This is a genomic window from Paenibacillus tepidiphilus (assembly GCF_008635795.1).
Lineage (GTDB): Bacteria > Bacillota > Bacilli > Paenibacillales > Paenibacillaceae > Paenibacillus_AQ > Paenibacillus_AQ tepidiphilus.
This window is the reverse complement of record NZ_VWRQ01000003.1, coordinates 230,360-288,030: the sequence shown is the minus strand read 5'-3', so window position 1 is coordinate 288,030 and position 57,671 is coordinate 230,360. Positions and strand designations below refer to the sequence as shown.

The 57,671-nt window shown below is 48.3% G+C and carries 37 protein-coding genes and 5 tRNA genes (2 of these 42 running past the window's edge); 33 read left to right on the top strand and 9 right to left on the bottom strand.

From position 1 onward, the window contains the following. The 8 genes from F1379_RS05355 to F1379_RS05320 all read left to right on the top strand — a co-directional run. On the top strand, positions 1 to 477 hold the 3' portion of the coding sequence (locus F1379_RS05355) for a response regulator transcription factor (RefSeq protein ID WP_150267148.1). It extends 252 nt beyond the left edge of the window; only the last 477 of its 729 coding nucleotides appear in the window; its start codon lies off the left edge, out of view; the stop codon is at positions 475 to 477. Between the two features lie 247 nt (positions 478 to 724). Continuing rightward, the gene (gene pstB, locus F1379_RS05350) at positions 725 to 1,480 is read left to right on the top strand and encodes a phosphate ABC transporter ATP-binding protein PstB (RefSeq protein ID WP_239004565.1); all 756 of its coding nucleotides are present in this window, start codon (positions 725 to 727) and stop codon (positions 1,478 to 1,480) included. Positions 1,481 to 1,543: 63 nt separating this feature from the next. Next, entirely contained in the window at positions 1,544 to 2,203 is a 660-nt protein-coding gene (phoU, locus tag F1379_RS05345) for a phosphate signaling complex protein PhoU (protein WP_150267146.1), read from the top strand. Positions 2,204 to 2,406: 203 nt separating this feature from the next. Beyond that, positions 2,407 to 5,082 (top strand): DNA polymerase I, encoded by a 2,676-nt coding sequence (gene polA / locus F1379_RS05340; protein ID WP_150267143.1) that lies wholly within the window; start codon positions 2,407 to 2,409, stop codon positions 5,080 to 5,082. A 51-nt stretch (positions 5,083 to 5,133) separates the two neighbouring features. Then, positions 5,134 to 6,000: a DNA-formamidopyrimidine glycosylase gene (mutM, locus tag F1379_RS05335; RefSeq protein WP_150267141.1), complete on the top strand. Its 867-nt coding sequence runs from the start codon at positions 5,134 to 5,136 to the stop codon at positions 5,998 to 6,000. 176 nt (positions 6,001 to 6,176) lie between these two features. Next, on the top strand, positions 6,177 to 6,911 hold the full coding sequence (locus F1379_RS05330) for a manganese efflux pump (RefSeq protein ID WP_150267139.1): 735 nt from the start codon (positions 6,177 to 6,179) through the stop codon (positions 6,909 to 6,911). Positions 6,912 to 6,920: 9 nt separating this feature from the next. Then, positions 6,921 to 7,520, top strand: a complete 600-nt coding sequence (coaE, locus tag F1379_RS05325) for a dephospho-CoA kinase (RefSeq protein WP_150267137.1) — start codon at positions 6,921 to 6,923, stop codon at positions 7,518 to 7,520. Further along, positions 7,517 to 8,080 carry a lytic transglycosylase domain-containing protein gene (locus tag F1379_RS05320; RefSeq protein WP_150267398.1) on the top strand — a complete coding sequence of 188 codons (564 nt, stop codon included), beginning with the start codon at positions 7,517 to 7,519 and terminating at the stop codon, positions 8,078 to 8,080. Before coaE ends, F1379_RS05320 begins: the two co-directional genes overlap by 4 nt. An 81-nt stretch (positions 8,081 to 8,161) precedes the next feature. Here F1379_RS05320 and F1379_RS05315 read toward each other — a convergent pair whose 3' ends face one another. Beyond that, on the bottom strand, positions 8,162 to 8,386 hold the full coding sequence (locus tag F1379_RS05315) for an alpha/beta-type small acid-soluble spore protein (protein ID WP_150267134.1): 225 nt from the start codon (positions 8,384 to 8,386) through the stop codon (positions 8,162 to 8,164). A gap of 132 nt (positions 8,387 to 8,518) precedes the next feature. Here F1379_RS05315 and nrdR point away from each other — a divergent pair, with 132 nt between their 5' ends. From nrdR to F1379_RS05285, 6 genes are all read left to right on the top strand, one after another. Further along, on the top strand, positions 8,519 to 8,995 hold the full coding sequence (nrdR, locus tag F1379_RS05310; RefSeq protein WP_150267395.1) for a transcriptional regulator NrdR: 477 nt from the start codon (positions 8,519 to 8,521) through the stop codon (positions 8,993 to 8,995). A gap of 261 nt (positions 8,996 to 9,256) precedes the next feature. Then, positions 9,257 to 9,332 (top strand) — tRNA-Ala (locus tag F1379_RS05305). Between the two features lie 10 nt (positions 9,333 to 9,342). Next, positions 9,343 to 9,415: transfer RNA gene (locus F1379_RS05300), tRNA-Lys, on the top strand. A gap of 200 nt (positions 9,416 to 9,615) precedes the next feature. Beyond that, positions 9,616 to 9,822: a hypothetical protein gene (locus tag F1379_RS05295; RefSeq protein ID WP_150267131.1), complete on the top strand. Its 207-nt coding sequence runs from the start codon at positions 9,616 to 9,618 to the stop codon at positions 9,820 to 9,822. A gap of 69 nt (positions 9,823 to 9,891) precedes the next feature. Then, the gene (locus F1379_RS05290) at positions 9,892 to 10,194 is read left to right on the top strand and encodes a hypothetical protein (RefSeq protein WP_150267129.1); all 303 of its coding nucleotides are present in this window, start codon (positions 9,892 to 9,894) and stop codon (positions 10,192 to 10,194) included. A gap of 484 nt (positions 10,195 to 10,678) precedes the next feature. Next, positions 10,679 to 10,751: transfer RNA gene (locus F1379_RS05285), tRNA-Lys, on the top strand. An 89-nt stretch (positions 10,752 to 10,840) separates the two neighbouring features. Here F1379_RS05285 and F1379_RS05280 read toward each other — a convergent pair. The 7 genes from F1379_RS05280 to F1379_RS05250 form a co-directional block, all read right to left on the bottom strand. Further along, positions 10,841 to 11,410, bottom strand: a complete 570-nt coding sequence (locus F1379_RS05280; RefSeq protein ID WP_150267393.1) for a DUF4256 domain-containing protein — start codon at positions 11,408 to 11,410, stop codon at positions 10,841 to 10,843. Positions 11,411 to 11,634: 224 nt separating this feature from the next. Beyond that, positions 11,635 to 12,951, bottom strand: coding sequence for a nitrogenase component 1 (locus tag F1379_RS05275; RefSeq protein ID WP_150267127.1), 1,317 nt, complete (start codon positions 12,949 to 12,951; stop codon positions 11,635 to 11,637). Next, on the bottom strand, positions 12,935 to 14,425 hold the full coding sequence (locus F1379_RS05270; protein WP_150267125.1) for a nitrogenase component 1: 1,491 nt from the start codon (positions 14,423 to 14,425) through the stop codon (positions 12,935 to 12,937). The genes F1379_RS05275 and F1379_RS05270 overlap by 17 nt, the downstream gene beginning before the upstream one ends. Positions 14,426 to 14,572: 147 nt before the next feature. Next, complete coding sequence (locus F1379_RS05265) at positions 14,573 to 15,349, bottom strand: ABC transporter permease (RefSeq protein WP_150267123.1); 777 nt, start codon at positions 15,347 to 15,349, stop codon at positions 14,573 to 14,575. A gap of 39 nt (positions 15,350 to 15,388) precedes the next feature. Continuing rightward, positions 15,389 to 16,180: an ABC transporter permease gene (locus tag F1379_RS05260; RefSeq protein WP_150267121.1), complete on the bottom strand. Its 792-nt coding sequence runs from the start codon at positions 16,178 to 16,180 to the stop codon at positions 15,389 to 15,391. A 17-nt stretch (positions 16,181 to 16,197) separates the two neighbouring features. Beyond that, positions 16,198 to 17,070 (bottom strand): nitrogenase iron protein, encoded by an 873-nt coding sequence (gene nifH, locus F1379_RS05255; protein WP_150267119.1) that lies wholly within the window; start codon positions 17,068 to 17,070, stop codon positions 16,198 to 16,200. A 68-nt stretch (positions 17,071 to 17,138) separates the two neighbouring features. Next, the gene (locus F1379_RS05250; protein ID WP_150267117.1) at positions 17,139 to 18,224 is read right to left on the bottom strand and encodes an ABC transporter substrate-binding protein; all 1,086 of its coding nucleotides are present in this window, start codon (positions 18,222 to 18,224) and stop codon (positions 17,139 to 17,141) included. A gap of 716 nt (positions 18,225 to 18,940) precedes the next feature. On the opposite strand from F1379_RS05250, the gene F1379_RS05245 reads away from it, so the two are divergent. The 4 genes from F1379_RS05245 (at position 18,941) to nifB (ending at position 24,256) form a co-directional block, all read left to right on the top strand. Then, positions 18,941 to 20,320 (top strand): nitrogenase component 1, encoded by a 1,380-nt coding sequence (locus tag F1379_RS05245; RefSeq protein WP_150267115.1) that lies wholly within the window; start codon positions 18,941 to 18,943, stop codon positions 20,318 to 20,320. A 47-nt stretch (positions 20,321 to 20,367) separates the two neighbouring features. After that, the gene (locus F1379_RS05240; protein ID WP_150267112.1) at positions 20,368 to 21,906 is read left to right on the top strand and encodes a nitrogenase component 1; all 1,539 of its coding nucleotides are present in this window, start codon (positions 20,368 to 20,370) and stop codon (positions 21,904 to 21,906) included. 34 nt (positions 21,907 to 21,940) lie between these two features. Beyond that, positions 21,941 to 22,825: an ABC transporter ATP-binding protein gene (locus F1379_RS05235; protein WP_150267110.1), complete on the top strand. Its 885-nt coding sequence runs from the start codon at positions 21,941 to 21,943 to the stop codon at positions 22,823 to 22,825. A 75-nt stretch (positions 22,826 to 22,900) separates the two neighbouring features. After that, the gene (nifB, locus tag F1379_RS05230; protein ID WP_239004564.1) at positions 22,901 to 24,256 is read left to right on the top strand and encodes a nitrogenase cofactor biosynthesis protein NifB; all 1,356 of its coding nucleotides are present in this window, start codon (positions 22,901 to 22,903) and stop codon (positions 24,254 to 24,256) included. Positions 24,257 to 24,338: 82 nt separating this feature from the next. Here the strand turns inward: nifB and F1379_RS05225 are convergent, their stop codons facing one another. Beyond that, on the bottom strand, positions 24,339 to 24,704 hold the full coding sequence (locus tag F1379_RS05225) for a VOC family protein (protein ID WP_150267106.1): 366 nt from the start codon (positions 24,702 to 24,704) through the stop codon (positions 24,339 to 24,341). Positions 24,705 to 24,912: 208 nt separating this feature from the next. Here F1379_RS05225 and F1379_RS05220 point away from each other — a divergent pair. The 15 genes from F1379_RS05220 to F1379_RS05150 all read left to right on the top strand — a co-directional run. Next, positions 24,913 to 24,988 (top strand) — tRNA-Ala (locus F1379_RS05220). 12 nt (positions 24,989 to 25,000) lie between these two features. Beyond that, positions 25,001 to 25,073 (top strand) — tRNA-Lys (locus tag F1379_RS05215). A gap of 250 nt (positions 25,074 to 25,323) precedes the next feature. Continuing rightward, complete coding sequence (locus F1379_RS05210) at positions 25,324 to 30,921, top strand: non-ribosomal peptide synthetase (RefSeq protein ID WP_162551082.1); 5,598 nt, start codon at positions 25,324 to 25,326, stop codon at positions 30,919 to 30,921. 58 nt (positions 30,922 to 30,979) lie between these two features. Next, complete coding sequence (locus F1379_RS05205; protein ID WP_150267101.1) at positions 30,980 to 34,408, top strand: non-ribosomal peptide synthetase; 3,429 nt, start codon at positions 30,980 to 30,982, stop codon at positions 34,406 to 34,408. Further along, complete coding sequence (locus F1379_RS05200; protein WP_150267099.1) at positions 34,398 to 35,402, top strand: cysteine peptidase family C39 domain-containing protein; 1,005 nt, start codon at positions 34,398 to 34,400, stop codon at positions 35,400 to 35,402. Before F1379_RS05205 ends, F1379_RS05200 begins: the two co-directional genes overlap by 11 nt. Then, positions 35,395 to 39,894, top strand: coding sequence for a non-ribosomal peptide synthetase (locus F1379_RS05195; RefSeq protein ID WP_162551081.1), 4,500 nt, complete (start codon positions 35,395 to 35,397; stop codon positions 39,892 to 39,894). Before F1379_RS05200 ends, F1379_RS05195 begins: the two co-directional genes overlap by 8 nt. Beyond that, positions 39,891 to 41,906, top strand: a complete 2,016-nt coding sequence (locus F1379_RS05190; protein WP_150267095.1) for a carbamoyltransferase family protein — start codon at positions 39,891 to 39,893, stop codon at positions 41,904 to 41,906. The genes F1379_RS05195 and F1379_RS05190 overlap by 4 nt, the downstream gene beginning before the upstream one ends. Then, positions 41,903 to 43,024 carry a serine hydrolase domain-containing protein gene (locus tag F1379_RS05185; protein WP_150267093.1) on the top strand — a complete coding sequence of 374 codons (1,122 nt, stop codon included), beginning with the start codon at positions 41,903 to 41,905 and terminating at the stop codon, positions 43,022 to 43,024. Before F1379_RS05190 ends, F1379_RS05185 begins: the two co-directional genes overlap by 4 nt. Before the next feature lie 59 nt (positions 43,025 to 43,083). Then, a complete protein-coding gene (locus F1379_RS05180; RefSeq protein ID WP_150267090.1) occupies positions 43,084 to 50,769 on the top strand; it encodes a non-ribosomal peptide synthetase in 7,686 nt (2,561 codons plus the stop codon). 45 nt (positions 50,770 to 50,814) lie between these two features. Continuing rightward, complete coding sequence (locus F1379_RS05175; protein WP_162551080.1) at positions 50,815 to 51,057, top strand: acyl carrier protein; 243 nt, start codon at positions 50,815 to 50,817, stop codon at positions 51,055 to 51,057. Continuing rightward, positions 51,051 to 52,733, top strand: coding sequence for a glycosyltransferase family 4 protein (locus tag F1379_RS05170; RefSeq protein WP_150267085.1), 1,683 nt, complete (start codon positions 51,051 to 51,053; stop codon positions 52,731 to 52,733). Before F1379_RS05175 ends, F1379_RS05170 begins: the two co-directional genes overlap by 7 nt. A 21-nt stretch (positions 52,734 to 52,754) precedes the next feature. Continuing rightward, positions 52,755 to 53,684: a radical SAM protein gene (locus F1379_RS05165; protein WP_150267083.1), complete on the top strand. Its 930-nt coding sequence runs from the start codon at positions 52,755 to 52,757 to the stop codon at positions 53,682 to 53,684. Between the two features lie 32 nt (positions 53,685 to 53,716). Then, the gene (locus tag F1379_RS05160) at positions 53,717 to 55,360 is read left to right on the top strand and encodes a B12-binding domain-containing radical SAM protein (protein ID WP_150267081.1); all 1,644 of its coding nucleotides are present in this window, start codon (positions 53,717 to 53,719) and stop codon (positions 55,358 to 55,360) included. A 52-nt stretch (positions 55,361 to 55,412) separates the two neighbouring features. Further along, positions 55,413 to 57,185 (top strand): ABC transporter ATP-binding protein, encoded by a 1,773-nt coding sequence (locus F1379_RS05155; RefSeq protein WP_150267079.1) that lies wholly within the window; start codon positions 55,413 to 55,415, stop codon positions 57,183 to 57,185. Beyond that, positions 57,182 to 57,671 carry the 5' portion of an ABC transporter ATP-binding protein gene (locus F1379_RS05150; RefSeq protein ID WP_150267077.1) on the top strand. It continues 1,298 nt past the right edge of the window, so the window shows 490 of its 1,788 coding nt (coding positions 1–490); its start codon is at positions 57,182 to 57,184; its stop codon lies off the right edge, out of view. The genes F1379_RS05155 and F1379_RS05150 overlap by 4 nt, the downstream gene beginning before the upstream one ends.

Below are 57,671 nucleotides of genomic sequence, written 5' to 3'. Positions count from 1 at the left end.
GCAGAAGAGGATGTCGTCCGGGGGCTGAAATCCGGAGCCGACGATTATATTACCAAGCCCTTCGGTGTTTCCGAGCTGCTGGCAAGGGTAAGCGCGGTGCTGCGGCGGATTACGGGAGTGACCGAAGAGATCCAGCCGGAGACAGCGGCCTCCTCCTCGACGATTATTTTGGGGCAGCTGGAGATTTATCCTGAACGTTATGAGGTTTCGCTCGGCGGACAGAGCATCAACCTGCGGCCCAAAGAATTTGAAGTACTGCTGTACCTGGCCCGCAAGCCGGGCGTAGTGCTCACGCGCGACGACCTGATGAACGCGGTGTGGGGCTTTGATTATATCGGCGGGCAGCGCACGGTGGATGTGCATGTCAGTTCTCTGCGCAAGAAGCTGGAGCTTGATCCGGAATCGGTCCATATTGATTCCATCCGCGGCGTCGGCTATAAGCTGGTAGTCAACAAGAAAAGAACGCCTGTCATTTAATATGACGGTGTTCTTTTTGTTTAACCTTCCGTTAACGTTGCGTTGACACTCCCTTTACAATTCTTTGTTATGATTTTTAGATGAATGTACACGCCCTTTCCTTGTATTATCCCGGATAAGAGCAATGGGGTATAGGAATGCTAGGTAAGGGGTTATTTTACACTTCATTAACAATTCTCCTCAACCGGATTTACAGTGAACGCTTATGATGGGGTACGAAGATGATGAGAAGGAGACACTAATACGAATGAAATCCATCATTGACATAGAGAAGCTGGATCTCTACTATGAATCTTTTCACGCGCTGAAAGCTATGGATCTGCAAATTCCCGAGAAGCAGGTAACTGCATTCATCGGCCCGTCCGGCTGCGGGAAATCCACTTTGCTGCGCACGCTGAACCGCATGAACGACATGATTCCCGGAACCCGCATTGAAGGAAGCGTAACCATCGGCGGCAAAAATATTTACAGCGACGAAGTGGAAGTGGAAAGCCTGCGCAAGCAGGTCGGTATGGTCTTTCAACAGCCCAACCCGTTTCCGAAGTCGATTTATGACAATGTTGCTTATGGCCCGCGCCTGCACGGCACCCGCTCCAAGGCGGAGCTGGATGTGCTGGTCGAGCAAAGTCTGCGCCAGGCCGCGCTGTGGGAAGAAGTGAAGGATTTCCTCAAGAAATCCGCACTCAGCCTCTCCGGCGGACAGCAGCAGCGTCTGTGTATTGCCAGAGCACTGGCTGTACAGCCGGATATTCTGCTCATGGATGAGGCCACCTCGGCGCTTGATCCCGTCTCCACACTGAAGATTGAAGAATTGGTGCAGGAGCTGCGCAGCGAGTATACGATTGTCATGGTCACGCATAATATGCATCAGGCTGCCCGTGTGTCGGGCCGCACCGTCTTCTTCCTGAATGGCGTTATTGTAGAAGCGGCAGATACGGAGCAGCTGTTCGCCAATCCGAAGGATTCACGCACGGAAGATTATATTTCGGGACGCTTTGGCTAAGCCATCATCCGTTCCTGTGAATAACAGCCTGACGATATGTTTTGGAGGAGGATCGGTTACAATATGATTCGCAGAAAAGAGTTCGATAAAGACCTGGAGGAACTGCGCAGTACCCTGCAGCAGATGGGCGAGCATGTAACGGATGCTCTGGGAGGCGCCATCGTGGCGCTGCAGACTCTGGACACGGCCCGTGCCCAGGAGATCGTCAAGGCAGATTTGACGCTCAATGCAATGGAAGACAAAATCATGGATATCGGCTCCCGGCTCATCATTACCCAGCAGCCTGTGGCCAAGGATTTGCGCCGGATTATCGTCGCCTTCAAAATCTCCAGCGATCTGGAGCGGATGGGCGATCTGGCGCTTGACGTTGCCAAGGTCACCATGCGTATTCAGGGCCAGCAGCTGATCAAGCCGCTGGTGGATATTCCGCGTATGGCTGAAATTGTTAACAAGATGATCGACGAAGCCATCCAGGCTTACCTGGATGAGAACACCGATCTGGCCTACAAAATGGCCCAGGACGACGATCAGGTCGACCATCTGTACAGCGGCATGATCAATGAGCTGTACACGAACCTGGTAGCCCATCCGGATGCGCTGTCGCAGACGATGTTGCTGACCCTGGTCGGCCGCTACATCGAGCGGATCGCTGACCACGCCACTAACATCGGCGAGAGCGTTGTATATTTGGTAACAGGCAAGCGTCCGGATTTGAATCAGTAAAATGAAGATGTAATAGCGGCGGCAGCAGGAATTCCGAAAGGAATCCTGCTGTTTTTTTCTGCGGAATGAGGTTTAAGGACATTCTGCTTGGACAACCTGCATTTAATAGAAGCTTTGTTTCATTTTCGTGCGCTTCGGTTCGTTTTGGACAAGCCGTATGGTAAGATGTAAGGGAGTAAGCAAGAAAAAGGCGAGGTGCTACAGTGGACAAGTTGATCCTTATAGATGGAAATAATATTATTTACCGCGCGTTCTTTGCGATGCCGCCGCTGACGAATTCAGCCGGGCAGCAGACCAACGCCGTATACGGCTTTACGACCATGCTGCTGCGTTTGATTGAAGAACATAAACCCAGCCACCTGATTGTGGCATTCGACGCCGGCAAGATTACCTTCCGGCATGAAGGATATGAAGACTATAAGGGCGGGCGCCAGAAGACGCCGCCGGAGCTGTCCGAGCAGTTCCCGCTGCTGAAGGATCTGCTGCGCGACCTCGGCGTGCCCCAATTCGAGATTAACGGCTATGAAGCCGACGATATCATCGGCAGCATTTCGCGCATTGCGGATGCGGACGGCCGCGAGGTCATGATCGTGTCCGGGGACAAGGACATGCTGCAGCTGGCGTCCGAGCATACGACCATTGCGCTGGTCCGCAAGGGCGTTACGGAGGTTGAGCTGTACGGTCCACAGCAGATCCGCGAGAAATACGATCTTACGCCGGAGCAGATCATCGACCTCAAGGGCCTGATGGGCGATGCCAGCGACAACATTCCCGGTGTGCCGGGGGTGGGCGAGAAGACGGCGCTGAAGCTGCTGCACCAGTTCGGTTCCGTGGAAGGCGTACTGGCCGGAACGGGTGAGCTGAAGGGCAAGATGAAGGAGAAGCTGGAGGAGCATGCCGACAGCGCGGTCATGAGCAAGAAGCTGGCGACGATCTACCGCGAGGTTCCGCTGGAGCACGCCTGGGAGGATATGGTGTTCAGCGGCATCAAGTCTGATACCGCCGGTCCGGCTCTGGCGAAGCTGGAGTTCAAATCGCTGCTGGAGCGTCTGTCGCTGAGCGCCCATGCTGCAGCTGTGCCGGGCGAAGATGGGGACGGCGCTCCGGTACAGGAAATGGCTGAGCTCAATATCGTCATCGTCTCTGAGGCAGACTTTGAGGCGCTGAATGCGGATCTGTCCGGTATAACGGCGCTGCATGTGGAATCGAGCGGGGAGAATCCGCATCACGCCGAGGTTGTCGGCCTCGGATTGTCTTCGGCCGAGCGGCATTATTATGTGCCGTTTGAGCTGCTGAAGTCGCCAGGAGCGGCTTCTCTGCGGGATTGGCTGGCCGATCCCGAGATCCCGAAGAGCGGCTTCGATCTGCACCGGGCCGACCTGGCACTGCATTGGCAGGGCATCGCTTTTGCCGGCGCACACAGCGATGTGCATCTGGCCGCCTACCTGCTGGACCCGACGGAAGCCGGACAGGAGCTGAGCGATCTGGCCGCGAAATACGGCCTGCCGCGCCTGGCTGTGAATGAAGAGGTCTTCGGCAAGGGCGCCAAGTACAAGGTGCCCGAGCTGGAGGTTGCAGGTAGACATATCGCCCGCAAGAGCGCGGCGGTAGCGGAGATTGTGAAGAAACAGCAGGCGGAGCTGGAAGCGGCGGCGATGACCGGGCTGTTCTATGATCTGGAAATGCCGCTGTCCCGCATCCTGGCCGATATGGAGAAGCAGGGCATCGTCGCCAACCGCGAAGAGCTGAAAGAGCTGGGCAAGGAATTTGAACAGCAGATCGCAGCGCTGGTGGCGGAGATTTACGATATCTGCGGCACGGAATTTAACCTCAATTCGCCGAAGCAGCTCGGTGAGATTCTGTTCGTGAAGCTGGGGCTTCCGGTCGTCAAGAAGACGAAGACCGGCTACTCCACCGATGCGGAAGTGCTGGAGAAGCTGGCTCCCTACCATGATGTGGTCCGCCTCATTCTCCAGTACCGCACCATTGCCAAGCTGCAGTCCACTTATGTTGAAGGGCTGCTGAAGGAAATTTCGGAAGAGACCGGCAAGGTGCATACCTATTACCGGCAGACCATTGCGGCAACAGGCCGCCTGAGCAGCCAGTTCCCGAACCTGCAGAACATTCCGATCCGTCTGGAGGAAGGGCGGAAGATCCGCAAGGTGTTCGTTCCCTCAGAGCCGGGCTGGTCAATTCTGGCTGCGGATTATTCGCAGATCGAGCTGCGTGTGCTGGCGCATATTTCTGACGATGAACGGCTGAAGGAAGCTTTTGTCCATGATATGGATATCCATACCAAGACGGCGATGGACGTGTTCGGTGTCTCGGCTGAACAGGTGGACAGCAATATGCGCCGTTCGGCCAAAGCGGTTAACTTCGGCATTGTCTACGGCATCAGCGATTACGGGCTGTCGCAGAATTTGAACATTCCGCGCAAGGAAGCGGCACAATTTATCGAGCAGTATTTCGAGATCTTCCAGGGCGTACGCCGCTACATGGATGAGATTGTGGTGGAAGCGCGCAAGCAAGGCTATGTCACGACACTCCTGGAACGCCGCCGCTATCTGCCGGAGATCAACGCGAAGAACTTCAATCTGCGTTCCTTCGCCGAGCGTACGGCGATGAACACGCCGATCCAGGGAACGGCCGCCGATATTATCAAGCTGGCAATGGTTCAGATGGATCAGGCGCTTTATGACCGCAAGCTAAAGAGCCGGATGCTGCTGCAGGTGCATGACGAACTGGTCTTCGAGGTGCCGGCGGATGAGTTGGAGCTGATGAAGAAGCTGGTGCCGGAAGTAATGGAAGGTGCGCTTAAGCTGTCGGTTCCACTGAAGGCGGAGGTAAGTTATGGCAGCAACTGGTACGAAGCGAAATAGCCTCCCCGCTGGCCGCCATAATCCGGTATAATGGGGTAGAGGTGAAGCACAATGCCGGAATTACCGGAAGTAGAGACTGTCAAGAGAACACTGAACGGTCTCATTGCAGGAAAACAAATTCTTAACGTTACCGTCCGGCTGCCGCGGATTATCCAGCGGCCGGATGATATTCAGGCTTTTGCCTATATGCTGCAAGGTCACAAGTTTATGCAAGTCGAGCGCCGCGGCAAGTTCCTGCGGTTCATTCTGGACGGTCTGGTCATGGTCTCCCATCTGCGGATGGAAGGCCGATACGGAGTATATCCAAGCACGGACCCTCTGGACAAGCATACGCATGTTATTTTCCATTTCACGGACGGCACGGAGCTGCGTTATACCGATGTGCGCCAGTTCGGTACGATGCATCTGTTCCAGCCGGGCGAGGACCTGGCTCTCCCGCCGCTTAATAAGCTGGGACTCGAGCCGCTGGACGATTCTTTTACGGCGGACCGGTTCAAGGCGCTTGTCGCCGGCAAGAGCACGAAGATCAAGCCGCTGCTGCTTAACCAGGAATATGTCGTCGGCATCGGGAATATTTATGTGGATGAGTCACTGCACCGTGCCGGTATTCATCCGGAAGAGACGGCCAAGTCGCTGACCGCAGAGCAGCTGGACAAGCTGCATGTGGCGATTGTCGCAACGCTGTCGGAAGCTGTGGATGCCGGCGGCTCCTCCATTAAATCATATGTCAATGGACAGGGTGAAAGCGGCCGCTTCCAGCAGGAATTACTGATCTATGGCCGGAAGAACCAGCCCTGCGCTACCTGCGGCACCATGATTGAGAAGTCGGTCGTCGGCGGCCGGGGCACCCATTATTGTCCAAGCTGTCAGCCGGCACCTGCGGGTGTTCTGAATAACACTGCTTCCGCCGGAGTGTAAGGGAATACAACTTGTTATGCCCGACCCTTGCCGTTCATTCTTTGCAAAATCCACGCACCCTCCGCCTGCTCCGCCCATATACTGGGTGAAGACTGCTTGAATCAGGCGGAAGCGGAGCCTTGGCGAAAGAGGATTTCCCTGCCTTGGCTGCCGGTTCTTTACAGGAGGGATTGCGGGTGCTCAGCCCACTGTTTTCACTGTTGCTGCTGGCGTTTGCACTGAGTTTGGACGGTTTTGGTGTCGGCATTACATACGGTTTACGCAAAATGAAAATACCGCTGCTCTCGATTCTGATTATCTCGCTTTGCTCGGGGATCGTCGTAGGCGTGTCGATGCAGGTTGGCGTTCTGCTCGCCAAGGTGGTCTCTCCGGATGCCGCGTCCATTGTTGGAGCGGTTATTCTCGTCTTGATGGGTTGTTGGTCACTCGTGCAGATGCTGATGCAGCGGGAGCGTGAAGGCGAAGGGGAAGACCTGGGCAGGGGCGGCGCACAGGAAGATGCTTCTACTGCGGCAGTGTGGGCGGGGGAGGCAGCCTTGCCGGATGTGCAAGAAGAGGAAGCGCCGAAGCCGGCGGTCTTCTCACTGGAGCTGCGGCATTTGGGAATCGTCATTCAGATTCTCCGAACGCCGTCGTCGGCTGACCTGGACGCTTCGGGCAGCATTTCCCCGGTAGAGGCCATGGTGCTGGGCATCGCGCTCTCGCTGGACGCATTCGGCGCAGGCCTCGGCGCCGCGCTGCTCGGCTTCAGCCCCGTCGCAACCTCGCTGATGATCGCTCTTTTCAGCGGAAGCTTTCTGCTCCTCGGGATGAAGACCGGGCTGAAGCTGTCCGGGAGCTTCTGGACGAAGCATGCCGCCGCGCTGCCTGCGTTATTATTGATTGCAATGGGAATAATGAAGCTGTTATGAGGTGAGTACATGATTATTGGCTTAACCGGGGGGATTGCCTCCGGTAAAAGCACGGTCTCCGCACTGCTGGCGGCGAAGGGAGCAAGACTGGTCGATGCCGATGTCATTGCCAGGGAAGTCATGCTCCCCGGACATCCGGTGCTGGCCGCAGCCGTACAGCAGTTCGGCAGCGGCATCCTGCAGCCGGACGGCACGCTGGACCGGGCCAGGCTTGGCGAAATTGTCTTCAAGGACCCGGAAGCGTTGGCACAGCTCAACGGGCTGACGCATCCGGCGATCCGCAAGGAGATCAAGCGGCAGATGTACGTCTATGAAGAGGAAGATCCGCAGCGGCTGGTTGTTGTGGATATTCCTTTACTATATGAGTCAGAACTGGACAACCTGTTTACGCAAATTATAGTGGTATATGTGCCGCGAGCTGTTCAACTGGAACGGCTGCTGCAGCGCAGCGGATTGACGAGGGAGCAGGCCGAAGGAAGGCTGAATGCCCAGATGGATATTGAGGCCAAGCGTAAGAGAGCCGACTACGTCATTGACAACAGCGGGGCGATTGCGGAAACGGAGCGGCAGGTAGCTGAATTGTGGGACAGGCTGGGATTGCCATGTTGAAATGGCTGCGCCGCAAAAGAGTGCTTCTCCTGCTGTTCCTGGGCTTTACCGCAGTGCTGTTCCTGAGCACCAACTGGATGACCTGGTTTTATCCGATTCATTATAAAAGTGAAATCCGCCAGCACAGCGATACTTACGAAATGGACCCCTTTCTCGTCGCCTCGATCATTCGGGTCGAAACCAACTTTAAGACCGGCCGTGAATCGAAGAAAGGTGCGATCGGCTTGATGCAGCTGATGCCGGATACCGCCAAATGGGCCTTGGAAAAGGCCAAGCTGCCGGATGTGTCACTGGAGGAGCTGAAGGAGGAGCCGTCGGCTAATATTGAACTGGGTACCTGGTACCTCTCCTCGCTCTCCAGGCAGTTTGAAGGCAACCGTACGGCTGTAATCGCCGCTTACAACGCCGGTCCCGGCAAAGTGAAGAGCTGGCTGGATGAAGGCGCCTGGGACGGTACGGAAGCTGCAGTGAAGGATATTCCGTTCGGCGAGACCCGCCATTATGTACAGCGTGTAATTTACTACTATAATCAGTACACGGAGATTTACAATGAGTTCTAGCTCCGGGCTTGGCCATAATAAAGAAGCACTAACCGTCCATAAGGCCGGTTAATGCTTCTTAGGCAAGCTTTAGGGGACAGGTTATCTAACGAATTGACCTGCCAGTTGTTGTTCAGCCAGGGTTACCAGGCGTTTGGTGATGTAACCACCGATCGAACCGTTTTCGTAAGAAGTTTTATTGCCTTGGTATCCGTCCGGGGAAAGAGTAATCCCGAGTTCCTGGGCTACCTCATATTTCAACTGTTCCAAGGCGCCGCGAGCGTTAGTAACTACAAGGTTATTGGAGCTGTTATTGTTCTGTGCCATTGTTGTTCACCTCCTATCGGTTGGTAACTGTATTATGTACCGAACCTCGCGGAATCATTACAACAATTAATCGGTGAATTTTGGAAATCAGAATATGCAGGAATTTAGAATAAGAAGGAAGTGATGAAGCTTATGAAATGCCCTTATTGTGACCACACAAATACTAAGGTGCTGGACTCCCGTCCTGCCAACGAAAATAAGTCCATCCGGCGCCGGCGGGAATGTGAGCGCTGCAGCAGGCGGTTTACCACCTTTGAAATGATTGAGGAAACCCCGCTGATTGTGATCAAAAAGGACGGCAGCCGCGAGGAATTCAGCCGCGACAAAATCCTGCGCGGTCTGATCCGCGCCTGCGAGAAGCGTCCGGTGTCTGTGGAACGGCTGGAGTCCATCGTCTCCGAGGTGGAAAAGACGCTGCGCGGTGTCGCCCTGGCCGAAATTGAGAGCCGGGAGATCGGCGAACTGGTTATGGAACAGCTCTATCCGGTGGACGAGGTGGCCTATGTACGTTTTGCGTCCGTGTATCGTCAATTCAAGGACATCAATATGTTTATGAAGGAGCTCAAGGGCCTGCTCTCCAAGAATGACGGTGAGATTGAAGGGTTGTAAGCGGTTAGATGGTGTCGTCAGCGCGGCGTAGGTGAGGTAGGCTACGCCGCGCAGGGGCTTCCCGCAAGGGAACCGTGAGTTGAGTAGCTAATTTAACTTTACATAATTCAAAGGATGGAGGAGCAGAATAAAGGGGCGGAATGAGAAAAGTGAGAAGATGAATGTTTTTTTGCGAAAGTGTTGACAAATGTCCTGATATTCGGTAATATATAAAAGTCGCCTCTGGTAATAAGCTTTACACGATTCCGGAACGTACATAACGGGGCCATAGCTCAGCTGGGAGAGCGCATCGCTGGCAGCGATGAGGTCAGGGGTTCGATCCCCCTTGGCTCCACCAAATTTCATATGGACTCTTAGCTCAGTTGGTAGAGCAGTAGACTCTTAATCTATTTGTCCAGGGTTCGAGCCCCTGAGAGTCCATCCTAAAGAACGGCAGAGATGCCGTTCTTTTGTTAGTTCTGAAGCATATCTTTCCGAGTATTTCTTATTTAAGGTTTAAAATTAATGAATCTGGCATAATCTATAATTGATTGTTGATTTAGTGTTGATTTGTTGCTGCAATTTTGGAGTATCCGAGTGGTGAGACTGTACGTATTAGTGAGGCGGCGAAGTCCTATCAAGTGCGCATGCAAGCTGCTGCGGAGACAGAATCGGCAGATGAACTACGCTTCATAACCGACAAACTTAGTGCCTACGAAGAAAAGTATGGTCCAATTGAACATTTAATGAATAAGAGTGATTCCGGGGAACTCGTTACTTCTGATGAGGATATTGATTTAGATGTGTGGACCTATTTGCTTAAAAGGAAACAGGAACTGATTGGCTGAGTTTACGAAGGAAGTTTTTCACTTCCAATCCCGGCAATATCAAAAACGTACATCCGGAAATCGTTTTTGATGTCACGCAAGATCACCCGTGCATATAATCCCAAGTTTACCATCAAACTAAACGGTTGGGATTCTTACTTGAAATGCGAAGAGCATGGTGATAAGCGAGGGAACTTGCAGGCTTTTTTCTATAACTGGTATAACAAAGATCATTCACTAATAATGAAGTTTCATAATCATACGCATGAGAAATATCCTGATGCTGCTGATGAGGTTACTGAGTTCGATCCGGTTCACCTCCAATTTCCGTTAGTTGGGGTACCACTTTTGCACCGGGTGTCATTGCCGATCACCAACGGATTGACAAAGTGAAGCTTGTAGTCGATTGCCTCAACCCCTATATCTGATTGTTCGGACCTCACGGACCTTATCTTCTTGTAACGGGCATATTAGAAGTGCTAACGGCTTATTGTCCTCCTCCAGGGAGAATTTCACGAGGTTACAGGCAAATAGCGGCAACTGGTCCGTAAGAAGGGCTAAGCGGATTTATTGCGGGAAATAAGGGCTCCTCAGTCCGAAACCCATTAAGCGGCCCGCTGGCTGTAGTAACAGAGTTCATCTGCTCGACCCAAAAGCATTACAAGCTCCTAGTCCAACCAGGTTCTCCGAATCGGCTTCTATTTACAAACCAACGGTCGGTATGTATCGCGGAGAATATAGTTTTTGAAGGAAATAAGGTTCCTTGGAGACAAGGCTTTAGACCATGGCCGAAAATTTAGTTTGACAAACGGTGTGGAAAAAAGATATACTATTCAAGTATCTTTTAGAGATTACAAATCATACATTACATTGATACGGACTCTTAGCTCAGTTGGTAGAGCAGTAGACTCTTAATCTATTTGTCCAGGGTTCGAGCCCCTGAGAGTCCATCCTTAAACAAGAACGGCAGAGATGCCGTTCTTTTGTTGTTATTGTATGGAATCTATTGTATGGGATTTTTTGAATCGAGTCCGGGTGTCTATACCCGCAGCAAGCCCCGGAAACCTCTGGCTGCATAATAAGACTCTGCACCGTTGTGATATACAAACACTTTTCCATACCGGTAATCGCCGAAGATTGCACCGCTGTGTTCACGGATATCGGCAGGAGTTCTGAGCCAGCTTGATGTTTTCTGATCGAACGGTCCAAGCTGCTGCAGCTCCCGGTACTGCTCTTCCGTCAGGACCTCAATGCCCATTTCTGCCGCCATTTCCAGAGCGCTGTTGTCTGGCTTGTTCTGCTTCCTGGAGTTCAGGGCTTCCCCGTCGTAACAGACACTTCTGCGGCCCTTAGGGCTTTCCGCCGAACAGTCACAGAAAATAAATTCGCCCGTTTCTTCATCAAAGCCAATAACATCCGGCTCTCCTCCGGTAATCTCCATCTGGTGGATGGACCACAGCTTGCCGTTATCCGCATCCTCCAGCTTCAGCTGTACTTGAGTCCAGTTATATGCCGGGTGGCGCTTCGTGTTTTTCTCAAAACGGGCTTTCAGTATGCCAAGCAGTTCTTCGCTCTGTTCAACTGTAAGTTCACTTGTTTTTGCCAAAATCAAGACCTCCTCGGGTTATTCATTGCTGTGTTCCGCCATGGCTAATTTTATCATTACAATCTCCTCCCGGCAAAAAAAGGCTTCTTCTTTCCATAACTTACGAGGGGTCAGGCTGATCCGCAGATCATTCCCGAGCCTGCTCCGAGATAATAACCAAGAGAGCCGTGCATAAGCACGACTCTCCGGGCAATTGCCGTAATGAAGTGAAAGGGACTTCAGTGGATTTACATAAAATCATTCAGCACCACCGAGTAAATATCCTCGGTTAAATGCAGAGCCCCGTCGTAGCCGACATAAGACTTGCTCAGCACCAGCTGATTGGCGATAGGCGCCGAAATGGACAGCTGATAGGCATTCAAATCACGGGCTACCGCCCGCTCCCAGGAGCTGCCGAGGATCAGCGGGCGGCTTCTAAGCTTCAGCTTCCGCAGCTCTTCCTCAACATACCCTCCATCGTTGGAGAATACCGTCTCCGCCACAATTTCGTTTGTGTATTTCGTGAACTCGGCCGCAACATTGGCCTGATGCTTTGGAGGTGTATCCTCGGTAATGAATTGCTTCTCGGGAATTAGTCCCAGATCATTGGTCAGGAACCTTGAGATTCCCAGCGTATACAGGCTGTCTCCGACTGTAGAGAACCGTCTTGGCAGCAGCCGGGTCTCCAGCAGGCTGTCGGCAGCCCGCTCCAGATAATAGTAATACCGGTTCTCTTCCCTCTGGATGACCTTCTCCACGATGGACCGGTCAATACCGGCGAAGTCTCCAACTGTTCTAAGGAAGGTGGAGGTCTCCGTCGGACCGATCGGGAGCACCGGGTAATGCAGAAATGGCGTGCAGAACCTTTCCTGGAGATGCTCGGCGGCCCGTAAACCGGCCCAGGGAGAGACGACGAGGTTGAACTGGGCTTTGGGAATATCACGGACGGCTTCAATGCTGCTGTCCGGGCCGAAGATGGTATTCGGCTTCAGTCCGATGGCCGCCAGCAGTTTACTTAGCTGCTCAATATCTCCGGTCCAAAACGTATTCTGGTAAGGAACCACCGACCAGAGATTGACCAGCCCGGGCTCAATCTGCGGCTGCGGCTCCAGATATTGCTCGATGATGGCGTCCAGGACCAGCTCATGGCCGATCAGATTGCTGCCTTTGAATCCTCCGGTCTCGACATATACGATGGGCTTCCCGCTCTTCTTGAATTTGCGGGCGACTTCGCCGATATCGTCGCCGATAATATCCGAGGTGCAGCCTGTCAGGACGACGAACAGATCACCGTCCATGACGTTGAATGTATTGGCAATCACCTTGCGCAGCTGATCTGTGCCGCCGAATACGACTTCATTCTCGGAAGCATTCGTGCAGGGAATGGCATGCCCTCCGACATAACCGGAGCCCTGATGGCCATTCTGTGTTCCCAGTGTAGTCATCAGCTTGGAGACGCAGCCGGGTCCGGAATGGACGATCGGAACGGCACGCTTGATCGCCAGCACCGATTCGAAGGCCCCCAGGGCGCATACATGCCGGATCTGCTCAACGCACTGTGACATATTCATCGCTCTCGCTTTCCAGGAAGGTGAACGGCTCTTGTTCAAACCACCAGTCGGTATAAGGGAGCTTGATGCGCTGCGACAGGTTCTTGGCCAGACTGTTGTTCGTCAGCGCATCGATAATCCGTTCGCCGAAATCGAGTGTCCCCTGGTAGCCGAAGGCACTGTATTCGTCGCTGATCATAATCGTGGGAATACCCAGCTTCGTTGCCCATACCGACTGGCCCGGATGTCTGCCGACATACAGATCGGGCTGGACTTTTCTCAGCAGGTTGATGATTTCATGGTTCTGCTGGTCGCTGACGCTGACCGGAATATCCTTCTCTTTCTCCGCCAGATCAAGGGTGCAGGAAGGGCAGCCCCCGTGATCGTGCTTGGCATCATAATGCCAGGAGAAGCCCCAGACGACATCCATCCCGAAGTCCTCCAGCAGCCGGATATAATTATGCGCAAAGCTCGGCCCCATGCCGACGACCACGCGCTTGCCCTGCAGCTTGCGCTTGATCTCGGCCAGCTCCCCGGCGACCAGCTCCTTCTGCGCCGCCAGATACGCTTCCACCTCTTGCTGCTTGCCTACGGTCTCCCCAAGCTTGCGCAACCAATCGTCAAAGCCGGCGATGCCGTGCGGCTGGAGCGCGGTAACATAAGGCACACCAAACTTCTGCTCCAGACCGTTGCCCATATATCCGCCCAGCGTTCCACAGATGCTGATCGTGGCGGCGGCCTCTGACCAATGTTCCAGCTGGCTGATTGAGCTGAACGGAATGCCGAACTGCGGCACCAGCCCGAGATGCCCGAATATTTCCGCGACCGCATCCCGGCCGCTGGCATAGAAATTGATGACGTTGACCAGCTCGGGCCGCTTCTCCTGCGGGGTCTGGACGATCCGCGTCAGCAGCGCATGGAAGGCCGCATCGAAGCCCGAGGCCCAGATCTGGGAGCGGAAGCCGTCGCAGAAGACAGGGACGACCGGAATGCCCAGCTCGGCTTCGGTGTCCTTCAAAGCGCGCTCCACGTCATCCCCGATGATGCCGGAAGCACAGGAGGTGGTGACGAAGATCGCCTTGGGATGAAATCGTTCATAGGCTGTGCGCACGGCATCCTGCAGGATTTTTTCGCCGCCGAAGACGACGGCATTCTCGGACATATTGGTATTGACGATCCGGACATTCCGCTTATGCTCCTGGCCGCGGATATGCTGGCCCCACTGATAGACGGAGTTGGAGCCAGCCACGTCTCCGGCGCAGCCGACAGGTCCGTGGTTGACGATGGCAGCGTCAACGATGGAAGAGAGGTAGCCCTGGGCGCAGCCGGAATTGCAATTGGTGGCCTGGCTGAAGCCGCGGCCTGCGTTCTTCAGGCAGCCGCTGCGGGACTTATCGGCAAGATCCTTGATCGTTCCCTGGTAGCCGACGATGGATTTCAGGCGTTTCTCCCGGATGATGGCCTGCGATCTGTTCAGATTAATAGGCAAGATTGCATTCCTCCTAAAAGTTTTGTTAGCATAAGCTTCATTGGGATGCTTCGGCAAAACTCGCTTCGAAAGCGTAAACTAAGTTTTGTTAGCGTAAGCTTCAGTGGGGTGCTTCGGCAAAACTCGCTTCGAAAGCGTAAATGTTTGTCAGTGAAGCTTTGAGGCTTCCTTCCATACCAGAAAGTGCTTTTTCAGTCTGGCGAACAGCCGGTTGATGAGGATGCCCAGCACAGTGATGAACAGCACGATACCGTACATCAGCGGCAGATCATAGCGTGCGGTAGAGTTAATGTAATACCAGCCGAGTCCTGTGCTGGCCCCGATCACCTCCGAGGCAATAATCATAAAGAACGAGAGCTGGGCGGCGAATTCAATTCCGATGAAGATATTGGGGATGGTGTACGGCATAATCACCTTGGTGAACAGCTCCCTGCGGGTCGAGCCCATCGAGCGTGCCGCCCGCAGCAGGCCCAGATCGATGTCCTTGGCTCCGGCCATGGTGTTGAACAGCACCGGCCAGAGTGCGGACCAGAAGATGACCACAACCTTCTCAGCGGTGCCGATGCCGAAGAAGATCATGAAGATCGGAATGATCGCGAAGGGGTTCAGCTTCTCGCAGGCCCGCAGGAAGGGCAGCAGTGCTTTTTCTGCCGTATTGAAGAAGGTTCCCAGCAGAAATCCGAGCGGAATGCCGATGATTAGCGACAGACTGAACCCCAGCAGCACCCGGTAGAGGCTGATCAGCGTCTGCTCCCACAGGATACCGGAAGCGGCAGACTTGGATATGGCCGCGATTGCATCGCTGGGAGGGGAAATAACGCCTTCCGGAATGATCCGGGCACCGGCTTCCCAGAAGATAAAGAACAGCAGGACCGGAATGCTGCCGATGCCGATACGCTTCAACTTGCCTGCAATGGAGCTCATGGAATCCGTTTCCTCCTCCTATTCTTGAGATTTGAGCAGTCAGGCTGCCGCTTTCTGCTGTGCTTCTGGAGCCTGCCGCCAATAGAGGACGGAGCTCTCCAGATATTCCAGCACATAATTGAGCGCCAGACCCACCCCGGCAACCATGACCGCACCCAGGTAAATCCGTTCGATAAAGCCCATACTCTGGGCATTATGGATCATCCAGCCCAGCCCGGAATCGGCGCCCATGCTCTCCGACCCTATCAGCATAAAGAAGCTCATATTTAGCCCTGTCCGCAGACCGGTGAGGAGCGTCGGCGATGCAGCAGGCAGAACGATTTTGACGAAAATCTCCAGCTTGCCCGCGTTCATCGATTTGGCCGAGCGGATCAGCAGCGGATCGACATGCTCTATGCCGGCAATGGTGGTGAACAGGATCGGCCAGAACGACGACCAGAAGATAACCGTGTAGATGCCTCCTTCGCCAATGCCGATGATGATGACAAATACGGGGAATAGAATGAATGGCGGAATGCTGGAGAGAAAGCGGGTCAGCGGCTGAAGGAACACGGCCAGCTTCGGAAAGGCTCCGGCCAGGATGAAACCTCCAGGCAGTGCAATAACCGTCGCCAGGGCAAAGCCTACGAATACTCTTTTCAGACTTATGGAGATGTAGAGCAGAATGTTCGTCAGGCCCAGGTCAACTCCGGCTGACACGATCCGCGAGAATGGCGGGACAAATACATCGCTGACCAGACCGAGACGGGGAGCAATCTCCCATATAATCAGGAGCAGGAGGAACAGGTAATAGCTTAGCAATGTCCGGTGAACCGTGCCGATGACCTTCATCTGTAACGGAGCCTCCTTTATTGAGGTGTCTGCGTCTGCAGCACCTTCTCCTCATCCTCGACCACGCCGAACTCAATCAGCAGCTGCTCCAGTTCGTCCATACTGATCGGTGTAGGGATGGTCAGCTTGTCGTTGTGGTAGATTTTCTCGGCCAGCTGGCGGTATTCTTCGGCCTGCGGATGCTCCGGATTGTATTGCGTGACGGTCATCCTCCTCAGCTCGGCATGCTGCACCACGTTATTGCGCGGCACAAAATGGATCATCTTCGTGTTAAGCCGCCGCGCCAGCTCGCTGATCAGCTCATGCTCACGGTCCACATTGCGGCTGTTGCAGATCAGGCCGCCCAGGCGGACACCGCCGCTGTGCGCGTATTTCAGGATTCCGCGGGCGATATTGTTGGCGGCATACATCGCCATCATCTCACCGGAGCAGACAATGTAGATCTCCTGCGCTTTGTTCTCGCGGATCGGCATGGCGAACCCGCCGCAGACGACATCCCCCAGAACATCATAGGAGACAAAATCAACATTCTCGTATGCGCCATTCTCCTCCAGAAAATTGATGGAGGTAATGATCCCCCGGCCGGCGCAGCCTACTCCCGGCTCCGGACCGCCCGATTCCACGCAGAGGATGCTTCCGAAGCCGGGGGCGATGACGTCCGCCAGCTCAAGGTTGTCAACGCTCCCGCGTTTGGCGGCGAGATCAAGCACCGCCTGCTGCGCTTTGGTGTTCAGGATGAGGCGTGTGGAGTCGGCTTTGGGGTCGCAGCCCACGATCATAATCCGCTGGCCGAAGTTAACCGCCAGCTGAGCCAGGGTGTTTTGCGAAGTCGTGGACTTTCCGATGCCGCCTTTGCCGTAAAATGCGATTTGTCTCAGTTTCTTGGTCATATTCTGTTTGCCCTCACTTTTGGTTAGATTGATAGCGGTGATACCGCCGGTTCCGCTGCGGACAGCACTCAGCTCTCGTCGAATTCAGTCGTGATCAGGTCGCTGATCTGCAGTTGGTCCTTCTTGAGCGCTCCCGATACGACGAGATCGTCAATCCACGGCTGGATCAGCTTATCCTGGAAGCCTTTGCCGGTGTAGTAGTAATGCACGGCATTGACCGGTTGGCCGATATAATCGCCGGTCAGCTTGATGGCTTCTTCCTCGTTCTGCGGATTAACGATCCAGGCCTGGGCTTTCTTAACCGCGTTGACAAAGCCTTGGACCGCTTCGGGATTGTCCGCAATGAACTGTTCCGTGAAGTAGTAAAAGGTAGTACCAGCCGCTTCACCAAGTCCCGTGTCCGCCGTATCGAACACTTCAATCAGACCGGAGTCACTGGCCAGCTTGTAGAAGGGAGGGTGAACGCCGACGATATCAATATTACCCTGCTCGTTGGCCTGCAAGGCGGCCGTATCGCTCTCAAAGGCGACGAACTTGATCTGACCGCGGTCAAAGCCGAGATGGTCGAATGCATGGGTGGCGATAAAAGTAGTGCAGCTCGGCACGGTGCCGTTAATCGTGATTTTCTCCCCGTTCTTCTTCTGGATAAGCTCCTCCAGCGAGGACACACCCAGCTTTGGGCTGACATAATACTTCATGTGGTGGTACTTGTCATCGACTTCGGGCGTCGGCTCAGACCCTCCGATTGTGACCCCCTTGATTTTTGCACCGCCGGCGATGTAGGTTGCGATATTGTTGACATGGGCCGTGGAGACATTGTTCGTGCCGTTCAGGATAGAAGGCAGTATCTGAGCGGTGGTCAGCTCGCCCGTATACTCGATATTGATTCCTTCTTCGGCGAAAAAGCCCTTCTTCTCGGCGATAACCCATGGCGTAGAGGAGCAGTTCACCTTGGTATCGGTCTTAATGGTGTACACCTTCTTGCCTGATTTAGCAGCGTCAAAGCCCTCGCTCTTCAAGCTCTGCAAGCCTGCGGCGCCTTGAATGCCGAGCCCTTTTTTTGTCTGGCCCAGGTAACTGCCCACGCCGATGCCACCAGCCGCCAGGATGGCGGCTACAGATAAAATAACCAGTTTCTTTTTGCCGCGTGCCATGAGTAAACCTCCTTTAAATTCATGATTATACAAAATAATACAATCTAAGCTGCGCTGAACCGCCCTGTCGCATCACCTGCCCCGGGATCAAATAATAAAAAGAGACCAGGCGCTCTTCCGGAAAGGAAGCGCCTAGTCTCCAGCTAACTGGTCAACTGCGTTAATCCGATAATTCTTATGAGATTTATGGATCAAAGCTTAACTTAGTGTTTTGATTTTTGTCAACGCATGAATGTACACAAAACAGCAAGTTCGAAAAATTGTAACTTTTACCCAGCTGATTTTTAGGACCGGTGATTATATGTCAATTCTTTCCTGAGTTCAACCTTGGGATTGTTAATTTCATCGTTGACAGGATGTGGAGGGCGATCTATAATACGTGAAAGCATATGGGAATAATAGGATAATGACACGGCAGACCGGAAATCCGGAAGCCGGATGACTGCTTTGGCAGCCGTCCGGCTTTTTGTCGCTATCGCCGGGAAAAGTTATCTTGGGATGGCAAGCTGGCGGATTGAACCGGAGGGGCCTTCATCCTGGAAGCCATGTCAATCCCGGCCTATATTTGTGATGGTTTTCACATTCCCTGGAAATGCGCTGCAGACCGCGCTATTTACCCGGCCCACCGGATCACCGGAGGCTTGAGACGAACGGAATACCCGCTCGGTTCAAGTCTTTTTTGGGCTGCATGCGATAAACGAAAGGAGAGTTGCTTCATGTCCACTTATACCGGATCATCGGGTGGTCAAGTCTTTACGGGCCGAGTCATTGAGCGTCCGCGTTATGTCTGCGCCTTGGGGGGAGCCATCGGAACCATCCAGTCCCTGCCGCGGGCGATCTCGATTCTGCATTCCTCGTCAGGCTGCGGCGGCAATCTGGCCGGCGCGCTCAGCGGCGCTTCGGGCTACAACGGGGGGAATTATTGCGGCGGGCATGCGTTGCCCAGCTCAAACGTGTCGGAACGCGATATCGTCTTTGGCGGGGAGGGGCGGCTCAGCGAACAGATTGAGAATACGCTGAAAGTCATGGACGGGGATCTGTACATTGTCGTGACAGGCTGCATGGTGGAGATGATCGGTGACGATGTACATGCTGTCGCCAAGAGGTTCAAGGGCGGAGAGCTGCCGGTGGTAGCGGCGGAGACGGTCAGCTTCAAGGGGAACTCTTATTACGGCTACGACATTGTGCTGGAGACATTGTTCAAGGATTACGTGGAGAGGGCGCCGGTCCAAGACCCTTCAACCGTTAACCTGTGGGGGATTGTACCGATGCAGGATGTGTTCTGGAAGGGCAATCTTGAGGCGTTGAAGAAGCTGCTCGACAAGCTCGGGTTCCGTGTGAATACATTCTTCGGGCAAGGCGAGACACTGGACAATCTGAAGCATTCTGCAAGAAGCTCGCTTAATATCGTCGTCTCCGACTGCTACGGTATTGCACCGGCCCGCCAGTTCGAGAAAATTCACGGCGTACCGTTTATAACGGTACCGCTGCCGATCGGCGACCATGGTACAGCGCGCTTCCTGCGGCAGGTAGGCGGGGCACTCGGCGTAGCTTCCGAAGTCATTGAAGCGCTGATTGCCGAAGAGCAGGCGGTGTATTATTCCTATCTGGAGCGGCTGGCGGATGTATATAATGACCTGGATTTTCAGCGTTATGCCACCGTAGTAGGAGACGCTAACTATGCGCAGGCGCTGACCCGCTTTCTTGCCGATGACATCGGCTGGCTGCCGGAGCTGGTTATTATCACCGATGTGCTGAACGGGGAACAGGAGGCGAAGGTCATCGCTTCGTTCGGTGATTATGAGTCCGGCCTGCAGCCGGAGATTGTCTATGAGACCGACGCTTCTGCAATCGAAGGCCATATCAACCGTCATTGGCCCGCACCGGGTGAAGGGAAATACGGCAACGGCTTTACTCCGGGCTATATCGTCGGCAGTGCCATGGACCGTGATACGGCGGAGCGGCTCAAGGTTCCGCTGCTTCCTGTGACCTACCCGATATCGAACCGGGTCGTTCTGCACCGGGCGTACGCAGGGTATGCAGGCGGGCTGACGCTGGCCGAGGATCTGCTCAGTCTTGTCGTTGCGCACCGCTAAGGCTGCTAATGCAATAATTTATTCATATAACAAGGGAGATGGCGAAGATGGACTACATCAGGCATAAAGTGCCGCCGGTGCGCGAGGACCGGCTGGCCGCCTGCGGGGCTTATGGGGGAACCTGCTGCGAGCTGTCGGAGGATGCCAAGAAGGGCTGTCTGTATACTGCCAAGCGCAGCTTCTCACAGACCCAGGGCTGCCAGCTGAATCTGAGCTTAGCGATGATCAGCACACTGCGGGATGCAGTCATGGTCATCCACAGTCCTATTGGCTGCGGCGGCAATCTGATTCAGAACGCCGGTATCGGCAAGGTGTTTCAGCAGCTGCGCCAGAAATCGGCGGCCGGGCTGCGCTGGATCAATACCAATCTGTCCGAATTCGATGTGATCAGCGGCGGAGAAGCGAAGCTCCGCCAGGCGGTGCTGAAGGCGGAGCGCGAATTTCAGCCGGAGGCCATTCTAGTCTTTAACAGCTGTGTGCCCGCATTGATCGGCGATGATGTCGACGGCATCCTGGACCAGCTGCAGAGTCAGGTGAATGCCCGGATCGTCCCGATTCATTGCGAAGGGTTCAAGACCAAAATTCAGGCCACCGCCTATGACTCCGTCTATCACGGGCTGATTCGCAATCTGGTTGGCCTGGATGCAGACAAGAAGCCGCAGCCTGAGCGGACGGCCGAGGAGGAGGCTGCCTACCGGGAGAGAATCGCCAAGACGATCAATCTGCTGAATGTCGGCTCGATGAGCCGGTTGGATGAAGAGGAGCTGGTACGGCTTCTGCGGGCGCTGGGGCTTCATGTCCGGATTTTGCCGTCCTATGCCCATCCGGATGATTTCTCCCATGCCCACGAGGCGGCGCTGAATGTGAGTATTTGCGCCACACATGATGATTATTTCGCGGAGCATCTCGAGCGCCTGTACGGAATTCCTTATGTGCTTCGCACGATTCCGATCGGCATTGCCAATACGAATAAATGGCTGCGCGATATCGCGGCGTTCTTCGGCATCGAGGAGGAGGCGGAACGGCTGATCGCAGCGGAGACGGCAGAGCTGAACGAAGCGCTGGCTCCATTCCGCGCCCAGTTCAAAGGCAAGACGGCGTTTATCGCCGGCGGCGAGGTGCGTATCCTGACGACCGGAGAACTGCTTCATGATCTCGGCATGGAGATTCTCGGGCTGCGCGGATACCATTTTGACAAATACGGTGCGCTGCTGCTGGATGAATATCTGGAGGATGTGCCGGGGTCAGAGGACCGCGTATTCAATGTCGGAGCGGGCCAGGTGTTCGAGCAGGCCAATCTGCTCAGCAAAATCAAGCCGGATTTGTTCGTCGGCCATATTGGCGTCAACGGAACCGCAGCCAAGCAAGGGTATCCGATCTTCCCGCTCTTCGGCCAGAGCAATGTCTATTTCGGTTACAAAGGGGCATACGAGGTGGGGAGCCGCGTAAGCCGCATCCTGCGGAACCACTCGTTCAACCGCAATCTGGAGCGGCATACCCGTCTGCCTTACCGCGACAGCTGGTATGAGCAGGACCCGTTCACTTACATTGATAATCCCGGTGCTACAGCGGTACGCAGCAATTGAAGAACAGGACTGATTAACAAAGGAGGAAGCAGAAATGTCCCACACCCAGCACAAAATATCCGTAAGTGGAGTGACGCGCGTATATACCCGCCGCAGCAGTGAAGGTGCCGAGAGCCGCTTTACCGCACTGGAGAATATCAGCCTGACCGTCCGTGCAGGCGAATTTCTGACCATCGTCGGTTCCAGCGGCTGCGGCAAATCGACGCTGCTCGATCTGATTGCCGGGCTGGCTGCCCCGACAGCCGGAGAACTGTTTATCGACGGGAAGAAAATTACCGGACCCGCGCTTGACCGGGGGATTGTCATGCAGGGCTATGCTTTGTTTCCATGGCGGACGGTGCGGCGGAATGTAGAATTCGGGCTCGAAATCAAAAAGGTGCCGAAAAAGCAGCGCGGGGCCATCAGCGACCACTTCCTCCAGCTGGTCGGCCTTGGCGGCTTCGCCGACCGCTACCCGTATGAGCTCTCGGGCGGCATGAAGCAGCGCGTGGCCATTGCCCGCGCCCTTGCCTATGACCCGGAGGTGCTGCTGATGGATGAGCCGTTCGCAGCCGTCGATGCCCAGACCCGGGAGACGCTGCAGGATGAGCTGCTGCAAATCTGGGAGAAGACGGGGAAGACGATTATATTCGTCACCCACAGCATCGATGAGGCGGTGGCGCTTGCCGACCGCGTCGTTGTGCTGTCGCCGAACCCCGGCCGGGTGCGGGAGATTGTGCCCGTACCGCTGGAGCGTCCGAGACGCGTAGCCGACGCCCAGGCGGCGCCGGAGTACAGCCGCATCAGACACCGGGTGTGGGAGCTGCTGCAGGCCGGCGGAGAGGCAACCGGGGTGCAGCCGGAGGCAGCCGTATCCGCGTACCACCGCCCGGAGGCTGCGCCGGCTGAGGAACGGCTGCCTGTATCGTCGGTGCTATAGGAACCGATTAGAACCCGATTCCCAATAATGGGCCCGGGCATGCGAAACAACACAGAAGAAAAGGTGGTGTTAGTGGTGACGAACACATCGCGTCATCCCTGCTACGATGAGATGGCCCATCATTATTTTGCCCGAATGCACGTGGCCGTAGCGCCAAAATGCAATATCAACTGCAACTATTGCAACATTAAATATGATTGCGTCAGCGAGAGCCGCCCCGGCGTCGTCAGCAAGGTGCTGTCGCCGCATGAGGCGTACAACAAGGTGCGCAGCACGCTGGTATCGCTGCCGCAACTGACGGTGGTTGGCATTGCCGGACCCGGCGATCCGCTGGCCAACCCGCAGGAGACCTTCGAAACCTTCAGACTGCTGTCTGAAGGAATGCCCGATCTGCAGCTATGCCTCAGCACCAACGGTCTGAAGCTGCCCGATTATACGGACGAGATCGTCCGTTACGGGATCGGACATGTGACGGTGACGGTAAATGCCGTCGATCCGCACATCGGGGCGGAGGTATACCGCGCCGTGTTCTTCCGCGGCAAAGCCTACCGCGGCTTGGCTGCGGCGGAGCTCCTGCTGCAGAACCAGCTTGAGGGTATCCGGCGGATCGCTGAGCGGGGCGTCAAGGTCAAGGTCAACTCCGTCCTGATTCCCGGCGTCAATGACAGCCATCTGCTCGATGTGACCGAGACGGTTAAGGATGCGGGGGCATTCTCCCACAATATCATGCCGTTGATCCTTTCTCCGGGCAGCCTGTATGAGGCACAAGGCCGCACGGAGCCGGCTCCGTCGCTGGCGCTTCAGGTGCAGGCGCGGAGCGAGGCGGTTATGCCTGTGATGCGCCATTGCCGCCAATGCCGCGCGGATGCGGTCGGGCTGCTCGGCGACGATCTCGGCTGGAAGGGAGAAGCCTTGCCGGGCCGGGAATACGACCCGGCCGTGCGCGAGGAGGTGCTGCTGCAATTGGACCAGACCGTTGCAGAGCGTAGACAGCGCGAGAATGATAAGCGAGCGGAAGGGGAACGGGACGCCTTGCGCATCGCCGTGACTACACGCGGCGGCGGCCAGGTGAATGTGCATTTTGGCCATGCCCGCGAATTCCTCGTCTATGAGGTGTCCGGGCAGGAGCAGAAGCTGCTGGGCGTGCGGCGGATCCAGGCGTATTGCAATGGCAAAGCGGATTGCGGGGACGCTAGCAAGGAGGACATTCTGGAGGAGACGATTACGCTGCTGCAGGATTGTCATATCGTGCTGTGCGCAGCCATCGGGCCCGGACCGGCCGAGCGTCTGGCGCGTGCCGGTCTGACGGCGCTGGCGCGCAAGGGAGAGATCGGCAAGCTTCTGGAGCAATGTGCCAAGTATAACCGCTATTTCACCTCCGCTGCATGCTCCCCTGTGGGGGCATGCCCATCCCCGGTGCAGCAGCGGTAACACTGTTTAGCTGCTCCAGAGCACGACAAAGCGGAGCACCCGGCCTGACTGGCTGTGTGCTCCGCGTTTTTTGCTGAATGGCCTAATTGTGCTGCGCCAATTGTACCTCGAAGCCATCCGGGTCTATTATATAGAAGAAACGCAAATGGGGATTAGGCGCGACCGGCCCGCGGGCAACAGGAATGCCCTGGCTGTTCAGGTATTCGATCGCCTGCTCCAGCGATTCCACCTCAAAACCGACGGATACGCCGCTTTCCGGTTTAAGCGCCGGATCGCTGCCTTGAATCAGTTCAACCTTGGGTTGCCCTTCCGGACCCAGCATGACAATCTGTTTGCCGCTGCTCTCAAATCTGCGTTCAATCGGCAGCCCCAGGATACGATGATAGAAATTCAAAGACGCCTCCAGATCGCTTACTCTGAGTGTAATCCAATTCATCGTTAAGTTCATGATTGGTTAGCCCTCCTTAGAATTGAGTCTTATTGTCTCATTATACTATTTCACTGCTATTCCACGAGTAATTCTGACTCAAACGTTCACATCGCGCACGTTGATATGTCCTGAATATGAATTTTTAAAAAAGTATTGCAATCTTTCGAAATAGTCTGTATAATCATTTCTTGTGAGCGACTTAAGTAAACATTAGAAGCTATCATTTGGGGCCATAGCTCAGCTGGGAGAGCGCATCGCTGGCAGCGATGAGGTCAGGGGTTCGATCCCCCTTGGCTCCACCAATAACCTCATATGGACTCTTAGCTCAGTTGGTAGAGCAGTAGACTCTTAATCTATTTGTCCAGGGTTCGAGCCCCTGAGAGTCCATCCTAAGAAGAACGGCAGAGATGCCGTTCTTTTTGCTGTTTCGGTCATCATACCCGGTCTGCTGCTGCGTGATATATTTTATATACAAATAAATATATTAACATGTTATCAAAAGAGTCATTTACAAAAAATGCCCTTTATGATAATAATAATAATTAATTAGAAAATGATTGAAAACGGTGCGTTCCTGCATTGTAATCGACTCCCGGAATAACCTGTAATGAAAACTTTAAGTTATGGGGGCTTCATGATGAACTACGATGTTAACACCAGATTGTATTACCAGAACGCTTATAAAGATGAACTGGAGTATTGGTTCAGAATGATACCTCCGAATATACCGCAAACCACTTTGCCGTTCAGCGCGTATAATTCGAATTCCCTGGATAACAAGATCAATCAATTGGAATTTGATTTCACACAAGAAGTGTTTAAGAAGATAATGGGCCTGTGCAAGAATTCTGATATTTCCTTGTTCGCTTTCCTCTTGGCTTCCTTTAAAGCGACTATGTTCAGACTAACTCAGAACGACTCATTATTGATAGTGTCCCCTTTGCTAAATATCAATCCTCCTAAATCCAATAATGCTGTAATCCCAAATAATAAGGTGCTTTTCTTTGACCGGTCCAATACAGAGCTCGTCTTCAAAGATTTATTGATACAAACCAGCGAGAATTTTGTTAACGCTAACAAAAACCGGAATTATCCCATGGATCTTGTTTTGGAGAAAATAGGTTATGATTTGCAGGACGCTAATTTTATCGACAGTCTCATTCTGGCATTAACCAATATACATAGTCTTACTGAGGTTCAGTCACTTGATTACAATATGTTTTTTGCCTTTGAAAGACATGCGGAAGATCACCTCCGCTTAACGGTTCATTACAAGAATAAACTGTTTAAAGAAAGCATGGTTTCTGATTTTGTAGGCCGTTATTTTCAGCTGATCGAAGCTGCCGCAGCAAACATTAACACAAGAATAAGCGAATTTGATTTGCTTCACCAGGAAGAGACTGAATTGCTGCTTCATGGATTTAATAGTACGGAATGTGATTTGCCTATTACCGAGCCTGTATTTAAATTTATTGAAGTGCAGGCCGAGCAGACACCGGACAGAGAAGCTATTTTCTTTGAAGATATCGTACTGACATACGGGGAGTTAAACCACAGAGCAAACCAGTTGGCAAATGCATTAATTTCCAGAGAATTACAATCAGGCAGTGTGGTTGGTATCATCATGGAAAGCTCACCTGAGATGATTATCGCTATCTTGGCGGTTCTGAAAGCTGGAGGCGCATATTTGCCGATCAGTCCGGAGTTTCCGGAGAATCGAGTTGTGGCGATGCTTGATGAATGTCAGGCAACGTTTGTGATAAGTAAAGACACTTTGATTAACCAATTTTCCTATACAAGATTAAGTAATTTGGATATGCAAGACATCAGCATTTATGTAACCCAACCCAGAAAGCAAATTATTGATTTGAACAGCTTGCAAATCCCGGACAGATCCTTGGTTGACTATGAAAAGTATAGCCCCTACATAGGACAGGCAATGGTAAAGAACAGTATAGCGTTACAATTCAGCAGAGGCTGCATGTTTAATTGTGCGTACTGTTTTAAAATCTGGCCTGACAATTATGTCATTAGAAGCGCTGATAACATATTTAATGAGATGAAACTCTATTACGATATGGGAGTGAGAAGATTTACCTTTGTTGATGATCTGCCGAATTTCAATATCCAAGTTAGCGAACAATTGTACCGGATGATTATTGAAAGCGGGATGAAGGTTCATCTTCATTTTCCTAACGGAATTCGGGGAGACATTCTGAGCAAGGAATATATTGATCTTATGGTCAAGGCGGGAACAGTTACCATGGACCTCGCTTTGGAGACGAGTTCTAAGCGGCTGCAGAAACTCATCCGTAAAAACCTCAATATCAGCAGGCTGAAAGAGAATGTTGAGTATATTATTGATAAGTACCCCCATGTAATTTTGGAACTACAATTGCTGCATGGAATTCCAACGGAAACCGAGGAAGAAGCCCTGGCTTCTTTGGAATTCATGAATAAGATTAAATGGATTCATTTTCCATACATTCATATCCTAAAGATATTCCCTAATACCGAAATGGCCAGGATAGCCGTTGCCAATGGAATTTCGCCGCAAGACATTGAAGAATCAGCCGATTTGGGCTATCACGAATTGCCTAAAACGCTTCCATTCCCAAAAAGCTTTACGAAAAAATACCAATCCGAGTTTATTAACGAGTATTTTCTTAATAAGGAGAGATTAATGCAAGTACTCCCTTATCAGATGAAGGTCTTGACTGAAGATGAACTCGTGCAGAAATACAATAGCTATTTACCCATTGATATTAACAGCTTCGGGGATTTATTAGATTACATTGGGCTGAGAAGAGAGGATTTGGACGCCGAATTTTTAGCGGATGATTATGGTACTGTATGTGATTTTAATAACAAGCTTAAGCAACATTTTGGTCAAAAAGAGCCGCAGCAGGGAGCCTTTAAGGTGTTGTTGCTTGATTTATCCCAATACTTCACTAAAGACAGCAATATTATGTACGATGTAGTCGAGCCTCCTCTCGGCTTAATGTACTTAATGACGAGTGTAAACAACAAGTTTGGAGGACTTGTTCAAGGGAAAATCGCCAAATCAAGAATTGATTTCGACAGTTATGAGGAGCTGAAGAAGCTAATCACGGATTTTCAGCCCGATCTTATCGGCATTAGAACCTTAAACTTTTATAAGGACTTCTTTCATAAAACAGTTTCATTAATGAGACAGTGGGGTGTTGATGTACCGATTATCTCTGGCGGACCCTATGCGACAAGCAGCTATAATCACATGCTGAAGGACAGCAATGTTGACTTGGCGCTGCTTGGCGAAGGTGAAGAGACACTTAACGCCCTTATTGAAGAGATGTTAAAGAATGACGGGAAATTACCCGCTGAAGAGATTTTACACAAGATGGAGGGCATAGCCTTTGCGGAGACTTCGCCGTCTAAGGTCGCTTTACAGCAGAAGCGGGAAATATTAATTATGGATCAAATGCAAGACATATTGAGCTGTGCAAGAGGAGATAATCCCCACAGAAGATGTATGCCTGATAACACCGCATATATTATATATACTTCAGGCTCCACAGGCAAACCTAAAGGGGTAATGGTACAGCACTCGAATTTGACTAACCAGATCTTAGGGCTTCAAAAGACATTACATATCCATGAGCCGCTTCGCTATATTTTGCTGGCCAATTTCACATTTGATGTTTCCGTAATGCACATTTTTCTTTCATTATCTACTGGCGGCAGGCTGTACTTGGTTTCAGATCATGTTAAGAAGAACCCGGTTCTGTTATGGGATCACATGGAGAAGAACAATATTAATGTCGTGAATGTGGTTCCAACTTTTATGGAAGCGCTTCTCGCTACAATTCCAGACGCGGCGTTCTTAGCTATTAAATACTTGTTCATCGGTGGGGAGACGTTCTCGAAGTCCCTCCTAGGAAAAATTCGGAAAACGATTAATGCTGAGAAAATATTTAATATATATGGACCTACCGAAACGACAATAAATGCAACACTTTATGAATGCAGGCAGGATGAGAGTGATGGCACTATCCCAATTGGTAAGCCGTTACTGAATTATAAATCCTATATTTTGGACAGAGACCTCAATTTGCTGCCCGTAGGCTATACCGGCGATTTGTATATTGCAGGGTGCGGTGTATCCAAGGGATACTTGAACGATCCTGTGTTGACTGACAGCAAATATGTGCGGAATCCATTTGAACTTGAGGAACGGATGTACCGTACCGGTGATCTTGCCGAGTGGAATCAGGATGGAAATATAATTTTCCATGGAAGAATCGATCATCAGGTTAAAATACGCGGATTCAGAATTGAGTTAGGAGAAATTAAAGAGCTGTTGATGCTGCATGCATTGGTTAAGGAAGCTCTGGTATTGGTAAAACCGGATCGTACCGGAGAGAATGTCCTGCATGCCTACATTGTTAAGAACGGTGATTGTGACCTGAATGACCTGAGGCTATATTTATCCAGGACGCTCCCTGATTATATGGTGCCTGCCTTTTTTTCGAGTATTGAGGCAATTCCGGTTACCATAAACGGGAAGCTCGATGTGAAAGCCCTGCCTGATTTCGAGCGGAACAATGACGGCTTTGAAGGGAATTCCGCGGATCAGTTAGACAGCATTGAGAATCAATTAAGTTTGATGTGGCGCGAAATTTTAGGTGTAGAGCAGATCAAATTAACGGATAACTTTTTTGATTTTGGCGGGCATTCTTTAAAGGCGGCTATTTTTGTGGCAAGAGCGCATAAGGAATTGCAGGTTAATATTCCGTTAAGGCAGCTGTTCCTGAAACCGACGATTAAGGATTTAGCACCATACATTAAATCTTTGGAGATAATCGGATATAACCATATCCCCCAAGCGGAGAAAAAGGATTACTATGAATTGTCTTCAGCTCAGAAGCGGCTGCTGATAGCAAGCAAGCTGGACAGGTCCGGTAAAAGCTATTGCATGACGGAAGCCTTTTGGGCGGAGGGGCCATTGAATATCGACAAACTGCAGCAGGCGGTAAACACTCTTATCAACAGGCATGAAGCTTTAAGGACATCCTTTGTTCTGGAAGAGGGTGAGTATGTTCAGAGGATCGGCGAGCACATTGCCTTCAAGATAGTAGTGGACCGGGCACTGAGGGAGAATGTGCATGCTTCCGTCACAAATCAGATTACCCGGTTTGATTTTGCACAAGCGCCTCTCTTTAAAGTGGCAGTGATCGAAGTGAGTGATAATTTGAACATCCTGTTATTTAATATGCACCACATCATTTCGGATGGTACATCCATGAATATCTTGGTGAAAGATTTGATTGCGCTATACGATGGAAGGGTACTACCGGAAATCAATGTGCACTATAAAGATTTCTCCGAGTGGCAAAATCGTCAATTGAGGGATAACAAGCTGAGGAAACAAGAAGAATTTTGGCTGAATCAGTTGTCAGGCGAGCTTCCTGTTCTTAACCTTCCTGTTGATTATAGAAGAACTTCGGTGCAGGAATTTGAAGGCAGTCGTTATGAAATTGTCATTGATCAGGCGCTTAAAGAACAACTGGAGTTAGCCGTCTCCGAGGGCAATACTACGTTATTTATGTATTTGCTGACGGTCTATAACATTTTGTTGTCAAAATATTCCTTGCAGGAAGATATTATTATTGGTTCGCCGGTTACCGGAAGGCCGTCAACGGAATTAGATAACACACTGGGTATGTTTGTGAATATGCTGCCATTGCGTAATTATCCGGAAAGCACTAAAACTTTTTCATGTTTCCTTAGAGAGGTTACTGAGAATTCGCTTCAGGCATTTGAGAATCAGGATTATCCGTTTGATGAGCTCGTGCTTAAACTGGATGCCAAAAGAGACCCTGGAAGAAACCCCGTATTTGATACAGTTCTGCATCTGCTTAATGTGGAGATGGCCGATATGCAGCTCCGGGGCTTGAATTTAGAGCCATACCTTTTGGATATAAGCACTTCAAAGTTCGATCTTATGCTGCATGTAATGGAACGGCCGAATCAATTAAGTGTGGTGTTCGAGTATAGCACAAAGCTCTTTAAGCAAGAAACGGTGGCCCTGTTAGCCAATCACCTTATTAGAATTATTAGAATGGTTACCGAGGATTCCAATGTTAGAATCGAAGAGATTCAATTATTTGCACCTGATGGCCAAGGAATGCCGCTCAGTACTGGCGGAGGGGCATGGTTAAAGGAATTAGAGGATATTGGAGGAATTAGGTTTTAGTCTTCCCGTGGGCCCCGGGACACAGTAGAGGATTGCATTTCCAAAGGAGGTCTCATTGTTGAGTGAGGTTATTAATGAAAATATTCTTTTATTAATGCCGCAATATATTAGCGCCAAGAAATACTGGACGGATACACTGAGCGGCGAAATGCAAATTCCGAGTCTTCCGGGCTCCGCCGTCCCAAGTAGGCAAAAGGATAGAGACAGAGAGGAATTCGGCTTTGAGTTGTGTCAGCTTAGCTCTGATACGATGCATAAATATCATCTGGACCATCCATTAATTATGTATACTTTTCTGCTGAGTATATTGAACGTGTTCATTTATAAATGTACAGGACAGAAGGATATTATAATCGGGGCACCGGTGCTGGCAGGAAGCGGAGAGGTGACAGCGGCTGGTGAAGGGGTATTGTTTAGAAATCAGGTGAAACCTGACGATACCTTTGGAAGCTTGTTGAACCAAGTCAAGCAGACGGTAGCGGAGGGATTTAAAAACCAACACTACCCGCTATCAACTGTCATGGATGAATTAAACCTATCGATGCAGGAGCCCTCGGTCTTTCACACTATGCTTGTGTACGAGAAGATCCATCAGAACGGCGACACAGTGAAATTATGGAGCAGCAGCAACCGCATTACCTTCCGGTTCAGCAATTCCCCGGATGGATTGGCAGGCAAAATTATATTTGATGCAAACTTCTATACACCGGGAGAAATTGTGAGAATTGCGGAGAGCTTCAAATACTTAGCGGGACAGGCTTTATCCGATATCGGCATCATCATTTCCGGTATGGATATTGTGTCTGAAGCCGAGAAAGAAACGCTGTTGTCCCAGAGTGTGGCGGATAACATCCGGCTCCCGGAGCCTGCAACGATTCATCAATGGTTCGAGGCGCAAACGGATCGGACACCGGACAAGGTGGCTGTCGTATATGAACACGAATCGCTAACCTATAGAGAACTGGATGAGCAGGCCAATATTCTAGCTCATTTCTTGAGAGAACATTATGATTTAAAGCCGGACTCGCTGGTTGGAGTGCTGCTGGACAAAAATATGGATCTAATAAAATCCTTTCTCGGCATTCTTAAAGCAGGCGGAGCCTATGTGCCTATTCATCCGGATTATCCCAAGGATCACATAGCAAGTATGATTAACGACTCTGGGATAAACATCGTCATCTCCTCCAAAAGGTATATTAAATTGTTAAATGAACTCCAATGGGAGTGTCCTTTATTCAGTGATTATGTATGTCTGGACACCGATGATGTCTATATGGAGGCAGAGGAAACTGAAAATGAATTGATGAGTAAGAGTGCATGGGAGCATATCGGTGAGAACGCAGAGGATGATATAGCCGGAGGCGCATGGATAAATAGCTATACAGGCGAGAAGTTCTCTGTCGATGAAATGAAAGAGTATTCCGATAACGTGTATCATAAGTTGGCAACGTATCTGAAGCCTGAATCCCGTGTTCTGGAAATCGGATGCGCCAGCGGGCTCAGTATGTTCAGAATAGCTCCCCATGTAGGATTTTATTACGGTACCGATATGTCTGAGACGATTATTCATAAGAATGCAGAGAAAATTAGGAATCGGGGAATGGATAATATCAGGCTTGCAACGGTTGCTGCCCATGATATCGGTATACTGGATGAGAAGGATTTTGACATCGTCATATTAAACAGTGTCTGCCAGTGCTTCAACGGGCACAACTATTTGCGGAAGGTTATACAGCAAGCTATTTCTCTTATGAAAGAGAATGGGGTAATCTTCATCGGAGATGTGATGGACCTGGAAAAAAGGGATGATCTGATCCATTCCCTGAAACAATTTAAGCAGGCAGACCTGCAAATGAAATACAGGACTAAAACCGACTGGTCGCGTGAACTATTTCTGCATAAAGGGTATTTTGAGGATTTATCAGTGAATGTGAATGGAATTCAGCAAGCGATATTCTCTGAAAAAAAATATACACTTGAGAATGAATTGACGAAATTCCGGTATGATGTACTGCTTACAGTCGATAAGAATGCCGGAACAGCTGGCTTCAGTCCGGTATTGCATAAACGTTGCAGCTGCTTAAATGATTTCCGGTCAAACCAAACAGACAGGATCGCATCCATATCAACGTCTGAACATATTGCATACGTAATCTTTACCTCTGGTACAACCGGATTTCCGAAGGGCACTATGGTAGAGCACGGCAATGTAACAAGTCTGATGCAGAATGGACAAACATTATTCGGCTTTAACGAAGATGATGTTTGGACGATGTTTCATTCTCCTTGTTTTGATTTCTCGGTATGGGAGATGTATGGGGCATTATTATTTGGCGGCAAGCTGATTGTCGTCCCGGATCACAAGGCCAAGGAGACCAAGAAGTTCCTTAAGCTGCTTAAAGACGAGAACGTAACTGTGCTGAATCAGACGCCCAGCGCTTTCTATCAATTAATGGAATTGGATTCCAGAGTAGAGGATAAGGAGCTGCGGCTAAGATATGTGATATTTGGCGGTGAAGCACTGAAGCCGGCGATGCTGAAGACATGGAAGCTGAAATATCCGGGTACAGCATTAATTAACATGTACGGAATCACGGAAACTACTGTACATGTTACATACAAGAAACTGACAGATGAAGATATGGATGCTGAGATAAGCAATATTGGCAAACCAATTCCTACCTTATCCGCTTATATAATGGATCATGATATGAAATTGGTACCGGATGGGTTAAAGGGAGAACTCTGCATTGGTGGATTGGGCGTTGCAAGGGGCTATCTGGCCAATCCCGAATTGACAGCCTTAAAGTTTGTGAATAATCCTTATCGGGCTGAAGAAAGGCTCTACCGGTCAGGTGATTATGCCAGAAGACTCCCCAATGGTGACCTTCAATATCTTGGTAGAATGGATCAACAGGTGAAGATAAGGGGCTATCGCATTGAGACAGGGCACATTGAGAATGCGTTGCTTGACCATGAAGATATCCATGAGGCAGTTGTAACTGTAGACGGGGAAGAAGGCAATGAGAAATGGATATCCGCCTATTATGTGGGATCTAAAAAACTTCTAACAACAGAAATAAAGCAGTTTATGCTCAGTAAAGTACCTGAATATATGATTCCCTCATATTTTGTTGAATTAGAGGCTATTCCGCTAAATTCTAATGGAAAATTAGATCGAAAAGCCCTGCCTAAGCCGTGGGGAAATCCGGATGACTCCCAGAAATACATTGCTCCGAGAAATGAAATCGAGAGGAAAATGGAGGAGATTTGGAAAGCGATTCTGGGTATGGACAGAGTCAGTGTAAATCAAGATTTCTTCGAGATTGGCGGTCATTCACTGAGGGCGATTAAATTGGAGATTGAGCTTGAGAAGAATAACATGTCTGTAGAATATGCTGATATTTATAAGTATAGAACAATAGAGGGCTTGTCCAATTTTCTTCAATTTGGGGAAGCAAAGGGCGAGGAGATAAATGGATACTAAGTTGATAATGGATTATATAGCGCCTTTTAGCGGTTTGTATTACAGAAGCTGCCTGTTTAATTCCCTCTTCTCGGTCATTGACTCTTTTGGTCTAGACATTATGCCCTTATTAGTGAACGATATTATCCGTTTTGGCACAATCAGCAGTAAGCAGGGGCATCTATTTGGAATGGAGTATATCTCGAGTAAGGATCTGAAACAAATCATCCGGGATATGGGGATTCTCATAACAGAGCATGATTACGAATCAGACAGCGAATTAATCGAGGGTATTACCGGCAGCATCAAAAAAAATAGTCCTGTAGTGATCTGGGTGGATGTTTTCTTTGCCTCCATACGAAAAGATACCTTTCAAAAGATGCATACACCACATACATGGATTATTTACGGCCTCGATGAGGAAGAAAGAGTGTTTCATATCATTGAGCAGGAAGAGCTGGAGAACCTGCGGTACGGAAAAAAGGCGGTCTCTTACGAAGAACTGGTACAGGCCTATAAAGGATATATGAGCAGATACCGCAGAGTGCTTCAACTGCCGTCCCTGTATTGCTTTTCAAATCAGCAAATGGTTCGAAATATATATGAAAGCCATAGTACCGAAGATTATAAAACGCTTTTCTTAAACCATTTTGCGCATAACAAAGCTGCGGTTTATCAGGGGCTTGACACACTGGCATCTTTTTTGACGGATATGACGAAGACAGCTATGACAAAGGAAGCGCTGCAGAAAAAGGCTGATGAGTATACAACAATTATGAACCAGATTGTTAATGATCTGAAGGCAGAGAAATTCAAATGGGAAAGATTAAATTGTAAGAGTCTCGTGGAAACACAGGACGGGATATTAGAGTTATGGAACAGTGTAAGGAGAGACATAGTAAAGTTCACTCTGACGGAAAAATACAATGCGGAAAAGTTCGCGAAGCTTAAAGACTGGATGGCAAAAATGCTTGAGCTCCAGCAGCATTATTACGAGCAGGTATACAGTGAATAATCCTAAAGGATTGATGAAGCCTATGGAAAAAGGATACCCACTTTATCCATTGACCCAACCGCAGCAGCGGGTGTGGGTAACTCAGATGATCTATTCCGACTCTCCAATGTTTGTGATAGGTGGATACTCGGTAATTACTGGAGACATAGATGAGGTTTTGTTGAGAGAGGCCATATTGTCATTTACAAAGGCGCATGATACTTTCCGGCTTCGTCTGACCAGAAATAATGAGGTACCGGTGCAATATTATGCCGAAGACAGCTGCGAAGATGTTGGTTTCATAGATTTCTTCGGAACAGAGCAGCCGGAAGAAGCCTTAAAGATGTGGGTTCAGGATCAACTGAAGCCCTTTGTCTTGGAGAACTCACCGTTATATTCCTTTACCGTATTTCGTTTAGACAGCCAAACCTGCGGTTATTTTGGGAAATTTCATCATATGATTTCGGATGGATGGTCTATGCAGATTATCTCCAGAGAAATTAAACGGAGGTATGCCTTGCTTCATGAAGGGGAGATCGTGCAGGAATCTAGTGATTCCAGCTATCGGAGTTTCCTGCAGTCGGAGAGGGACTACTTGGGATCTGCGAAATTTCATAAGGACAGAATTTACTGGAAAGAACAGTTTAGAGGCCTGTTACCAGAGGGAGCGGCAGCATCCAATGGGTTAGAGGGAAGACGCAAGACACATGTGCTGTCTGAGTCGTTAACAAGACAACTGTATGAATTATGTACAAGGAATTCACTGTCAGTAAATGCTTTATTTATTGGAATGTATCTGTTATACCTTTACAAAATATCCGGAAATGAAGAACTCGTAGTGGGTATACCTGTATATGGCCGCAGTGGCAAGAAAGAACGGGCGGTTCTTGGGATGTGCGTAAGTTCTATTCCGTTTCGCTTTACCATAGAACGGGAAGATACCCTAGTTGAAATGGTTCGCAGAATTGATGTGTGCCTTAAAAGAAGCTATAAACACCAGAAATTCCCTTATAATTATCTGCTTAATGAACTGGATGCCAGTCAACTATATACAACCAGCATTAATTACTACAATACTCAAATGGAAGACTCTTTTAATGGATGCAAGACAGAATATACGGAGTTCTATAACGGCGAGCAGGAGTATGCATTGCAGCTCATTGTCCGGGATTGGAACGGGAGCTGCGGTATTCAGCTTGATGTTGATTACCAGCTTGCGGTTTATACGGATATACAGATTGACAGGTTGATTTCAGGGATTTGTGTAATCATGAACAGCATCCTGGATAACGAGGGGAATAACGTCAGTGATCTTTCCTTAGTGAATGAGCAAGACCGGAGCTTATTGGTTACCGAGTACAACAATACCCTGTGCAAATTTCCTGAGCAGACGAGTGTTATCGATTTGTTCGACATTCAAGCAAGACAGACTCCTGCACGAGTTGCTATATACTGCAGATCAGAGAACATCACATTTCAGGAGCTGGCGGAGAAAGCGAGCAGGGTGGCAGTAATGCTTCAAAGCCGGGGAATAACCGAGGGCAGTGTCGTCGGGCTGTTGTTTGAGCATTCCATTGAGATGATCGCCGGCATTTTGGGAATCTTAAAGCTTGGTGCAGCTTATCTTCCAATTGATCCTAAATGCCCCTCAGAACGACTGGCTTATATGCTTCGGGACTCTGAAGTGCAAGTAGTGTTAACGAATATGGAGCTGGCTTCCGACTTGAAGGCAGATGTGGAGGTTATACGGCTGGACAACCGGAGTCTTTATTCTGACGGCCTGGCAGCGTATCCTCCTAAAGTATGCTATGATCCCCACCGTCTGGTCTATATTATTTATACATCAGGATCATCGGGAGAACCTAAGGGCGTCATGATTGAAGATCACTCCTTATTCAATTATATCTGGTGGGCGAAAAATGAATACATTTCTAAAGAGCATGAGGTTTTCCCTCTGTATTCGTCGGTATCATTTGACCTTACTGTAACTTCCATTTTTCTTCCCCTGATCAGCGGGGGCGGCATCCGGATATACAGTGATTCCGGTGGGTCAAATCCGATTCAAGAGATTGCTGCGGAAAATGTATGCAGTATTGCCAAATTGACTCCTGCGCACCTTATGCTTTTAGCAGACATAGATAACAGCAAGTCTAATATAGAAGCATTAATCATCGGTGGTGACAATCTTTCAGTAGATCTGGTAGAGCGTGTACGTAAAAGCTTTGGAAAAGATATAGCGATATATAATGAGTATGGTCCGACAGAAGCCACCGTCGGCTGCATGATCTACCGCTATAAACCGGTGCGGGGGCAGGAGGGCTCCGTACCGATCGGCACTCCAATTGCCAATACACAGATTTTCGTATTGGACAAGCATCTACAACCTGTTCCGGTTGGAATAGAGGGCAGATTGTATATAAGTGGAGAAGGATTGGCCAGGGGTTATTTGAACCGGCCGGAATTAACGGCTGACCGTTTTATTGAGGGCAATGCGTTATCAGGGAGGTTATATGACACCGGAGATATAGCCAAATTTATAAACTATCAATGTGTCGAGTACATAGGCCGTTGTGATGATCAGGTCAAAATTAACGGGTATCGGATTGAACTTCATGAGATTGATTTATGGCTCAACGCCTATCCCCACTTGAAATGGGCAAAAGCAGCTCCGATACCGGTGGGTTCTTCATTGCTGCTGACAGCTTATTATATGTCTTCTATCGATATTGACGAAGGGCTGCTGCGCGGATATCTGGCAACTAAATTGCCTTCGTACAGTATACCTGCAATATATATAAGAATAGATGAGGTTCCTTTGACGAAAAACGGCAAAATAAATCTAGCAGCCCTGCCGGTGCCGCCGCGAGCCGTTACAGCTACCACAGCTGATGAGGAACCGCAGGAAGCTGAGAAGGCTTTGCTTGAGGTAGTGGCATCTGTAATCGGAACTGAAGTTCAGGCGGGCCATAATTTCTATTATTTAGGCGGAGACTCCATTAAGGCCATACAAGTATCCTCGTATCTAAGCGACAAGGGATATCGCCTGAAGGTTAAGGATATACTGGAGCATCCTGTTCTAAAGGATATGGCTACCTATGTAGAGACAGTGAAGGACACTCGGACGCAGCAGGCACTCATTGACGGAGCTATGCCGCTACCGCCAATTGCCAATTGGTTTATTGCTAGAATAAATGAACGCCCAAATGAATACTGCCAGTCCATAAAGCTGAACTTGAAGCGCCGCTGGGACATCAATCCACTCCAACAGATCCTCCATGAAATCGTATTGCAACATGATAGCTTGAGATTAAATTACGATGCGGCGAGTAAGACACTGTTCTACAACCGTTCTTGTAAAGAACAAGCTGAGATTGTCGAGATTGATGTAACAAACCTAAGGGGAGAGGCCAGGAAGGATGCTATACAAAAGGAGAAAACAAGGTTAGCTTCAACGATAGACATCAGCAATGGCCTATTACTCCGCTCCTGTATATTCCGGGATGACCAGGCTGAAGATATCTGGTTATTAATGGTCCATCATCTAGGCGTCGATGGCGTGTCCTGGCGTATTATTCTTCAGCATATTCACACGCTGATGGAGCAGGTAAATGCTCATCAGTCTTACAGATTGCCGGCTAAAGGGAGCTCATACCGTGATTGGGTCGAATATTGGCACTCTAGAAAAAGTGGATTTGATGAGGAAACGGAATACTGGTCACGCTCGTTGAAGCCACGGTTACCTAGCATCCCCTTTAATGCTTGTGCTAAACCGGGGGGCAGTGTGCTGATTCACAGGGAACTTGATTCCGATACAACAGCGCAGCTGAGGAAAGATGCCAATGTTCCTTATAACACCAGTGTCGATGAATTGCTGATTGCTGCTCTAAGCATGACACTTAAGGAAGCAGTGAACCCGGAGGAGCTTATATTTGAACTGGAGTCCCACGGGCGCGGAATCGAGCTGGATAATATTGATATCACCAATACCGTAGGCTGGTTTACCCATATGTATCCCGTTGTTTTTGAAATACAGCAGGATCAAGAGTCATTAGGACAGCTGATTAGGTCGGTTAAAGAGACCATGCGCAAAGTGCCGAACCAGGGAATTGGATATGGTCATTGTAAAGTTTGGGATGACAAAGATAGCATTGAAAAGCTGTGGATCCGGTTTAACTATCTAGGTGAATTTATGCACGACAATGCTTGCTTTGGTGTGACATTAGATGAGGATGTACTGCACGGATATGTGACCTGCTTGCTGGAAATTAATTGCTTTATTCAAAATGGCAAGCTAGTTATGTATGCGAAGTACAGCGAAGATGTTCTTGAAACGAAATTCATCTGCACCATTATGGAACAATGGCAATGTTGGATAGAGAAGGTTGTACGTTTTTGCATACAAAATCAGGGATTTACTTTTTCGCCCTCGGATTTCATTGATGCTGATTTATCTCAAGACGAGTTGGACCTGCTATTCGGGGAAACATCCGCGAAAGGAGTAAGTTTGATATGAATATATTAGGCATCTCCGCTTCTGTTGCCTTACCGCATGAAAATATGTTTCACCAGTTAGGTATATCCGGTTCAGGGCATGATTCCGCTGCGGTTCTAATAACCGACGGAAAGGTGATTGCTGCTGTTGAACAGGAGCGTTTGGACCGGATTAAACATTCCAATAAGTCGCCTATTCAAGCTGTCCGGTATTGTCTGGGCAGCAATGGGCTGACTCTGGACGACATTGATTACATAGCCGTTAATTATAAGGAATTTAGCATTAACTTGAATCTGCAGGAGCAATTTTTGAATAATCCCCTTCAACCTGACTTTTACGATTTGCGGTATTATATCAAGCGCATGTTATATGAGGCGCTTGGCCAGCATGTCGATGACAGCAAGCTGATTTTTGTATCACACAATGAGGCGCATGCAGAGAGTGCCCATGCTATGTCGGGTTTTGATGATTGTCTTGTTCTGGTTACGGATGGCATGGGGGATGACAGTGCCGGCATGGTTCAGAGCAGGAGAAACGGAAAATCAGAAACCTTGTACACAATACCGGTGCCGCTGAGCCTTGGTAACTTTTACATTCAATCTATACGGTATCTCGGTTATGGAGCGAATGATGAGTACAAAGTGATGGGACTGGCACCTTATGGGGATCCCCAGAAATATAAACGCTATTTTAATAAAATCGTTCAATTGCTGCCGGAGGGGAAATACGTTATCAACGACATCTATCCGATCTTGTTCGGTATTTCCAAACCGAGAAGAAAGGGAGAAGCTTTTACCAAAGTTCATCAAGACATGGCAGCGGGCATTCAAACGACGCTGGAAGAGATTATTATGCATCTTCTGTCCTATTATAAAGCCGAGACAGGACACAGCAAGCTTTGCTTTGCAGGCGGAGTCGCCCATAATTGTTCTGCCAACGGGAAAATTGTATACTCAGGATTGTTTGAGGAGGTATTCGTACAACCTGCAGCACATGATGCGGGAGCGGTATTGGGGGCCGCGCTTTCAGTTTGGAATCGAATGCAGACCGGCCGCGGTTCAACAAAGCAGATGGATAGTGTGTACTGGGGACCTGATATAGGTAGTGATAGCTCGGTTCATTCCGAATTGCAGAAATGGAAAGACTTCATTGAATTTGAAAAGTCGGAAAATATCATTGAAGACACTGCAGACTTATTGGCAGCGGGCAAAATATTGGGATGGGTGCAGGGTGCCTCGGAATTTGGTCCCAGAGCATTGGGAAACAGAAGTATTTTGGCGGATCCAAGACCGGCCGAGAACAAGCAAATTATTAACCAGATGGTTAAGAAACGCGAAGGGTACCGGCCATTTGCCCCATCGGTGCTGGAGGAACATCTTGCTGAATATTTTCGAATCCCAGATTGCAATGCCCAATATTCATTTATGAACTACGTCTTGGATGTGAAGGAAGAGAAGCAGAAGTTGCTTGGGGCTGTCACACATGTCGATGGTACTGCCAGAATTCAGACTGTATCCAAGCAGACTAACCCTAAGTATTGGGAGCTTATTCATCAGTTTTCCCAGCGTACAGGAGTTCATATTCTTTTGAATACATCATTTAACAACCATGCAGAGCCAATTGTGGATTCCGTAGCGGATGCAATTGTCTGTTACTTGACGACGAAGCTTCATTATTTGGTTGTGGGGGATTATATCATCTCGAAGAAGATAGTCCATATAAAGGATTATTACCGGCTGGCGGTATCCATACCCAAATATGTGGAGTTAAACAAGTCTACCCAACAAACAGATTCCGAGGATACTACAGTAAGCCATTACTTGACCGTTAATTACGACGATAAAGCGAAGATCACTGTTTCTGAACGCTGCAGTGAGTTCCTTGGCAAAACTGACGGTAAACAAACCATAGAAGATATCTTGTCCAAGGATAAGGATGTAGAAGACGGGAAGGCAGAAGAGCTTGTGTCTGAGCTGCTTGGACTTTGGGACAAAAGGCTGGTTATTATGCAGCCGGAAGCCGCGAAAGTATGAATGCCTCCTTACAAGATTTTGACACCAAATGTTTGGGGTTGATGCGAAAATACCGTATACCTGGCGCTTCGGTAGCTTTAGTGTCTGAGGGCCAGACTGTATTCGTTCGCTGCTACGGTTACCGGAATAGAAAGAAGTACCAGGCAGTCCTGCCGGATACCCTGTTCCAAGCAGGCTCCATCGCCAAAAGCTTAACGGCATGGGGAGTGATGAGACTGCATGATCGTGGCCTCCTAGATATAGATGCGCCTGTCATTGCCTATTTGCCAGACTTGAGGGTGAAATCTTCGCAATATGAATTTAACAAAGTGACTGTAAGGCAGCTCTTAAACCATACTTCAGGACTAATGCGTGAGGATTATTACGGAATCAGTATGCCGAGTAATGCATTTCAAGAAGCCGTCTTCTTGAATCCGCGTGCAACCGGAAATTTAACATTGAACAATGAACCTGGAACGTCCTTTATCTATACGGGCGGAGGATATACATTGCTGCAACGGCTAGTCGAGCAGCTTACCCGAGAGCCCTTTCACCAGTATATGCAAGCTGAAATCCTGTTTCCGCTGGGGATGAGGGACAGCAGCTTCGTAAGGAGTCAAGCGGTTCAGGAGAAGGTTTCGGTTCCGTACGGAATATGGGGAAATTCATTGCGGCATAGGTCATATGAAGAAAGTGCTGCGGCAGGATTATATACGACGATTAAGGATCTTGCCGCATTCCTGGAGATGAACTGTTCAGGAAATAATGAAGCCGGGGAAGAAGTTGTAAGCAGGGAATCAATACAGGCCATGCACTCACGGGTGCAGAGAGACATCCCATACGGGCTCGGCTATTACATTTACACGATCACAAATTCCACTAAAATTGTCATGCATGACGGTATTAACATAGGTGGTGTATCCCGTTTTATGCTTCTTCCAAAGAAACAAAGCGGAATGGCCGTATTAACGAACAGTAACAATGGTTTTGGCTTCGTTAATGAAGTAACAATGGATTGGCTGGAGAGCATTGTCGGGACAATAACAGATTTTTACCGAGAAAAACTGGGCCTTAGCCGGACATTGCCGTTTGTGCTCAAGCATTTAGCGGGTTCTTTCATAAATAGTCTGAAGTATTGAGCGTACAGGCTGAGTTCATCATTGCGGCGTGTACTCTTGATTGAAGGAGAGTAATTTCTATGATGCTGGATAAGCAGAATATAGAAGACATCCTGAATTTGACAACTGTTCAGGAAGGTATGCTGTTTCATTATTTGAATAAGCCGGAAAGCAGATTATATCATGAACAGTTATCCTTCGAGATCAGGGGGGATGTTGATCTTTCTACTTTTAAAGCTGCTTGGGATTATACTGTTCAATGTTATGAAATGCTGCGTACGGTTTTCAGGTGGAGCAATTTGAAGAAGCCTGTGCAAATAATTCAAAAAAATCATTCCATTCCGATTGAAATAGCCGAATGTGCGGCTAATGCTCCAGACGAAATTAAAGCCTCATTAGAAGAGCTGAAACAGCAATTATTGCAGGCCGGGCTAAACCTGCAGGAGCATCCGATGACAATTGCTTTATTTAAAACAGCTAATGATACCTCTTATATGATTGTAAGCTTCCATCATATTATCTTTGACGGGTGGAGTCTGGGGATCCTCTTGCAGAGATTTTTAAAAGCATATCATTCATTGGTTGAGGGAGAACAACTGCCTGCCAACAACGGGAATACAGCGTTTAAAGAATATATCCGGTGGCAAAAGAAACAGGATACCGTACCTTTAAGAGCATTTTGGCATCAATATTTGAAAGGATATCCATGCAAAACCACTCTTCCCTTCGATAATAATCAGAGCAACGAGATTGAGATTAGACAAGTCAGCTATGACCTGGGACAGGGATATTTGGATAAAGTGAATCATTTTGTACGGCAGCGGCAGATTACATTAAGTGTATTCGTGAATGTACTTTGGGGCTGCATTATTTATAAGAACGGCAATGAAGAGGATGTCCTCTTCGGGTCATTGGTTTCCGGACGGCCTTCGCATATTAGAGGGATAGAAGAATCTGTTGGTATCTATGTAAACACTCTACCGCTGCGGATGAAGGTTACCAACCGGACCCGTATGTCTGAATTGCTAGAGGAAACCAGTAATTCAATGATCAGGAGGATTCCATTCGAATCTACAGATCCCATACTTATCAATGAATGTGCTGAAGTAAACACCCAGGATGGGTTATACGACAGCCTAGTAATTGTAGAGAACTACCCCTTAAGCCAATTGAATCAAGAGCAGTACAGTCTCAGGATCCAAATCGATTCCATACATGAGATCACGAATTATCCGCTGGTTCTGCAAATAAATCCATTCGATGGTCTTCAGGTCGTGCTGAACTATCACAGTAACCGATTTGAAAAAGAAACCGTTGAATTTATCCTGAGCGAGTATATCCGGTTACTGGAGAAGGCAATAGAGAACCCTGCATGTTCAATTGAAGAATATCAGGTGATGAGCAGTGAAAGACTGGACAGTCCTTCCATTAAACTGCAGCAAGAGGCTTCATTTCGCTGCATTAATGAAAAGGACATCAAGGGTAAAACAATTGCACAATACCTGAATGATAGTATGGAGCGGTATGGGGAACGAATAGCCATTGAGATAGGGGAATATAAGACAACCTATAAGGAATTGCACAAACGTTCATCCCGCATCGCCCATGCCATATGGAACCAAAGTAAGCAGGGCGAATCTCCGACTCCGGTTGCCCTTCTGTTCAGACATGGGGCGGAAATGATTTATGGGACCGTAGCGGCGTTAATGGCCGGTGAACCGGTGGTCTTCTTGGACCATACTTTTCCTTCCGAGCGGCTGCTCTTTATGATCGCAGATTCCGGTTCAACAGTTATAGTAACTAACAATGCTTGTAAAGAGGCGGCAGAGGAGCTTAGCCGAAAAGGCCCGCTGGACTTAGTAATTATTAATATTGATGACTTAGAGGAACAGAATAATGAAAGAGACCTGACACTACCATCAAAGAGCGCTGATGACATTGCGTGCTTGCTGTATACGTCCGGTTCAACAGGTAATCCCAAAGGTGTCATACAAATCAACAAAAATGTTCTCTTCTACATAGCTGGATATATTAACAGTCTGCACATTAATGAGAATGACCGTATAGCTTTATTTACAACATACAGCCATGCGGTTGCATTCATCGATGTTCTGAGCACCCTTATGACAGGCGGCACATTGCTTCCTTATGATTTAAAGGACCACCCCGACAAGACAGAGGTTGTACGTTGGCTCATTAAGAACAAAGTGACCATTTATCATTCAGTGCCCACTGTTTATCGATATTTACTGCAAAATCAGTCCGCTGAACTACGCTTTCCGGATATGCGATTGGTCGTATTGGGCGGGGAGGGTGTAAATAAACATGATTTTCAAATATATCAGAAACACTTCGCGGATGAGTGTTTGTTTGTCAACTTCTTCGGTGCCTCGGAGGTGTTAACAGCTGCCTTTTATTTTCTCAGCAAATCATCGCAGATGTCCAGAAGCCTGGTGCCTATAGGGCGGTTTATCCCGGGATTGGAAGTCAAGCTGTTGAATGAGAAAGGCCAGAAATCAGAGGTTCTGGGGGTAGGCGAGCTTGTGTACCAAAGTGAGTACATAGTGCCTGCTTATTGGAATGATGCTGCGAACAGTGCAAAGTTTACGGATGCAGGGAATGGAACAGTGATCTATAGAAGCGGAGATCTTGGAAGATTACTGCCGGATGGAGCTATCGAGTACTTGGGAAGAAAAGATCAACAGATCAAGATCCACGGGCACCGCGTAGAGGTTGCGGAAATCGAAACAGTACTTAATGAGCTTGCAGATATTAGTGGATGCGTAGTGGTCTTGGAGCAATCGGAGAATCAAAATCCGAGACTGGAGGCCTACTATACCACTTATACTGACAAGAGAATTCAGGAAAGCGAGCTAAGGGAATATGTGAAGAAGCATCTGCCCTCATACATGGTTCCCTATAAATATATCCATCTTTCCGAATTCCCGTTAACGCCCAATGGTAAAGTTGACCGGCTGGCACTTCGGATTGTGCATACATCCATAATAATGTACAGACAGCCTGCAATGAAAAGTGAGACGGGTTTGAAGCTGGAAACGATTTGGAAAAGAGTGTTGTCCGTAGAACAAGTAGGAGAAGAAGATAATTTCTTTGCATTGGGCGGACATTCACTAAAGCTCTTTGAGATGGTCTCATATATCACCAAGGATTTTGGGATAGAGCTGTCGGTCGGTGAAATATATCAGCAGGATTCTTTTTCAAGCTTAGTGGAGTATGTGCAACAAAAGCTTGGCAGCGTGGATATGCCCCAGATAGCAGGTGAAATTGAGTGTGTTGAAGATAAGCCTTACTATAAGCTCTCCTCACCGCAGAGAAGAATTTACTACCACTGGAAGTCTCAAATGGAAAGCACGGCATATAATCAAACGGTCGCCTTACAAATGGACGGGGAGTTAAACCTCAGCAGGGTGGAAGATGCCTTCCGTGCTTTAATGGCAAGACATGAAGCCCTTAGGACTAGTATTCATTTGTTAGACGGTGAACCGGTCCAACGGATAGAAGAAACAACCGGGTTAGAAATTGAATATATGCAGCACAATGAAGAACTGCTGGAGGCTACCATCAGTGCCTTTATCCGGCCATTCAATATTGAAACTGCACCCTTGATGCGTGTTGGAATCGTGCACGTGAACAACTCATGCCATGTATTGCTCCTGGATATGCATCATATCATTACCGATGGAGCTTCTATGAGCATATTGACAAGGGAATTCGCCGATCTGTATGGCGGGAAAGAGTTGCCTGAACTGAAATACCGATATCGTGATTTCACAAGCTGGCACAATCAAATCATAGCATCCGATGCGATGCGACAGAAGGAGGCGTACTGGACAAACAAATTTCAGGACGGTGCCCCTGTGCTGGAAATATCCGGACCTCCGGCGGGAGAGCAAGTGAGCCATGAAACGACAGTGCATTTTGAGCTGGACGAAGAGTTAAGCAGCCGGTTAAACCAGCTGTCAGCCCAAACGAATTCTTCACTGTTCATGATATTATTAGCCGTTTATAAAACACTATTATTCCGCTATAGCGGGCAAAGCGACATTGTTGTAGGGATACCTATTGCAGGAAGAAATGCGCCGGAGTTCCGGGACACTGTCGGTATGTTTGTTAACATGCTGCCGGTAAGGAGTTTTATTGCCGGAAATATGACATTCAGACAATTATTGGCGGATCTGAAAGCAGTGCTGCTGGAGGATTATGAGAATCAGCAGTTTCCCTTTGAGATGCTGGCAGACAAGCTTGATTTAACAAGCAGAAAAGGCCACAACCCACTGTTCAATACGATATTTGTGCTGCAAAGTACGGAAGTGGCGCTGCCTGAGCTTGAAGATGTTCATTGCAGCAGGTATCCGGTGAAATCAGGCAGTACCCCCTTTGATATTGAGTTGAATGCAGTTCAGGAGAATGGAAAGATTCATATTCGCATTGAGTTTGATAGCAGCCTGTTCGGTATTGAATTTATCCGGAATATGTCGGAGCATTATGTGAATATCGCGCAGCATGCAGTGAAGCTGCCTGATGGCCATATTGGGAGCTTCTCTATCCTAAGTCAAGCGGATGCTAGGAAGCTTCAGGAGTTTAACCGCACTGCAGCACCTTACACGAAAGAAGCAACGATTCAGGCAATGTTTGAAAGACAGGTGGCCAGGACTCCAGACCAGTTGGCGGTCTTGTACAAAGAACAGGCATTGACATATAAAGAGCTCAATAACCGAGCTAACCTGATTGCTGATTTGCTGATGGGGAAGGGCATTGGACGTAATGAGGTTGTCGGGATTTACATGAAACGGACGCCTGAAATGGTCATTGCTATATTAGGAGTCTTAAAGGCTGGCGGAGCATATCTCCCGTTAAGCCCCGACTTTCCTGAGACGAAGATAAAGTATATGTTGGAGGACAGTAAAGCGGTTGCTGTATTGACTGAATCTCTGCTGTCAGATCAAATCAATACTGGTGGGACAACCATCTGTCTGGATTTACTAGAGTGGCCGAGCAGGGAATATGCCAATCCGTCTTTACGAAGTGGTCCCAGGGATCTTGCTTATGTCATTTATACGTCAGGCACCACCGGTAACCCCAAGGGGGTCATGATTGAGCATCATTCTGTCATCAACCGGATTGAATGGATGCAGAAGGAGTTTCCCGTCGGTGAGGATCATATCCTATTGCAGAAAACACCTAATATTTTTGATGTCTCGGTTTGGGAGCTGTTATGGTGGGGCTGGTACGGTGCGAAAGCCTGCATCCTTGAGCAAGGAGAGGAGAAGAATGCAGGGCAAATTGTGGAAGCTATCTTTAAACATAAGGTAACTACCATTCATTTTGTGCCGTCTATGTTAAATGCATTTCTGGGCTATATGGAAGAGCATATGGAACAAGTGACAAAATTATCGTCTCTGAGGAACGTTTTTTGCAGTGGGGAAGCTTTGGATGTTACCCATGTTGACCGTTTCAACAAGGTTTTTCATACGTTGCAGGCTGTTGTGTTGTGCAACTTGTACGGTCCGACAGAAGCGACGGTAGACGTGAGCTATTATGTGTGCTCGAGGAACGGCGGCGAATCCTGCATTCCCATTGGACAGCCGATTAGTAATAACGGTCTTCATATCCTAAACGAAGCTCTGGCCGAGCAGCCGGTCGGAATTGCAGGCGAGTTGTGCATATCAGGTGCTGGCTTGGCAAGGGGCTATCTGAATAAGCCTGAATTGACTGAGAAGGTCTTTATTGATGATCCGGATCCGTCCCGTTCCAGATTATACCGGACCGGTGATCTTGCACGCTGGTTACCAGACGGAAAGGTTCAATATTTAGGCCGCATGGATCATCAGGTTAAGATACGGGGGTACAGAATTGAACTAGACGAGATCAAGATGACTTTAAGTAAGCATTATGCTGTTAAAGAGTCGGTCGTGGTTGATTGTATGGATGAAGCCGGCGAAAAATTTATATGCGCGTATTTTATCGCAGTGTCTTCAGTTACTCTTACAGAGCTGGCAAGGTTTATGCTGAGAACTTTGCCGGACTATATGATCCCTGCGGCATTTGTCGCGATAGATTCCATACCAACTACCTTGAACGGCAAACTGGACAGAAAGAAGCTGCCCGAGCCGGTGAGCAATATCGAAACCGGGAACGCCTATCAAGCCGCTGAGAATAGAATTGAAGAGGCGTTTGTCGAAGTATGGAAGCAAGTGTTGAAGCTGGATAGCATTGGCGTATACGACGACTTCTTTCTCTTGGGCGGAAATTCATTAAAAGCTATGAATTTCATCGCGAAGCTGGAGCGGGAGCACGGGATAGACTTAAACGTAAGTGAAGTATATAGAAATCCCACCATCAGAGAGTTAGCTAAACATATTAGATGGGCTAAACGCAATCAGGAACTAGAGTTTTGCAGAGCTGAAGAGGGCAGATATTATCCGTTGTCCTCAGCTCAGAAGAGAATTTATTTATCCAATATGGTAAAAAGTACCCATTCTAGCGATAATAATACGGCGAGTGTATTTATGGTAGAGGGGGAGCTTGACTTTGAGCGGATGGAACAGGCGCTCCATACAATGATTAGCCGGCATGATACACTGCGTACATCTTTTACAATGCTTCACAATGAACCCGTACAAGAAGTTCATGAGCATGTCTCGTTTGTACTGGAAAAGGAGCAGGCGCCCCTTGCTGAATTGGATACCGTTATCGACCGTTTTATCCGGCCCTTCGATTTAAGCCGGGTGCCGCTGATCAGGGCAAAAATCATTGAACTTGGCAATTACAGCTATGCCTTCTGTCTGGATGCGCACCACATCATATTTGACGGAATATCCAAAGGTATTTTTATGAAAGAGCTAATATTGCTGTATCAGCAAGAAGCTGTTCCTCTGCCTGAATACCAATATAAGGATTATGCGGTCTGGCAGAGCAAGTATCTTGAAACAGAAGCGCTGCAGAATCAAAGGAAGTATTGGCTGAATGAATATGCAGCCCCTTTAAGGACTGAGGAGCTGCTGACCGATTACCCAAGGCCGGAGATATTAGATTTTCAAGGGGAGGCGGTGTTGTTTGAGATTTCATCGGATATGACCTGCAGGCTGAATGAAATCGCCCGTAAAGATAACGCATCGTTGTTTATGGTTATGTTGGCCGTTTACAGTATTCTCTTAAGGCAGTACAGCGGACAGGAAGAGGTTGTGGTAGGGGTCCCTGCTTTTGGACGGCCTTTTACGGAATTGGACAATGTTATTGGCATGTTTGTAAATACACTGGCGTTACGATGTTATCCGGAAGGCCGAAAGACATTTCGTGAATTCCTGCAGGAAGTGAAAAATAAAGCATTAAATGCGTTTGAAAATCAGGATTATCAATTTGATTCATTGGTGAAAGATTTGGGAATTAAACCGAGCCCAGGCCGGAATGCTTTGTTTGACACGATGCTGGCTTTTCAAAATGCTGAAAGAAGCAGCATGGCTATGGAAGGGATTCAAATTAATCCATACCCAATGAAAGAAAAGGTAACCACCTTTGACATTGTGCTTCATGTGTATGAGGGAGAGGCTTTGGAATGCAAGCTAACCTACTCGACGCAATTGTTCCGAAGAACCACAATGGAGCAGTTTACCCAATCTTTTGTAAGAATAGCCGCACTGGTCAGTGAAGAACCTGATATCTGCATTGAGGATATCCGCTTCTCTGGAGTTACCGATGAACCACATGAGGAGAGTGAGGAACTGGTTGTTGAATTTGATTTTTAATTTTTAATGTGCCAGAAGGAACTACACATTGAGGAGGATGATGAAATGAATAACGAAGTGAGAGAGAAAGTGTGGGGGATTTTTAATAAATACTATGACGAAGCAGACATGGAAACAACCTTGGCAAGAACACTTAGTGAGATCGGTGTAAACTCATTAAATTTAATTAAATTTATTGTATCCATCGAAGAGGAGTTCGATCTTGAGGTTGAGGATGAATTTTTAGATATCGCCCAGTATGAGGTTGTTGGTGATATTTTTACTGCTATCGAGAAGATGGTATGTTAAACAGCATTGCATTTAGCGGCTACTATTTGAGAGAAAGCGGCAGCAATGAAACGATCTATGGGAGAAACGTCGCTGCCAAAGAGCTCTTGGTGAATTTCATCAAACATTCATCTGCAGATGAACTTTGTTTCAGTTACGTAAAGGACATGTATCAGCATCACATGATTCAGCGCCTGTATAAGAAGGTCGGCCGGGATAAGCAGGTGCATGCCAAGTTGAGAATGATCAACCGGATCGAGATGCTGCAGCAGAATGTGAAAATCCCATCCGATGTTATCCATGATTGTGTAGAGGATTTGGTTCATACGGCATTTTTGAGAGATAAATACTCGCTAAAATGCCCGCCGATTTCCATGACCGTTCATTGTGCAAGTCAGCCCGATTCCATAACAACCAATTTGTTGCCTTATCTTCTATCAGGACTTAAACCGTATGATACGATATTTTGCAGCTCTAACAGTGTAAAGAATGTCTTGTCAAAGCAATTTGAGCATTTATCCGGTCAATTCAATGAGTTATATGGAGCATCTTTGGAGCGGCAGTTTCGTCTGGATGTTGTGCCTTTGGGTATAGATGCTGACAGCTTCATTCGGGTTGACAGGGATACGGCGAAAATGAAGCTGGGGATATCTGAAAATTCTTTTGTGATTCTATATTTTGGCAGGGTTTCAGCCTTTTTTAAAGGGGATTTGATGCCACTGATCCGGGTACTGAAACGACTTGTGGACCGTAATCCTCAAAAGAATATACGATTGATTATTTCCGGAACAGAGAATTATGAATTTCACGACTACAAGTATTTGCGGAGATATATCCAAAAGCTGAATCTGCAGGACAACATCATCATATATGAAAACTATGAATCCCAACATCGAAATATACTGTTCTCTGCTGCTGATGTATTTACTTCACCGACGGATAGCGTACAAGAAACCTTCGGTCTGACACCTATTGAAGCTATGGCTTGCGGAACACCACAAATTGTATCGGATTGGGATGGGTATAAGGAGACGGTTAGGCATGGTATAACCGGATTCCTTGTACCCACCTATTGGAGCACCTGTGATGGAGACATTAGTGAATTTCCACAAGCAGTTATGGACGAGTTTTATTCGGATAAATTTTACAGCCATCTGCTTATGGGACAATCCGTAGCAATTGATTTAAAGCTTTATGAGCATTATTTCCAGCTCTTACTGGATAACGAAAGGCTCAGACAGGAGATGTCGGACAATTCGCTGCGCATATTTAAGCAGCACTACACGATGCAAAAAACAATCAGTGGATACGAACAGGTGTGGAACGAGCTGATCCAGCAAAAGGCTGCCATAAACGGGGATTCTGGCAAGCCGTATCTGGATTTGTTCAACAATAGATACAGTGAAATGTTCTCGGAGTATCCAACCAGATTCCTAAATGCAACAGAACCGCTCCGGATTACGGAACTGGGCGGGGAGGTTCTCCTGGACCAGGAGCTTGTCCCTTGGCACTACGCGGAAGAGAAAATCTTAAATGAGGTTCACACAGCCCTTGGACTATTGGCCCTATTAAAGCTTGCAGGCTGTATGAATTACGATGAGCTGGTCAATTCCTACAGCGGCGATTTAAACGCAGATACTGTTAAAAGAAGCGTTATGTGGCTCTTAAAGCATGGATTTGTTGAATTGCAAAATTAGGGCAGGAGGCAAGGTTATCTCATGGGGAAAATAAAGTTCGTCCAGATTGAACCGACAACGCGATGTAATTATAAATGTGTTTTTTGCTGCGGCCGATATTTTGACCAGGTGGATATGGATTTTCAGATTTTCAAGAAGGTAGCAGACAGCTATCAGGATGTTGAAAAATTTCAGATTCAGGGTGAAGGGGAGCCGCTTCTTCATCCGCAGTTCCTTGATATGGTCAAATATGCCAAGGATATGGGGAAAACGGTGCAAACCATTTCAAATGGAAGTTTGTTCACACGCGATAGAATTATCGGTTTACTGGAATCCAAAATTGATACTATATATATCTCGATTGAGGCTCCTGACGACAAGATGTTCCGTGAAATTAGAGGGGGGAGCTATGAAAAATTAATATCCAATATAAAGCTGTTCCTGGAATTGCGTGAACAATATCAGCTCCAGAAGCCTGTGCTTGGGTTTGCGGTTACCATCATGAAGAGCACTAAGGGCATGTTTGAAGAAATTATCGATTTATATCAATCTCTACATATGGATGGCGGCATTACTTATCACTTCCTGAATAAATTGCCTTTTTATATCCGCTATTACGGTGATAAGGTAGATAATCAGCTGTTGTCGAGAGCTGAAACCAAACTGCTGATTCATGAGAATGACAGGCTGTTAGCACAGAAGCAGGTAATTGATCTATCTGATCATACCACCGGAGAAGATTATGACAATGTCGGAAATTGTGCCTGGCTGGACCACGGGATATACGTTAATGTTCGGGGAAATGCCATGCGGTGTGCCTTTGACAAGGAAGATAATGAGTTCACCTATGGAAACGTAATGACAGAGCCAGTTGAAGCTGTCGAAGCTAGAAAAAGCCAATTTGTGAATGGTGCCATTCCTCAGCCGGCCACGCTTAATTGCGAAAAATGTCATGTTTTTCGTAGGAAGTAAATTTTTACAGAAAGGAGTGCGATCATAATATTATGAAAAAATTCATCTTTGTTTCTTTAACAGACGGCTTTATTAATCGTAACTTACTGAATGTGGGATATCTGTGCAGCGCGCTCAAAAAGGTGGAAGGAATCACTACAGAGGTCTTGTTCTATGACATGAGTGAATTGGATACAGCTATTGAAGATCTTGCCCAGCATAAGCCATGGATGGTCGGGATGTCGGTCATGCAATATAACTTCCAAGGTGCAATTGAGTTTGCACAAAAGGTGAAGGAACGCCTTCCGTTGACGAAGATTGTCTTAGGGGGACTTGAGGCTACCAAATATTCACAGTACATTTTAACCCATTATCCGGCTATTGATATGGTTTGTTTAGGAGAAAGTGAATTAACCCTTCCGGATTTGTGCCGCAGGATTCTGCACGGCGATAGCTTAGCGGGCTGCAAAGGGGTTCACTACCGGGATAATGATGTGATCGTTGAGAATGAGCCGCGTGAACTGGTTATGGATTTGGATTCTTTAGATTTCCCGGACCGAAGCTTTTGCAATGATGAGCTTACGGTACATAACGTTATCGGCTCAAGAGGATGTTTTGCGGGCTGTACTTATTGTGAAGCCAACTGCATATTCTCACACAACCAAGGCCCTAGAGTACGCGTTAGAAGCATGAAGAATGTGTTGGATGAAATCGAGTCTTTATTGGAAAATGGCACTTATGGTTACATTGGGTTCGCAGATTATACCTTCTCAACTAATGTGAATAACTCCCAGGAGCGATTGATTCAGCTCTACGACGGCATTCTCGAAAGAAAGCTGAACATCCAGTTCTCTTTGTTCGTCAGAGCCGAGCAGATCTCACCGGATTACGTTCAAATGCTGTTGAAATTGCATGAGGTCGGACTGGACAGAATTTTAATCGGGTTGGAGTTTGGCACGAAAGAGGAGCTTAAGCTATACAGGAAAACAGCGAAGTTAGAGGACAATGAGAGAGCGCTAAGATTATTGGATGAGGGAGGGATTATCAATGGAAAGGCGGGAATTATTCTGGATATTGGTTTTATCCCCTTTCATGCCTATTCCACAATGGATACCTTGCGGAGCAACATCAGTTTTATCAGAAGACATAAATTGGTGAATATCTGTGCAGCCATGGAGAACCGGATGTATATCAGCGGATCGACTATGATTACACGGCAGCTGGAAAGAGATGGGCTGCTGAATCATGATATCAGTAAACCGCTCATTAACCCTTTCTGCTACTCCTTCCGGGATCCGCGGGTTGGGGTAGTTTACGCAAGCTTCGTAAAGGTAATGGGAATTTTGGAGCTTGAGAAGATCCCCACCAAAATCCTGTCCAACTATGTGACCTATCAGAAGCATTTCGAGCCTGCTTTTGACTTCGCTGAAATCCATGAGAAATATCTGCGGATAAGCACTGCCGTGCTTGATCTCCTGGATGAGATCGTCGACACAATTGAAGCTGGAATTCAATATAATCATGAGGATTCACTATTATTTCAGAAATACCGGACTGAATTATTTGAAATATCTAGAGAATTGGTCCTGAAAAATAATATCATCGCCAAAAAGCTGCTTCGGATCAATAAACTTGCAATACCGGATTTGAATAAGATCTATGTAGAGGATGCCAAAAAGGCAGCGCTGATTGACTGATTGCGGTTGAAGCAACTACAGGTCACATCCTTTAAGTTTAGGTGGTAAAACAATGACAATGATAAAGCGCTGGAAGGGTAAGCATGCCTTGTTTTGGAGCTTCACATTCCTCCAGAAATATAAGTTTCATTTTGCGATTGCCATCCTACTGGGGATGACGCTCAGCGGAGTGAATCTGGGCAGCGTGCTTTTCATCGAATCAGCCGTGAAGCGGGTCTCTGAGAATGACAACAATATTATACCGATTGTCCTTATATTGCTGGGCCTTTTTGTTGCGGGAACGGTTCTAACCTATATTACGGAATATCTTAACGGCAACATCGGCGCTTCAGTAGCCCGTGATATGAGAGAAGCCTTTGCACTCAAATTCATGAGAATAAGCCAGTCCGGAAAGGACCGTATCAATTCTGGGGATATCGTTTCCAGGTTTAATTTCGACCTGGGCATTATAACAGGGTTTATCCCGGGAGGAATCACCAACTTATTGTATCAGACAATTATGGCGTTTATCGCAATGATCTACATGTTGAACGTGAATTGGTTTCTATTGCTCATCAGCGTGGCCATTATTCCGGGAAGCATGGTGATTGTAAATAAGCTGAGGAGTAAAATCGGTGACAGCTTTGGGGAGAATATGGAGAATATCGGGCGAGGAAATACAGTCGCTTCAGAAACTATTCATAATATTCATGTAATAAAAGCTTATAATTTGCAAGCTAAGATGTTTGAGAATATCCAAACCTTTTTTAAAGGGAGTCTGAACAGTTGGATTCGCATTCACAAGCTGTTCTCGCCGATGTTGATGTTAAATATTATCATGAAAGAGTTTCCAAAGGTCTTGTGTATTACCGTAGGAAGCTATTTGGCCTTACATAATCGTCTGGAGATCGAGAGCCTTATAGCTTTTGTTCTTCTATTGGATTATGTGGTGATTCCCATTACTAACCTGCCCGAGATCATTACGTCCGTATCCAATACCAACGTGGCCTGCGGAAGAGTTGTAAAGATCTTTGAGATGCCTGATGAAAGAGATACTGGGCTGGAATTGACGGCGGATCAGCAAAATCCCGTGTTAATTGAAATGGAAAATGTACACTTTAGCTATGATGAGGGGAGAAAGGTGCTGGAGAATGTGAGCTTCCGGCTAAAGCTGGGGGAAAAGATTGCCCTGGTAGGTAAAAGCGGCTGTGGAAAGAGCAGCATTATCAAGCTGTTGGGTGGCTTATATGAATGTAGCAAAGGTGAGCTGTATATCTACGGCAGGCCTTACCGGGAGACCACGTTAGCAAGTATCCGCAAGCATATCTCAATGGTCACGCAGGATGTGGTGATATTCCCGGCGAGTGTTGCAGATAATATTGCCTTTGGAAGCGGTAATCCTGAATTATCAAGAGATGAAATTATAACAGCTGCGAAGCATGCGAATGCCCATGATTTCATTATGAGGCTGCCGGAAGGATACGACACGGTTATGGAGGAGAATGGCGTGAACCTGTCGGGAGGCCAGAAGCAGATGATATCGATTGCCCGAGCATTTCTCAAAGCTTCACCGATTATTCTTCTGGATGAGTCGACTTCCGCTCTTGATCCTCATGCTGAAGCCGTTGTTACAGATTCGTTGAACCGTTTAATTCAGGGCAAAGGTGCAGTTATTGTATCCCACCGGGTATCTTCAATTATGAACAGCGACCGGATACTGGTTATGGATCGCGGCCAAATTGTAGAGGAAGGTACCCATGAAGCTTTGATTGCCGGCGATTCACTATATAAGAAGCTATATGCGGCAGGGTTTGAGGATCAGGAAGATTTGAGGTTAAGTCTATGATCAGAAAACAATATTTCCGTGAATTGAGCCGCGTTTATTCAATGATCTACGAAGCGAAATTTAAATATATGATTTCTTTAGTGATAACGGGAGTCGCTACCCCTTGTATCCAAATCTTGTTTGCATTTGCATTTAAGAATGCTATCAATGCGGTGCAATATAACAATTCAGCCCTGTTTGGAAAAGCCTGCTATCTGGTCATCGCTTCAATCATCATACAGTGTATGGTTGAGCCATTGGCAAACTGCTATAACGGCATCCTCGTCAATCGTATCATTTGCCGTATAAAGGAGGTTGTGTTCAACCATACCGAAAAGCTCCCCATCTCTTATTTTGAACGTACGCATAGCGGCGACATCATGGCCAGATTAACCTCTGATATTGAACAATTCGAGCCAATCTACAGAGGTACTGCGAGAAACCTTATGCAGACAGTAATCTTTGGAATCAGCGCACTGATCAGCATGTTGATTTTGAGTTACGAGC

Excerpts from the sequence above, each read along its gene's own strand:
- pstB (WP_239004565.1), top strand. The coding sequence starts at position 725 with ATGAAATCCATCATTGACATAGAGAAGCTGGATCTCTACTATGAATCT.
- phoU (WP_150267146.1), top strand. The coding sequence starts at position 1,544 with ATGATTCGCAGAAAAGAGTTCGATAAAGACCTGGAGGAACTGCGCAGT.
- mutM (WP_150267141.1), top strand. The coding sequence starts at position 5,134 with ATGCCGGAATTACCGGAAGTAGAGACTGTCAAGAGAACACTGAACGGT.
- coaE (WP_150267137.1), top strand. The coding sequence starts at position 6,921 with ATGATTATTGGCTTAACCGGGGGGATTGCCTCCGGTAAAAGCACGGTC.
- F1379_RS05315 (WP_150267134.1), bottom strand. The coding sequence starts at position 8,386 with ATGGCACAGAACAATAACAGCTCCAATAACCTTGTAGTTACTAACGCT.
- nrdR (WP_150267395.1), top strand. The coding sequence starts at position 8,519 with ATGAAATGCCCTTATTGTGACCACACAAATACTAAGGTGCTGGACTCC.
- F1379_RS05290 (WP_150267129.1), top strand. The coding sequence starts at position 9,892 with ATGTCACGCAAGATCACCCGTGCATATAATCCCAAGTTTACCATCAAA.
- F1379_RS05275 (WP_150267127.1), bottom strand. The coding sequence starts at position 12,951 with ATGTCACAGTGCGTTGAGCAGATCCGGCATGTATGCGCCCTGGGGGCC.
- F1379_RS05265 (WP_150267123.1), bottom strand. The coding sequence starts at position 15,349 with ATGAGCTCCATTGCAGGCAAGTTGAAGCGTATCGGCATCGGCAGCATT.
- F1379_RS05260 (WP_150267121.1), bottom strand. The coding sequence starts at position 16,180 with ATGAAGGTCATCGGCACGGTTCACCGGACATTGCTAAGCTATTACCTG.
- nifH (WP_150267119.1), bottom strand. The coding sequence starts at position 17,070 with ATGACCAAGAAACTGAGACAAATCGCATTTTACGGCAAAGGCGGCATC.
- F1379_RS05250 (WP_150267117.1), bottom strand. The coding sequence starts at position 18,224 with ATGGCACGCGGCAAAAAGAAACTGGTTATTTTATCTGTAGCCGCCATC.
- F1379_RS05245 (WP_150267115.1), top strand. The coding sequence starts at position 18,941 with ATGTCCACTTATACCGGATCATCGGGTGGTCAAGTCTTTACGGGCCGA.
- F1379_RS05240 (WP_150267112.1), top strand. The coding sequence starts at position 20,368 with ATGGACTACATCAGGCATAAAGTGCCGCCGGTGCGCGAGGACCGGCTG.
- F1379_RS05235 (WP_150267110.1), top strand. The coding sequence starts at position 21,941 with ATGTCCCACACCCAGCACAAAATATCCGTAAGTGGAGTGACGCGCGTA.
- F1379_RS05225 (WP_150267106.1), bottom strand. The coding sequence starts at position 24,704 with ATGAACTTAACGATGAATTGGATTACACTCAGAGTAAGCGATCTGGAG.
- F1379_RS05210 (WP_162551082.1), top strand. The coding sequence starts at position 25,324 with ATGAACTACGATGTTAACACCAGATTGTATTACCAGAACGCTTATAAA.
- F1379_RS05200 (WP_150267099.1), top strand. The coding sequence starts at position 34,398 with ATGGATACTAAGTTGATAATGGATTATATAGCGCCTTTTAGCGGTTTG.
- F1379_RS05190 (WP_150267095.1), top strand. The coding sequence starts at position 39,891 with ATGAATATATTAGGCATCTCCGCTTCTGTTGCCTTACCGCATGAAAAT.
- F1379_RS05185 (WP_150267093.1), top strand. The coding sequence starts at position 41,903 with ATGAATGCCTCCTTACAAGATTTTGACACCAAATGTTTGGGGTTGATG.
- F1379_RS05180 (WP_150267090.1), top strand. The coding sequence starts at position 43,084 with ATGATGCTGGATAAGCAGAATATAGAAGACATCCTGAATTTGACAACT.
- F1379_RS05175 (WP_162551080.1), top strand. The coding sequence starts at position 50,815 with ATGAATAACGAAGTGAGAGAGAAAGTGTGGGGGATTTTTAATAAATAC.
- F1379_RS05170 (WP_150267085.1), top strand. The coding sequence starts at position 51,051 with ATGTTAAACAGCATTGCATTTAGCGGCTACTATTTGAGAGAAAGCGGC.
- F1379_RS05165 (WP_150267083.1), top strand. The coding sequence starts at position 52,755 with ATGGGGAAAATAAAGTTCGTCCAGATTGAACCGACAACGCGATGTAAT.
- F1379_RS05160 (WP_150267081.1), top strand. The coding sequence starts at position 53,717 with ATGAAAAAATTCATCTTTGTTTCTTTAACAGACGGCTTTATTAATCGT.
- F1379_RS05155 (WP_150267079.1), top strand. The coding sequence starts at position 55,413 with ATGACAATGATAAAGCGCTGGAAGGGTAAGCATGCCTTGTTTTGGAGC.